Origin of the sequence: Eudoraea sp., from assembly GCF_049669105.1 — a bacterium.
GTDB lineage: Bacteria > Bacteroidota > Bacteroidia > Flavobacteriales > Flavobacteriaceae > Eudoraea.
The window spans coordinates 1-57,671 of record NZ_JBATKE010000205.1 but is presented as its reverse complement, the minus strand read 5'-3'; the positions used below and the strand labels follow the sequence as shown (position 1 = coordinate 57,671).

Sequence of the window (57,671 nt, the reverse complement as noted above, 5' to 3'; positions counted from 1 at the left end):
TTGCCATATTTTATATAGCCAAAAAGTACTTCCTGCCCAAGCGTTTATTTTCTTCCAAAAAAGTAACCAAAGGTTCATGTGCACAGGGCAATTGCGGATGTCATTAAGATTATACCATATTTGCAATAAAGGAATAAAACAGCAACCCCCAGCCTATTATCAACAGCAGTCCACCCAAAGGAGTAACAGGTCCTAAAATTTTCAAGGATTTCCCCTTTGAGGCACCTATAGATAGTGCATATATACTAAAGGAAAAAAGAAAGGTGCCTATGATAATGCAGTAGGCCATATTTTTCTCCAAAGCTGTGGTGAAACCCAGATTAAATCCCAGAACAAGCAACAAAATAGCATGGTACATTTGATACTTTACACCCGTTTCAAAACTTTTGAGTTGCGCTTCCGAGAGTGATTTCTTTAAGGCATGGGCTCCAAACGCACCAAACACAACAGCTAGTAAACCAAATGAAGCACCTAGTAATTGAACGATTAAAATAGTTTCCATATAATTTTTAAATATACAGATAGTCCGGGAATACTTCAAAGGATTATTTATTCAATAAATGAAAGAAATATGAAATAAATTTTATTAAAGAGAAACCTGGATTTTTTTATCACCCTCTACTTTGAACGCGCATTCACTATATTTTGGAGGCCCAAATGTTTTCATCTTTCCAATTGAAAAACAAATAGGTTCTTTTGGTATTCCGATCCAGTTAGTATCCAATTCGTCATCACCATCTTCATCATGAAAAATTGCCAGTGCATATTCCCCATCCGGTAAATCATCAATTATTACCAATGTATTCCCTAATTCCGCTTTACTGCTGCCTCCTGAAAACATTTTATCTGAATCCAAAAAACTATCCGAACTATCGTATACTGCAACAAGTACACTGCCGTTATTGCTTTTAACCCCGGTTACGTCTACCGAAAGTTTATTCTGAGAAAACATGATAAAAGGCAAAAGCAGCAGATTTAGGAAAAATAACTTCATTAGAATAAATTATTTGTTTTGTACTAGGAAACTCTGTTTTACTGAATTAATTGTATCTCTTGGGTATCTATTTTTTCTTCGAGGTAAAGATATAGCTCTTTTGTTTTAACTGAATCAGATAAATTGATAAAAAGCAGAAGGGAATCGTTGTAGGTTAATCTGATTTTTGGATGGTATAAGTTGTCTACATAAACATAAACGAGTTTTTCTTCATTCAGGGAATCTTTAAAAATCCCTTTTTCCTTTTCCCAGGCCGAAAAACCATTTTTACGATCCAAAGAGGGGATTTTGCTTACCATTGATACTTCATTCATCCTATTAAACGGTAGCTCCATATAATATACTCCGGATAAAATCTCAATTCTATCGGGTTTTTTCCATATCCAATTTTTATAATGTGCTAAAAAACTTAAGATACAGACAATTACAGTTAGGACTATAAGTAAATTCCAAAACCAATGCCTTTTTTTTCCTTTCATAAGCTAGTCATTTTGACTTTCTTGCCTGTATTTCTCAAACCATGCCAGGGTATGCGCAATTTTTGTAATTAAATTACTTGGTCTGCTCGCAATACCATGACCCGCGCCGGGGATCTCCACCAACACGGTTTCAATTTTCCTTAATTTTAAGGCGTGATAAAGCTGTTTGGCTTCACTTGGGGGTGTTCTTAAATCTTCCATTCCAACCATTACCATTGTTGGGGTTTCTATATTACCAACGAGAGACAAGGGAGAAAATTTCCAATAGCCTTCAAAATTTTCCCAGGGTTGACCCGGATACCGAGAATTGGCATACCCAAAATAGTTATCTGCAACCAGGGTTTTGCTTATCCAGTTCATCACCGGTTTTGCTACCACTGCAGCTTTGAACCTGTTGTTTTTACCAATTATCCATGCAGTCATAATACCCCCCGCACTTCCCCCTGTAACATACAGTTGATCTTCATGAGCAATTCCTTTATTTATACAATAATCAACTCCATCCATAACATCATGGTAGTCGTCACCCGGGTAATTATTGTATAACAGATTTCCAAATTCCTCCCCATAGCTTGTGCTTCCCCTGGCGTTAGGATAAAAAACTATATAACCTGCCGCTGCATATAGTTGCATCTCCGCCGAAAACCTGTCCCCATAGTTAAGAACCGGTCCTCCGTGATTTTCAACCAGAAATGGATATTTTTTGTTCTCGTCATAATTTGGCGGGTAGACCACCCAGCCTTGAAGTTCTCTCTGATCCACAGAGGATTTGTACCAAACTTCTTCAACATTACCCAACATCCTATAGTCAAAAAGAGCTTTATTAAGAGCAGTAATCTTATTTGTTCTTTTAGACTTTGAACTCATTGTCGCTAGCTCAGCCGGGTAATCAGGTCTGCTTTGTGTATAGGCGATCGCGCCTTCTTTAGATACGCTAAAAGATCCGCCGGCATAGGGCCGCCCTATGGAAGTGCCTCCGAGATCATCTGCCAGTTTGGTAATTTTCCCATCTAATGAAATATAGCCAACTTTGGTGTTTCCTTTATCATCATATGAAATATAGAGTCCTGTATTCTTTGCATCCCAAATCATACCCGAAATACTCCTGTCAAGATCTTTAGATAAAAGCCTGCCCTCTGTACCATCAGTTTTCATAATATGTAATTGTTCAACCTGATACGTTTGTACTTTATCCTGAAATCCTAAATAGGCGATATATTTCCCATTTGGTGATACAGCCGGGTTACTATCGGGCCCCTTCCTTTCAGTTAAGGCCTTTATACGGCCTGTTGCAACCTCCACTTCATATATCTCACTGTTTCGAAAATCATATTCCCAGTTCTCCGTTCTATTTCCCGAGAAAAATATTTTATTCCCATCTGCAGACCATGAAAGCTTTCCTCTATGGTGGTAATCATCCGCCGTCACCTGCCTAATTGCTCCTCCTTGAGCCGGAATTACAAAGATGTGATTAAAGCCAGGCTTTATATAACCCCGCCCATCTGCCTCATGATATAACCGATCTGTAATTCTTGGCTTTTCAGCCCATTTTGCTCCTTCAGGTTTCTTAGGGATTTTTGCAATTACCGGAGGTTCTTTTTCAACATTCATAGAAAATGCCAATTGGTCGCCTTTAGGTGACCATGTTAATGCACTTGGACTAAATGGTAGTTGGCTGATTTTTGCCAACTTCCCGCTATCTAACCAATACATAAAAATCTCAGAACCTTCATCGGTTGTGCTAATAAATGCAATCCTATCTCCATTTGGAGACCATCGGGGGCTTTGTTCACTCACTTCGTGTGACGTGAGCTTTTGATTTCCCGAACCATCAGAATTAATTATCCAAAGGTTACCATCGGCCTTATCTTTCATAATGTCAAAACCCATCCTCCTATAAGCTATCCGGGTACCATCTGGAGCTATTTGCGGATCAGAAACATATTCAAGTTTAAAAACATCCAGGTAACTAAAGTTTTGTTTTTGAGCATACGTCTGAAATCCAATAAATAATAAAATTGTAACATAACATATTTTCCTAAGAATCATAGAATAAGATTTTGAAATACTTTTTAAACTTAATCATTAACATGAACTAAAACAATTTACAGGCAAGCCTTTATTTTGAGGATTAATTTGAAAGAAAAACAAGTCTGAATGTGTTAAAATTATTGATCAAAATTAGTATCTTTATAGTTACGACCAAATTTTAAGAGACAATCAAAACTTATGTTTTCAAATTAAGCTCTTTACATAATACAAGCACCAAATGTTTTTACCGGAAGATCTTCTTAACGCCAAAAAGAGAAAAGACCTAATTGCCATAGCCAATCAAAAGGAACTGGATATTTCCAGGGTACTTAATAGACTTCGGTATGAAGAAGAACTAAGACTTTTACAGATAGAATTAGTAAACTTACAGCGGTGGGTAATTAAAAAAAAACTTAGAGTAGCAATAATTTTTGAAGGCAGGGACGCTGCGGGTAAAGGAGGTGCTATAAAACGTTTTACCGAACACCTTAATCCCAGGTCAATGAGAGTTGTTGCACTTTCTAAACCTACCGACGTAGAAGGGGGTCAATGGTATTTTAGGAGATATATTAAAGAACTTCCAAATCCCGGTGAGATTGTTTTTTTTGATAGGAGTTGGTATAACAGAGCGGTAGTTGAACCCGTAATGGGCTTTTGCAATAAGCAAGATTATAAGCAATTTATGGTCCAGGTTCCGGGGTTTGAACATATGCTCTATGAAGATGGTGTTCAGCTTATAAAATTTTGGTTTTCTATTTCCAAAAAAGAACAAAAAAAGCGAATAGAAAGTCGGTTATTAAATCCTTTAAAAAAATGGAAATTTAGTCCGGTAGATAAAAAAGGACAGGCTTTGTGGGATAAATACAGTTCTTATAAAGAACAAATGTTTTCCAAAACGCACACTACTTTCAGTCCATGGATAATTGTTAAGGCTAACAGCAAAAAGACTGCCCGTCTTGAGAGTATTCGTTATGTACTTTCCAGGTTTGATTATACGCGAAAAACAAAACACAAAACTAGCATATTACCAGATCCTAACATCGTTCTCCGGTATTACAGGCATATTGAACAAATTGACATATAGAAAATGACACCAAAGGACACAAAACATATTCAACTTAGCGAAGATGAAATTTTATTGCTTAACTCTCCTATTGGGTTGAAAAGTCTATTATCCGATAAGAAGACTAATGTTGAAAAGGCCTTGCGATTAACGAAGCACGAACTAAAAATTAAAGAGCTTCAAACAGAACTTATTAAGCTTCAAAATTGGGTAATAGCAAAAAATAAGAAAATAGTGGTAATTTTTGAAGGCCGCGATGCAGCCGGCAAAGGCGGGGCCATAAGAAGAATCACCGCATATATTAATCCGAGGCAATACCGGATAGTGGCCTTGCCCCAACCAACCGTCGAAGAGCGGGGGCAATGGTATTTTCAGCGCTATGTAAACAAACTTCCAAAACCAGGTGAAATGGTCTTTTTTGACCGAAGTTGGTATAATCGGGCTGTTGTTGAACCCGTTAACGGTTTTTGCACAAAACAACAGTATCAGAATTTCATGAAACAAGTGAATAGTTTTGAAAGAATGATTATGGATTCTGATACATATTTAATAAAATTCTATTTTTCCATTACGAAGGAGGAACAAGCTTTTCGGTTTAAGGAAATTAAATCCAATCCGTTAAAAAAATGGAAAATGACTGCCGTTGACCGCAAAGCCCAGGAGCTGTGGGATGAATACACCGAGTTCAAGTTAAAAATGTTTGAACACACAGATTTAAAACAATCTCCCTGGATAATTATAAACGCCGATAGAAAAACCGACGCGAGAATTAAAGCCCTGAGTTATATCATAGACACTATCCCCTATGAAATCGTTGAGGAGGAGGAGGATTAATTAGAATATTCCAGATTATCGTATATTTACTCAAGGATTATGATGGTAAAACTAGTTTCCATAACAGCTTCTTTTCTTATTCTTATACAAAGTTTCAACATTTGTATCAGTGATCTTGTTGATCTTAGTGAATTAATAGAGCATGCCAAATTTCATTCTGAGAAATATGGAGATAACTTGTTTGTCTTTATTTCCAAACATTATGGAGAGCTTGAAGCAGACCATTCTAAAAAACATCAGGAAGAAAAACAAGAACACGAAGAATTGCCATTTCAGCATCAGCCCCATATGACCTTGCTTTCCGCTTTTATGATAAAGGATTTACAAGCTTATCATATTAAACCCATCGACGATTTGGTAACTTCAGCTACAGATTTCTTTTATCAGGCTTCATATTCTAATTGCGAGAAAGAAGCCCCTTTCCAACCCCCCCGCGTGGTATAATTCATCTTGGTTTATTTTTTTCGCAGGCATGATTTTCCTTACTAATTATGCATGATTATCAATCATTATTCCATGGATTATGTTATCACGTATTATAGAATTCAGTATTAAGAAGAAGTTTATTATCCTCTTATTCACCCTAATTTTAATTGGATTTGGGCTGTATTCCCTAACCCAGATATCTATTGGTGCCGTTCCGGATGTTACTAATAATCAGGTTCAGGTAATTACCACTTCGAGAAGTCTATCTACCCAAGACATGGAGCAGTTTATTACCTATCCTGTTGAGCTTGAAATGGCGAATTTACCCGGTGTTCTGGAAATCAGGTCTATTTCTAAATTTGGACTTTCGGTAGTTACAATTGTCTTTGAAGATAAAATGGGAACATATCTGCCCCGTCAGTTAATTGCCGAAAAGATTAAATCAGCTTCGGAGAAAATCCCTGAAGGTTTCGGTAGCCCGGAAATGGGGCCTATTACTACTGGACTAGGAGAAATCTATCAGTATATCCTTGATGTAAAACCAGATTATAAGGGGAAATATTCGACGGCAGACTTAAGAACTATTCAGGATTGGGTGGTAAAAAGACAACTCTCGGGTATTCCAGGTGTTGTTGAGGTTAATACCTGGGGAGGCTTTTTAAAACAATATGAAGTTGCAATTAGTACGGAAAAACTAAACGCGATGAAAATCACCGCAAAAGAGGTCATAAATGCCCTGGAATTGAATAATAGTGTTACAGGTGGTGGTTATATCGAAAAAGTAAATCAGGCCTATTTTATACGTGGCGAAGGCTTAGCCGCTTCATTGGAAGACATTGAAAACATTGTAGTAAAAAATGAGAATTCAATCCCAATCTACATAAAAGATGTGGCTAAAGTTGGATTCGGAAGTGCCACTCGTTTTGGCGCTATAACAGCCAATGGTGAGGGTGAAAAGGTTTTGGGGCAGGTAATGATGCTTAAAGACGCAAACTCCAAAAAGGTTATTGATGCTGTTAAAGAACGAGTTTCAACCATCTCAAAAACATTACCTGAAGGAGTGCAAATCAACGCCTTCCTGGATAGAAGTGAGCTTATAAATAAAACAACCTTCACGGTGAGTGAAAATTTGATTTTTGGCTGTCTTATCGTAATTTTTGTTGTGGTCCTGCTATTGGGCAATTTACGATCAGGTTTAGTGGTAGCCTCCGTAATTCCGCTTAGTCTACTATTTGCTATTTTTATGATGTACCTTTTTGATGTTGACGCAAATTTGATGAGCTTAGGTGCCATCGACTTTGGAATAATTATAGATGGCGCTGTAATAATAGTTGAATTCATTGCATTTCAAATCACCGGAAAACGCGATGAGATGAGTAAATTATCTCGTTCTGAAAAAATAAAATTAACAGATAAAATAACCTACCAAGGGGCCTCCAAGATGATGAATTCTGCGATTTTTGGACAGTTAATCATCCTGATTGTTTTTATTCCCATTCTTTCACTAAGCGGAGTTGAAGGTAAAATGTTCCGGCCTATGGCATTAACATTTAGTTTCGCTCTTATTGGTGCAATGATCTTGTGTTTCTCTTATGTTCCGGTAATGGCTTCCTTGTTTATAAAACCCTCTGATACTTCTAAAAAGAACATTTCCGTTCAATTAATGCGCTGGCTCAATAAATCTTTTGATCCGGTAATCCGGTGGGGATTTAGGCGCAAAAAAATAGTGTTAAGTCTTGCGGCCTTAATCCTATTTTTAACTATACCACTTTTTATATCTCTAGGCGGTGAATTTGTACCCACATTGGATGAGGGTGATTTTGTTATACAGCCGGTTCTAAAAACAGGTACATCGCTTAGTAAAACGGTAGAAACCACAACGAAGATTGAGCAAATTCTACTTAATGAATTTCCGGAAGTAAAACAGGTAGTAACTAGAATTGGTGCAGCGGAAGTCCCTACGGACCCTATGTCTATGGAAGAAAGTGATGTCATTATAATTTTAAATTCAAAAAAAGAATGGGTATCGGCTAACTCTAAGGATGAACTGGCCAATAAATTCAAAGAGGCTCTTTCAATACTACCCGGCATAGAAGTAGAATTTACTCAGCCCATTGAAATGAGGTTTAATGAATTAATAACAGGTGTTAAGGCAGATATTGCCATAAAAATCTTTGGTGAAGATTTGGAAATTCTCAGCAAAATAGGCAATCAAATAAAATCGTTAATTGAAAATGTGAACGGGGCTGCTGATATAACTGTCGAAAAAATTATTGGCCTTCCTCAAATGAATGTCAGATACAAACGTGAAAAAATTGCACGTTATGGGCTGAATATCAAGGAACTGAATGATATGATTGCTATGGGATTTGCCGGGAAAAAAGTGGGTAGTATTTACGAAGGCGAAAAGCGGTTTGATTTAGTGGTCCGACTAGCTAATGATAACAGGCAGGATATTGACAATCTTAAGAATTTATTTGTTGATCTCCCTTCCAATGGTAAGATTCCCCTTAGTGAGCTTGCCGATATCTCCTATCAAAAAGGAGCTGCCAAAATATCCCGGGATGACACCAAAAGGAGAATCGTGGTAGGCATTAATGTCCGTAACCGCGATTTACAATCGGTGGTAGATGATGTCCAAAACTTAATAAATGACCACATAACGCTACCTGCCGGATATTCCATAAGTTATGGTGGTCAATTTGAAAATCTGCAAAGCGCGAAATCAAGATTAATGGTAGCGGTACCTATTGCTCTGGCATTAATTTTTGTGTTGCTTTATCTGGCTTTTAAATCCATTAAAGAAACCTTAATAATTTTTACGGCAATTCCCCTGGCATCTGTTGGAGGAGTATTGCTATTATGGATAAGAGACCTTCCCTTTAGTATTTCTGCAGGAGTGGGTTTTATTGCCCTTTTCGGTATTGCTGTTCTAAATGGTATTGTATTAATAGAACATTTTAAAGAATTAAAACTAGAAAAATTTGAAAGCATGGAAGCGCTAATTATTCAAGGCACAAAAGACCGGTTGAGAGCTGTATTACTAACTGCATCTGCAGCTGCTTTGGGGTTTTTACCAATGGCAATATCCACAAATGTTGGAGCTGAAGTACAGCGTCCTTTAGCAACCGTTGTGATAGGCGGCCTGGTAAGTGCCACCTTTTTAACACTAATTGTGCTCCCGGTATTATATAGCATATTTAATAAACCAGGAAAACTTGAACTAAAAAGACTTCTAAAAAAGAATAATTCTAATGCTCTTCTTATCGCAGCAATTCTTTTTACACCTGTTTTAAGTGCACAGGAAAGTGGTTTAACCCTAAGCGGATTAATGGAAATTGCATTGGAAAACAACGCAGGCCTCAAAGCAGAGTCATTAAAGGTTGACAAGTCTGACGCCATGATATCCAGTGCTTTCAGCTTTGACAAGACCCGGGTTTATTACGAATATGACCAAAATAACCTCGCCATCAATGGTGAACCCATAAACGTTTTTGGAGTACAGCAGGATTTTCTTTTCCCAACAGTTTATTTCTCGAAAAAGAAAGTAAATAAGGCCGGTTATAATTTAGAAGCCAGTGCGTATGAAATCCAAAAGAAAAGATTGAAAAAGGAGGTCACAGCCAGATTTTATGACTATCAATATGCAATAGAGAAGGAATTTATTTATAAACAAATAGATAGTCTGTTTAGAAATTTTGCGACCATCGCTGAACGACGTTTTGAACTTGGAGAAACCAATTACCTGGAAAAAATAACCACTCAATCCAGACAAAAACAGATTCAAATCAAATTAGATGAAGCCGAACAAGATGTTGTCCTGGCCTATGTAAATTTAATTAAAATGGTTCAGGTTGAGGACAGCATTAAAATTGGAATGGCCGCACAAAAGAAAGTTACATTGAGTCCTGTAGGGTTCGAAAATAGTATAGAATTAGAATATTATTCTAATAGAGTAAATCTTTTTGATACCGAACGTAAATATGAAAAACAGCTTTTATTACCCGATCTGAGTTTGAGCTATTTTCTGGGATCGAACAGCAATCTGAATCAAAATTTATATGGCTATTATCTGGGTCTTAAAATTCCATTGTTGTTTTTTGGTCAATCTTCTAAAATTAAGGCATCCTCCATTGCCCGTGATATTGCAGTTGAACAATCAAAGGAGTATGAAGTTCAATTAAATAATGAATATATGGCCCTTAATGCCGAATTAATTAAGCAGGAAAAGGCCTTAAAATATTATGAAGAGGAGGGCACAGTTATATCTGATGAAATTTTAAAAACGGCTACCCTGAGTTTTAAAAACGGTGAAATCAACTATTTCCAGTATATCCTTAGTCTTGAAAATGCCTATGAGATTAAACTGGATTACTTAAATAGCCTTAATGATTACAATCAAACCGTTATTGCCATTAACTATCTAACTTATTAAAAACTTAGTCATGAAACGTATTTTATATTATTTCATTCAATTCATATTTGTAATCAGTATTTTGAACTGTAAAAATGTAGAACCTGAACATAGAACAGACGTTCAGGAGGATCTAAATCCTGAAGATACTGTTATTGAACTTTCTAATGAACAATTCGAAGAAAACGCCATGACAATAGGTAGTCTGGAAGAAAAATCTTTTCCTGAATTAGTTCAGGCCAATGGATTAATTGATGTGCCTCCTGCAAACAGAGCAGTAGTGAGTGCAACCATGGGTGGTTATGTTAAAAATACGCATTTATTAATCGGAGATCGAGTAACCAAAGGGCAAGCATTGGTTACTATTGAAAATCCGGATTTTGTGGCCTTACAACAAGAATATTTAGAGATAAAGGAACAATTGACCTATTTGAAATCTGAATATGAGCGCCAACAAATATTGATTAAAGAAAACATTTCATCACAAAAAAGTTTTTTAAAAGCTGAAAGCGACTATAAAAAAGCAGAAGCCACTTACAAGGGGCTTCGAAAACAATTAGATCTGCTCAAAATTTCCCCTTCAGATGTTGAAAAGGGTATTATAAGTACTACCTCCACATTAAATGCCCCCATTAGTGGTAGCATTACCCAGGTTAATGTATCTCTGGGGATGTATGTTTCGCCTGCAACTCCTATCATTGAAATTGTAGATAATGACCATATCCATTTAGAATTGTCTGTTTTTGAAAAGGATATAATGAGGCTTCATAAAGGGCAGGAAATTACCTTTGAAATACCGGAAGCATCATCCGAAGTATATACCGCAGAGGTCTATTTAATAAGCACATCCATAGAAGAAAACAGAACGGTAAAAGTACATGGTCATCTTAAAGATCTTGAAAAACATAATTTTCTGACAGGCATGTTCGTCCACGCAACTATCATTATTTCAGATAATGTGACCATGAGTATTCCTTCGGAGGCAATTGTATCCAGTGAGGGCACATCATACCTCCTATTACTCGAATCCAAAAAAGAGGAGGTGTATAATTTCAAACCGGTAAAAGTGGAAGTAAGTGCAGTATATAATGGTTACACCTCCATAAAGAATGCGAATGACTTTCCTGCCGATTCAAAGTTTTTAACGAAGGGTGCATTTACCTTAATGGGCGAATGATAAAATGCATAAAATATTTATAGCAGAGTAAATTAACTTAACCCCACATCTAAGGCCATCATAATAATAAAACCTCCAATAAAGCCCATTGTGGCTATATCAGTGTATTTATCCTGTTGCGTCTCAGGGATTACCTCTTCCACAACAACAAAAATCATCGCTCCAGCCGCAAAAGATAAGGCATAAGGCAGAATAGGCTGGAAAGTAAGTACTGCCCATGCACCCAAAACTGCGGCTATGGGCTCTACCATAGCAGAAGCTTGTCCGTAGGTAAAACTTTTAAGTCGGCTCAACCCTTGTCTTCTTAATGGCATGGCCACTGCAAAACCTTCGGGAAAATTTTGCAGGCCTATCCCAAGTGCCAAAGCTACTGCTCCACCTATATTTGCTCCTTCAAAACCGGCAGCAACTCCTCCAAAGAGCACCCCCACTGCTAGACCTTCTGGTATATTATGCAGGGTTATTGCCAGGGTGAGCAGGGTTGTTCTATGCCATGGTGTTTTTATCCCTTCGCTTTCTTTAAAATTAATATGTATGTGCGGCAAAACCTTGTCCAATCCATAAATGAAAACAGCACCAAGCAAAAATCCCACCGCCGCCGGTATGACTTTAACAAAACCTTCTCCCGGGCTCAATTCAATTCCCGGAGCCAGCAGACTCCAAAAACTTGCAGCAACCATTACGCCACCGGTAAAGCCCAGCATACCATCAAGTACAGCCCTGTTCATAGTCTTAAAAAAAAAGACCAGACCGGCACCTAATGCCGTAAGACCCCACGTAAAAAGGGTCGCGTAAAAAGCAGCCAAAATAGGATTTATTGATTCAAAATAACTAATGACATTATCTATCATAACTTGATCTTTTTAACGTATAAGTTAGAAGCTATTTGCTGGGAAAGCTGTAATTCCTTCTGGTCAATAAGAATGCGCAATGAATTATCAAACTCTTCTTTTTCAACAATCTTCATTTTATTTCCAAGAGCTATATTGTTTTTATCAAGGAACCTTAAAAATACGGCCGATGAATCTTTTACCCCCACACATATTGCTGAAGAACCTATGGGAATTTGACTTAATAGTTGATTATCTCGCTCCATGAACTCACCATTTTTACCGGGAATTGGATCTCCGTGCGGATCAAACTTTGGAAAATTTAGCAGTTCATCAAGCTTATCAATTAGTTTTTCACTTTCAATATGTTCTAGTTGTTCAGCTATTTCATGTACTTCATCCCAGGTAAAACCTAATTTTTCTACTAAAAAAACCTCCCATAATCGATGTTTTCTTATAATCGATAAGGCCGTCTTAACACCAAGGGGGGTCAGTGATACCCCCTGATACTTTTTGTAATGAACGAGGCCTTTTCCTGATAATTTTTTCATCATGTCCGTCACAGAAGACGGTTTAGTTTCCATCTTTTCTGCCACAGCATTGGTTGAAATAACCCCCTCATTACCAATACCAAGATGAAATATAGCTTTTATATAATTTTCCTCAGAATGGGTCATAAAAAACATTTTAACAAAAATACATTTTTATTTGTAAAAACATATTTTTAGTTTTATCTAAATTATATATTTGGTATATGAAATATATTGCCGTTCATATTTCTTTAAAGATAGTCCCATTCGTGATTGCAAGTATCATGGGGATGTCTACTATATATTCTCAGCAGAATACTATAAAAGGTATTATTATGGAGGGGAAAATACCGGTGCCTTTTGCCAATATACACCTTCAGGGAACAAATCTTGGTACATCTTCAGATAGGAACGGCGAGTTTACCATTGACAACATTCCCGATGGCAATTATAAAATCAAAGCTTCTTCTATGGGGTACACTAGTTTTTACAAGCAAGTTGCTTTGGCTAATAATAAGACGCTGATACTTACTATCGTACTTAATAGTTCATCCGAGCAATTGGATGAAATGGTGGTTACAGGCACTTTAAAACCGGTAAAAAGATTGGAAAGTCCAGTCCCTGTAGAGGTATATAAACCCACATTTTTTTTAAAAAATCCTACTTCAAGTATTTTTGAATCCCTTCAAAACATCAATGGTGTAAGACCCCAGATTAATTGTAATGTCTGTAATACAGGAGATATTCACATTAACGGCCTCGAAGGACCATATACACTTGTCTTAATAGATGGTATGCCCATTGTAAGCGGATTGGGTACTGTATATGGACTGTCTGGAATACCCAATTCCCTCATAGAACAAATTGAAATTGTTAAAGGCCCCGCTTCTACTTTATATGGGAGCGAAGCTGTAGGTGGACTTATTAATATAATTACAAAAAATGCGCTGAGCGCCCCCACTTTTGCAGCCGACAGTTTTATGAGTGGCTGGGGTGAATACAACCTTGATATTGGCTCCAAAATTGAAATTGGAAATAATTCTGACTTATTGTTAGGTTTAAACTATTTCAAATACGACAACCCAATTGATAACAATGGAGATAATTTCACAGATTTAACACTTCAGGATCGCATCTCTTTCTTCCAAAAATGGAGTTTAAATCGGGAGTACAACCGTATTTTTTCGTTGGCTGGCCGCTTTTTTTATGAAGACAGATGGGGTGGTGAAATGCAATGGACGCCAGAATTCAGGGGTGGGGAAGAAATATATGGTGAAAGCATCTACACAAGAAGATGGGAAATACTGGGTAAATATCAATTGCCAGTTAAAGAAAATATTCTGCTTTCGGTTTCTTACAATGACCACAGTCAAAATTCTGTATATGGCGCGATACCTTATCTGGCAGATCAGCGCATTGGTTTTGGGCAATTAACCTGGGATAAGGTATTTGCAAAGCATGATCTCCTTGTTGGAAGCGCAATTAAATACAATTATTATGATGATAATACCCCTGCAACTTCAGGATTAGCCGGGAATAATGAAGACATAGTTTGGATTCCCAGCCTTTTTGTTCAGGATGAGGTAAAATTTTCAAAAAAACATTCCTTACTTGCAGGTATCCGCTATGATTATGACAAAAGACACGGTTCCATAGTTACACCAAGATTAGCCTATAGGTGGAAACTTACAGACAACGACATTATCCGATTAAATACAGGTACCGGTTTTCGGGTGGTCAACCTTTTTACTGAGGAACATGCCGCTTTAACCGGCGCCCGGGATGTAATCATTACTGAAGATCTGAAACCTGAGCGTTCCATTAATGTAAATCTTAATTACCTTAAAAAAATATATAGTAACGATGGGACATTTATTGCTTTGGATGCCTCAGCCTTTTACACCTATTTCAATAATGTTATACTACCCGATTATGATACAGATCCCAATTTAATAATCTACGAAAATTTAGATGGTAAATCTGTTTCCAAAGGCATTAGTGCGAACCTGGACATGGTATTCCCTGCCGGACTGAAAATACTTTTAGGAGCTACTTTAATGGATGTAAGTAACACACAAAACGGTATCACCCAACGGCAAATCTTAACCGAAAGTTTTAGTGGAACCTGGAGCGTATCTTATGATTTCAGAGCTCTAAATCTTACCTTTGATTACACAGGTAATCTATATGGGCCCATGCGCCTGCCTCTTTTGAGCGAGCTCGATCCCAGACAGGAATATTCTCCCACCTGGAGTATTCAAAATATCCAATTTACTTATTCCGGCATAAAAGATTTTGAATTTTACGGGGGTATAAAAAACTTGTTGGATTGGACTCCCAACAGGGGCAATCCGTTTATTATAGCAAGGGCCAATGACCCCTTCGATAAGAATGTTCAATTTGACAATTCAGGAAATGCCATACCAACAGCAGACAACCCATATGGTCTTACTTTTGATCCCACTTATGTGTATGGGCCAAATCAGGGAATGAGAGGATTTATAGGAATGCGCTACCGTTTGAATTAAAGTACCTGATTTACTTGAATTGTAATTTGTACTTTTGATCTTTTTCTTATTTGTGCAGACAGACTACGACTATATTATTATTGGTGCAGGTGCAGCAGGCTTAATGCTAGCTGATGCCTTTGGAAGCGATCCTTATTTTAAGGATAAAACTGTTCTATTAATTGACAGGGATGCTAAAAAGACTAATGACCGGACCTGGTGTTTTTGGGAAAAGGGTACGGGTGACTTTGATAAAATTATCAGTAAAAGCTGGAGCCAAATTCAATTTGAAGGGGAAAGTTATAAGGCTAATCACGAGATAGCACCCTATACCTACAAAATGTTACGCGGGCTCGATTTTTATAGCGCCTATTTGAATCGCATTGAGGCTTATAAAAATATAACATTTTCTCAGGCTCTGTTTACTGGAATGATCGATCATACAGGCCATGTGGAGGTGATTACGGAGAATGGAAATTACCTTGCCCCACAAGTATTTAACAGTGTTTTTGATTATAAGTCACTTTACCAACAAACCAAATACCCGGTTTTACAACAACATTTTATAGGATGGTTTATTAAATCTGAAAAGCCTGTTTTCAATCCTGAAAAGGCCACTTTTATGGATTTTTCGATCCCACAAAAAGGCAATACCCGCTTTATGTATGTCTTACCTTTTTCAGAAACGGAGGGTTTGGTTGAATATACTTTATTTTCTGCTGATACATTGCCTGAAGAAACGTATGAAAATGCTATTAAAAACTATATTAAAGAAAAACTTAAGTGCTCTAAATACGAGATAATAGAGAAAGAAAAAGGAAATATTCCTATGACGTGCTATAATTTTTCTGCAAAGAACAGCGATAACATTTTACACATAGGAATAGCGGGAGGCTGGGCCAAACCCAGCACAGGATATACCTTTATGAGTACTTGCAGAAAAACCAAAGAATTGGTTGTTTTCCTAAAAAGAAACAAACCACTTTCTTCTTTTAGTCCTAAAGATCGATATTGGTATTATGATTTGCTTTTATTAGATATCCTATACAAAGATAACAGTAAGGGCAGACGTATTTTTGAGTCCCTCTTTAAGGGCAGTAGCCCACAATTGATTTTCAAATTTTTAGATGAGGAGACCAACATAAAAGAAGATTTAGAGATTATTTCAAGTTGTCCCAAAAGCTATTTTACAAAAGCACTGTTTAACAGGTTATTTTAAACCTCTCTGTTCATGAGTTTATTACCAAACTGCTTCAGTACTTCCTTTTTCTTTTCCGGTGCTTCTAAAGATTCAAGAATTTGAAATGCCTGCAGGGTATACTTTTTAATTTCTTTCCTAGTCACTTCTGCCGCGCCACTCCTTGTAAATATTTGTTTTACAGTCAGTATTTTTTCCTGTGGGTTCTGGGGTTTAATTGAAAAAAGATTTTTCAATTCATTTTTCTCTTCCGCGGTGCCTAATTCCATAGCCCGTATATACAGAAATGTTTTTTTATTCTCTATGATGTCTCCACCTACCTGCTTCCCAAAATTCTCGGGATCACCGAAGGCATCCAGATAGTCATCTTGTAATTGAAAGGCTATGCCAAGATTTATACCATAATCATAAATTTCATCCTGCAATTTCTCTGAGGACCTGGCAATTATAGCGCCCATTTTCATAGCTGCAGCAATCAATACAGCTGTCTTATAGGTTATCATTTTAAGATAATCCGGAACAGTAACCTGGTCACTTAATTCAAAGTCCATATCATATTGCTGGCCTTCACAGACCTCAATAGCCGTTTTGCTAAATACTTTTAGCAGTGACTTAAATAAATCAGCCGGATAATTTTCCAAATACTGGTAAGAGTTAATAAGCATCACATCTCCGGACAAAATACCTGTATTAATATCCCATTTTTTATGCACAGTCTTTTCTCCTCTTCTTAGCGGTGCTGCATCCATGATATCATCATGTACCAAAGAAAAATTATGAAATATTTCTATAGAAAGAGCCGCATCCAGAGCATCCTCATATTTTCCGCCCAACACATCAGCACTAATGAGTGTTAATATTGGCCTTAGCCTCTTCCCTCCTAAATCCATAATATACACTATAGGGTCGTATAAATTATGAGGCTCTTTTGTGCTGAGTTTATTTGCCAGATAGGAATTAAAACATCCCCGAAAGAACTCAATGTTTAGCATTATTGATTTTTTTCAAAAATACATTAAAAGCAATCACTGAAGAACATTAATGTAAATTTCCTGTAAACAAAAATGACTTTAATCAGGTAGTTTGTTAAAAAAATGTAAAACTTAGGAAACTTTTTATGTTTTTCTAGTTTCCTGATTATATTTGACCTTGAGTATGAAAGAAAAAATATTAATTAAAGCTACGGACCTCTTTCTAAATCTTGGATTTAAAAGTGTTACTATGGATGACCTTGCTCAGGCAATGGGCATTTCCAAAAAAACCATTTATTCAAATTTTGAAAACAAAACCAAATTGGTAGAGGCCTGCACAATGCATGTATTTGATTCCGTTTCCTGCGGAATTGATAAAATATGTTTACTTAAAAAGAACCCTATTGAAGAGCTCTATGAGATCAAAAGACTAGTGATGGAGCATTTAAATGACGAGAAAACCTCTCCACAATTTCAACTTCAAAAATACTATCCCAGAATTTATAATACCCTTCGAAGTAAACAATTTGATATGATGCATGATTGTATCGTAAACAATGTATTGAAAGGTATTGATCAAGGAATTTACAGGGATAATCTGAACGTTGAATTTGTCGCAAGAATTTACTTTTCTGGAGTCACTAGTATTAAGGATAGCCGACTATTCCCTGTGGCTAAATTTCCGGTGATTGATCTTATGGACGACTATTTGGAATACCATCTCCGGGGCGTTGTCACACCCAAAGGAAGGAAAATACTCAATAACATAATCAACTCAAATCAGGATTAAATGAAAGTTCGATTTTTAACCATTTTAGCATTGATGTTTTTTGGTTGGTCTTTTTCCCAGGAACAACCCAATAGCTTTTCACTGGAAGAGGCCATCACATATGCACTTGAATATAATTACAGTGTTATTAATGCTGATAGAGAAATATTAGATGCGCAAAAGCAAAAATGGGAGGTTATCGCCACCGGCTTACCTCAAATTGATGGTGATCTTAGCTATCAAAATCAATTAAAACAACCGGTAACTCTTATCCCTGGTGAAATTATTGGAGGAGAACCAGGGTCTTTTCTACCTGTAATATTTGGTCAACAAAATCAGGTTAATGCAACTGCCACACTTCGTCAGCAAATATTCGATGGCTCTTATATTGTAGGCGTACAAGCCACAGAAGCTTTTCTTAGATATAGTCAAAACAATAAGGAGAAAACAGATCTGGAAATACGGAAAGCAGTCATAGAGGCCTATGGTAATGTTTTGCTTGCCAAGGAAACTGTTGCTATCCTGGAGAACAATAAGGCAACCTTGGAGAAAAATCTCTTCGAAACTGAAAAACTCTTTGAGAATGGCCTTGGTGATGAAGAGAGTGTTGAACAACTCCAAATTACATTGTCTTCTATTATTAGTGCATTAAAAAATTCAATCCGATTTGAAGATATCACGCTACAAATGTTGAACTTAATTATGGGGCTTCCTATTGAAAACCAAACCATCTTAGAGGAAAACCTGGATGATCTGGTATTAAAACAAATTGATTTTAATCTCCTGGATTCGGAATTCTATATGGAAAATAATGTAGATTATAAGTTGGTCGCCAACCTAAATGAACAACGGTATTATGAACTAAAGCTAGCCAAAAGTAAAGCCTTGCCAACACTTAATGCGTTTGTAAATTATGGAACATCTGCCTTTAGCAATACGTTCTCGTTTTTTGGTAATGAACAGCAATGGTACGGATCATCTGTACTAGGTTTCGATTTGAAAATTCCCATTTTCAGTTCGCTCAATAGAAGTGCATCCACCCAAAGAGCTAAAATTGCCTATGACCAGGCAAAAACTCAATTGACAGAAACCGAAGAACAGATCAGGCTTCAACTTGAACGGGCTAAAAGCGATTACATTTTCTCCATTGAGGACTATGAAACTACCAAAAGCAACCTCAATCTTGCAGAGCGCATTGAAAAGAAAAATCAAACAAAATATTTTGAAGGTCTTGCTACCAGTTTTGAATTAAGACAAGCGCAAATCCAACTTTATACCGCACAGCAGGATTATCTGGAATCTATGGTAGAAGTTATCAATAGAAAAACAGAATTGGAAACTGTTCTCAACAATTAAACCCTCAACTTACAAAACCGAATAAGATGAAAAATACCATTTTAATATTACTAACTTCATTCCTGATCATATCCTGTGGAAACGGAACTGTTAAGTCAGTTGAAACCTTAATTGATGAAGGAAATTTAGAAGCAATTAAATTAAAAAAACAGGAACTTGCCGAAAAACAAAAAATATTGAATTCAGAACTCAGGCTTCTGGATTCTGTTATCAATACAAAGGATAGCAATTCAAAATTAGCATTGGTTACCACCTTAAATACAAATGAGCAGCAGTTTAGTCACTATCTTGATCTTCAGGGAAACGTAATGACTAAGCAGAATGTGTTGATTTATCCTGAAATGGCTGGAACTTTGGTTAAAGTATATGTGAAAGAAGGTCAAAAGGTGAATAAAGGTCAACTTTTGGCTACAATTGATGATGGTGGAATGAGTAGTCAACTTGAACAATTAAAAACCCAGGCAGCACTTGCAAAAACTACTTTTGAACGTCAAAAAAGACTTTGGGAGCAAAAAATTGGATCTGAAATTCAATATCTGCAGGCGGAAACAAATTATCAGGCAGTAGAGAATTCCGTTAAACAAGCTCAAAGCCAGTTGGCGAAATCAAATATAAGAGCCCCTTTCTCAGGAATAATTGACAATGTTATTCAAGAACAGGGAACGGTTGTTTCTCCGGTTAACGGACAAGCAGTATTTCGCATTGTAAACCTTTCTGACATGTACATAGAAGTAGACGTGCCTGAAAGTTATTTAAATGGGGTAACAGTAGGTAAAGAAGTAAAAGTCTATTTCCCCGTACTGGGCGATAGCATTTCTTCCGTTGTAAGGCAAACAGGAAATTTCATTAATCCAACTAACAGATCTTTTCGGGTAGAAATAGCAGTGCCCAACAAAAAGAATAATATAAAACCAAATCTTACAGCTCGTGTACAGATTAACAATTACAGTAGTAACAAGGCAATTTTAATACCGCAGAGTTTGATCTCTGAAAATGCGGAAGGTGAGCAATATGTCTATATCGCCACAGAGGTTGATTCAAATGACATGGCGGTAGCAAGAAAACAGATAATTAGTACAGGGCTAACGCAGGGAGACTACGTAGAAGTTTTAGAAGGAATTAACCCCGGAGAACAGGTAATTATGGAAGGTGCTCGCAATGTCAGAGAGAATCAGAAAGTAAAAATAATTCAATAGTCTTATGAGTAAACAAAAGAGAAACGCTAATAAGGAATTCAGATTATCTTCGTGGGCTATTGATAATCCGTCTGTCATTTACGTAATGATCGGCATCTTTTTTTTCATTGGATTATCGTCCTATTTTTCAATGCCCAGAGAAGACTTCCCGGAGGTAAAAGAAACCAAGATATATATTAGTACGGTTTATCCCGGAAATACAGCAGAAGACATTGAGCGGTTGCTTACGGATCCTCTCGAAGACCGGTTAAAAAATGTGAGTAATCTGGTTGAGATCACATCTACTTCACAGGAAGATTATTCAATGATCGTGGTTGAATTTGACGAAGATATTTCTGTTGAATATGCCAAACAAAAAGTGAAGGACGAAGTTGATAGTGAAAAGGCTGGAGAAGACTGGCCTATTTTCAATGGGGCGAAAGTTGAGCCTGATGTTTTTGACCTTAATTTATCTGAATCTTTTCCTATCATGAATGTGAATCTGACAGGAGATTATCCTGTTGATAAATTAAAAGAATTTGGGGAGTATCTCGAAGATGAAATAGAAGACTTGCCGGAGATTAAAGGTGTGGATATAAGGGGAGCACAGGAAAAAGAAGTAGAAGTAGCGGTCGACATTTATAAAATGATGGCGGCCAAGGTAAGTTTTGATGATGTTATACAAGCCATAGGCAATGGGAATATGACTATGTCAGCTGGAAACTTAAAGACCAGCGGACAGCGTCGTACTATTCGAATTTTAGGTGAAATACAACACCCAAATGAGCTTGAGACCTTTGTAGTAAAATCAGAAAATAATGATGCGGTTTATCTCAAGGATATTGCAGCGGTTTCGTTTAAGGAAGAAGAGAGAACAACTTATGCCCGGGAAAGAGGCAGTAGTGTTGTAATGCTCGATATTAAAAAACGAGCCGGAAAAAACGCGATCACTGCGGCGGAGCATATAAGAGAAATTATAAAGGATTCTAAGGAGAATTATTTCCCCGCAGACCTGCAAGTAAGTATCGCTAATGATTCCTCAAGTCGCACATTAAATCAGGTCGACGACCTGGTTAACAACATTATTTTTGGGATCATATTGGTGGTAACCGTTTTAATGTTCTTTTTAGGTTTTCGTAACGCACTATTTGTTGGATTTGCAATCCCTATGTCCATGTTCATGTCTTTTATGATATTATCTGCCATGGGATATACTTTAAATACCATGATATTGTTCGGACTCATAATGGGACTGGGAATGCTCGTAGACAACGGTATTGTTGTTGTTGAAAATGTTTACCGCTTAATTGAAGAAGAAGGCCTGTCTCGTATTGAGGCGGCCAAAAAAGGTATTGGAGAAATTGCTTTTCCCATAATTATTTCTACTGCCACCACAGTTGCTGCCTTTGTGCCGCTGGGACTCTGGCCGGGTATTATGGGTGAGTTTATGATTTTCTTCCCGATAACACTATCTGTGGTCCTTGGCTCTTCATTATTCGTGGCCATTTTTATGAACTCTATGCTGGTGTCTAGCTTTATGGAGGTTGGCAACAAAGTTCTTTCACTAAAACAACTTATTCGACTGAGTATCGTGCTAGGAGGAATTGGACTGTTTATAATCATCGTTGGGGGCGCAGTCCGTGGTTTAGGTTCTTTAATGATTGTAGTAGTGATTTTGTTCTGGGGATACAAGTACGGACTTAAAAAGGCCGCTGTGCAATTTCAAAAAAATTACTTGTCCCGTTTTGAAAATTGGTACGAAAATCGATTAAGGAGCGCTCTTAAGGGAAGAAATGTATATGTGTACTTTGGTTTTACGGTGTTGTTACTGATAGCCGCCTTTATTGCTTTTGGCATATCACTTGGAAGCGGCCGAACAAAGGTGGAGTTTTTTCCTGACAATACCCCTAATGAGATTTATGTCTATATAGAGTACCCACAGGGCACGGCTATAGAAAAAACTAATGAAATAACGAAAAATATTGAAAAAAGGGTTTACGCCATTACAGATGATCCCAAATATATGGATGGCGAAAATAGTTTGCTGGTCGCATCGAGTGTTTCCCAGGTAGGTAAGGGCGCTGAAAATCCGTTTACAGAAGGGGGCTCAGCAGCAGAAATGCCACACAGGGGTAAAATTACCATTTCTATGAGAGAATATAAGCTCAGAAATGGAAGAGATACAGAAGCACTCCGTAAAGAAATTCAGGACGGTTTAAAAGGCATATACCCTGGGATTGCTATTTCTGTGGAAAAAGACCAGATTGCTCCTCCTTCGGGTTATCCGATAAATATTGAAATCGAAGGGAAGGATTACGACGTTTTAATAAATACCGCAGAGCAAATGCGTAATTTCTTAAATACTAAAAATATAGAAGGTATTGAAGAATTAAAGATTGATGTTAATACCGGAAAACCCAGTATGCAGGTCACTGTAGATCGTGAAAAGGCTGGTGAGCTTGGCGTATCGGTAGGACAGGTTGGCATGCAGTTAAGGCGTTCACTCTTTGGAGACAAGGCCGGTATTTATAAAGAAGGTGGAGAAGATTATGATATTAATGTTCGTTTTAATAAAGACCTTAGATATAATACCAGTGCTCTGTTCAATCAGAATGTAATTTTCAGGGACCAGGCAACTGGCCGTATAAAAGAAATTCCTGTTTCTGCCGTGGCATCTCAGAGAAATACTTCCAGTTTTAGTGCGATAAAACACAAAGACACTGAACGTGTTGTAACACTTTATTCTGGACTTAGACCCGGATTTACAGATGCCGGGGCAATTGTGGCGGAGATAAAAAAGGAAATGGAAGAATATAGTGGGGTTCCAGCCAATGTAAAAATAGATTATACGGGACAGATTGAAGAACAGAATAAACAGATGCAATTTTTAGTTGGCGCATTCTTTTCTGGGCTAGGTTTAATAATGTTAATCCTTGTGTTTCAATTTGGAGGTATTTCAAAACCCGCTATTATAATGACAGCGATTTTCCTCAGTTTTATTGGTGTTTTTGGCGGATTAATGATCACTGGCTGGCCTTTTGTAATTATGATGACCATGATGGGCATTATATCTTTGGCCGGTATTGTTGTTAATAATGGAGTGGTCCTCCTGGATTATACTCAAATACTTATAGATCGAAAAAAAGTGTCTTTAGGGATGGAGGATAAAGAGCTCTTATCCAGAGAACAGGTCACAGAATTAATTGTAAAAGGTGGAAAAGCCAGAATGAGACCGGTCTTGCTAACAGCAATTACCACAGTGCTGGGACTAATTCCTTTAGCTATTGGTCTTAATATTGATTTCTTTTCACTGTTTACGGAGTTTGACCCTAAAATTTATATCGGTGGAGACAACGTCATATTTTGGGGCCCCCTGGCCTGGACGGTTATTTTTGGATTAATTGTGGCTACCTTCCTTACCCTAATAATAGTTCCTGTTCTCTTTAATATCGTTTACAGAATAAAGATTAAACTCAAAGGAGGAGCCAAAAAATCACCTTTAAAAAAGAAAGATCTTGAAATAGCTGCTTAAGCGGCAAGAGATCCTAACAAAAAACCCCTGACCTTGAGGTCAGGGGTTTTTTTATGTCTAATCACTTTTTATTGATTTTCATTTTGAGGTATTGGGAATTGTTCTGCTGTACCATCCCCAGGCCTATCTAATGGTAAATCTCCTAATCGGTCAAATCTTCTTACATCAATCCATCGATGGCCACCTTCAGCAAATAATGAGTAGCGCCGCTGCTGTAATATCTCATTAACCAAATCTGCCGGAGCTGTTCCCCCCGAATAATTAGGCAACCCAGCAGCGTTCCTAATTATATTGATGGCGTTAACGGCCTCCGTAGGATCGTTTATGTGATTCGCTTCCGCATATAGCAGAATCAGCTCTTCATTTCTAATAATGCCTACCGGATCTACATTGCTTTGGTAGATAAAAACATCATTCTCCCCGGTTAAACCATCGGCAGTTAATGGAGCATCTCTTAACGGTGCTTTATTAAGCCTGGTATCACCCGCCTCCGCATCTGTAATAAACGTAGGATGGGCAATTCTGGCATTCGCAATAGTTGAATTTTGCGCAAAGAACAATTGGTTGGATAAATCTGCACCAGTTAAGGAAAAGGTGAAGTATGCTCCACTATTTAAATCCCCACCTAAATCAAGAAATGATTCAGAAAGCAATGCCAGGGCTTCAGTATAATTTCCCTGATAAACCGCTATTCTGGCAGCCAACGCTTTGTTAAACTCATCGAAGGTTGACGGAGTATTAAAATCCTCAAATCCCGATGGAATGGGAAACGGGAAACTTGCCCCTGCATTCAAAAGATCTGAAGAAGCATCCGATAATATACTCGATAATGAAGACAAAGCCTCGCTATAGCTTACAAATGAGCCCAAATTATCCGGATCCGATACTTCTATTCTTATCCCGTTCTGATATTGAGCATTAAGAACCATCAAAAGCTCGTGTGCTTTTAGGGTATTGACTAAACCTCGCGCTGCAGCCTTTTCCGCCTCAGTGAAATCTGCCGTTGAATTTACCAAACCTTCCAACACAAGATTTATATCTTTAACGGTAGCATACCTAGCAGAATAGGGAGCAGTAGTGTAGAATGTATTATCGTCGAGCAGCCCGGTTAACAAATCCCCAGTCCACCTGGGATCAGATGATTGTATTCTCCAGTATTCTCTGCCTAATACAGAAGTTGCATCTACTTGGGTTTCGATACGGTCCCTCATATCCGAAAGAATTCCGGCTATTGCATCTCCGAGTTCTCCTCTGGAAACATCTTCTGATATCGAAGTAGTATCAGCTCCATTCAAATTCCTACCTTCCTGAACTTCACAAGAACCGAGGGCTAAGAAAATTAGAGTTACTATTAATAAGTTATTTAGTGTTTTCATTTGTCTTATATTATTATTAATTAAAAGTCTGCTGAAAAGTGAAACATAAAGCGCTTGGATGACGGGAATGGTGTTACTTCAACACCGGAAGACAAACCATTGGAGCCAAAATTAGAAACCTCAGGATCATAGCTATTATAATCAAAAATGTTTATGAGATTGTTCCCTGATAATCCAACCCTTATATTGGATACATATCCTTTAAATGCCTTTTCTAAAAAATTTTGGGGGAGGGAATAATATAACCCTATTTCCCTTAATCTTAAATAACCTGCATCCTCAACAAAAGCTGCCGCATTTCCGGCAAAAAATGAATCTATTCTATAGTCCCCATTAGATAAGGTACCTGAAGGGTCTAATGTGAAATCATCATAATCCCCAGACGTCTGGCCAAAATCGAACAACAGATTCGATAAGTTAATATTGTCTCCTCCTTTTTTCCAATGCCAAAGAAAGGATAAAGTAAAGTCTTTATACCTAAAATTGTTGTTGAAAGTCATCTGGAAATCTGGTTCTGCATCCCCTAGAACTATTATATTTCCGTCTCCGTCATTACCTACAATTTGAGTTACACTTTTCCCTTCCTCTATTCTAAAGGTGCCAAGTCCGGTCCCAAATCCACCGGTATCAAAAGGATCAACGTCTAGTTTGGTGATTTTTGATTTGTTTTTGAAAAATAAGATCCCAGTATCCCAGGTAAAATTTGGATTTGCAAATACACTGGCATTTATTCCGAGTTCAATACCTTTGTTTTCCAGATTCCCTGCATTTGCAAACCTAAAATTAAAACCAGAAGAAGGTTCATTGTTTGCCTGTAAAATTAGGTCATCTACTTTTTTGATGTAGTATGAAAATTCAAGTGAAATCCTGTTTTCCAATAACCCGGCATCGATTCCAAATTCCAATTCTTTTTGAGTTTCAGGTTGAATATCTGGGTCTCCCAAGGTATTCGGAACTACAATTCCAACTATTCCATCTATAAGTGAATTATTATACGCCGTGAACAATGCCCCATTGGGTGCAAAGTTACCCGCTTGACCATAAGCTACTCTAAGTTTGAACTGACTTAAAACGTCTAAATTCCAAAAATCAAAATTGTGTAGGTTAGCGGCTCCGGAGGCCTTTGGATAATAAAACAGTTTGTTGGCGTCGCCATTATTGCTGGACTTATCTCCTCTTAAACCTAAAGTTCCTATTAACTTATCTTGGTAATTCACTTCTTCTTGTACAAAGAACCCAAAATCTTCCTGCTCCAACCTAAATTGACTAACAGAACTATTAGCTCCCTGGTCCAAATTTGTCTCCGAGGCAATTAAGTTAGATGTTGTATTCCTTATCGTATTTTGTGAAAAGGTCTGCTTGGTTATACCCGCCTGGGTTGTAAAATTTAAATTGTTTGCCGTGTAGATATTATGAACCAAAAATGCAGAGTAATTTGCGTCCTTATTTTGGGTGGTACCTTGTGCCGTTAATCCGTTCAACCCCCCGTTGGAAGGTTTCATAAATTGCAATTCTTTTGGAAAAATTGCCGTGGTAACTAACGAAAAATAATCAACTCCACCACTTAGTATCAGTTTTAAATTGGATCTTTCTTTTTGGTAAAGCATTACATCCATTGTTCCCCCTATTATAAACCTTTCTATTTTCTCATTATTTGTAACTAAATCTCTGGTTTGTAAAGGGTTTGATGCACCATATGGATTGTCTGGATAATTTCCATTTTCATCCGGAAACAATTTAGCCCAGGGAGGGGTAGATGTAAGCGATACCCCTATGGTAGTACCTGAATTATCATTGTTAAAAAACCCCCTGTTTGAAGAAGAGTTAATATAATTCGTGGTCAAGGATAGGTTTGCCTTATCATTCCAGAATTTATGATTCAGATTCAACCTAATTGACTTTTTATCATATCCGGTATTCTTAACAATCCCATCTTCCTCATTATTTGTAAAACCTGCGAAGAATTGCGTTTTTTCGGTACCCCCCGAAGCACTTATGTTAGTATTGGAAATAAAACCACTTTCACCAAAAATCTCCTTTTCATAATCAACCAAACTACCATCATTTTGCGCCTGTGTAAAAAGAGCACCCTGACCAGCTCCAAAACCATTTTCAGCAATTTCCGCTGTATAGTTTCTTAAACCTCGCAAATTAATTACACTGTTAGAACCAATAGCTTGAGAAAACGAAATTTTAGTCTTTCCTGCTTTTCCTTTTTTAGTTGTAATAATAATTACCCCCGCGGCGGCCCTGGCCCCATATATTGCAGCGGCTGATGCACCCTTAAGAATTTCAATATTTTCAATGTCGTCCGGATTAAGATCAGCAATTCTGTTGGATGGATTATCTTGGGTTTGATTGCTGGAAACGCTAGCACCACCAGCTGCTGCCCGAGAGACATCATTTAATCCAGGTGCAAAAATGCTGCTGTTATTCACATAGACCCCATCTACAATATACAATGGTTGGGCATTACCATTAACAGATGTCACCCCTCTTAACCTCACAGATATACCTCCTCCTGGAGCTCCTGAACTTTTAGTTATCAAGGCTCCCGCAAATTTACCCTGCAAAGCCCCATCTAAAGTTTGGGGTGGTGTAACGCCAGCCAGTTCCTCTGCTGAAACCGTTGCGACTGCATTTGCTGCATTAGATCTTTTTACTGACGAAGCAAGCCCTGTAATAATAACTTCATCAAGCCCGGTTGCCGATGGAGCCAGTGATACATTTAATGTTGTTGGGCCGCTTACTTCCAGTTCCTTAGTTTCATATCCTAAAGAAGAAAAAACCAAAGTAGACGGAAAACTGCTGACCTCGATCTCATAGTTACCATCAAAATCCGAAGTAGTTCCTGTAGTGGTTCCTTTAACAACCACATTTACTGCGGCCAGAGGTACACCATCTTCGGAATCTGATATATTCCCATTCACCTTTCCTTGTGAAAATGCAAAGATGGGCAAAGTCAAAAACAACCATAGGAATATATTTCTAAGTAGAAATTGTTTCATGTTTTTTAGTTTTGAATTAGTTATTTCCTTTCAATGTAATAAATAAATGCTGACTTAAATATTTTTAATTGCTTTTTCCTATAAATAAATTCCTGTTAATATCTGTTTTGCATTTAAAATTGTATACTATTTATAGTGATACAAGCTTATCTTCTTACATTTGCGGCTGTAATACAAGAAACTTAAAATGTATAGGAGTCATACCTGTGGTGAATTAAGATCATCACACATAAATAACGAAGTCACCTTGTCTGGTTGGGTGCAAAAAACAAGAGACAAAGGTTTTGTTGTCTGGGTAGATCTTAGAGATCGCTATGGCATTACCCAACTGGTATTTGATGAAGAACGAAGTGATCTTGAAATATTGGAAAAAGCAAGAGATTTAGGTCGCGAATTTGTAGTACAGGTAAAGGGAACTGTGATTGAAAGAACTTCTAAAAATCCGAATCTCCCCACAGGCGATATCGAAATATTAGTTAGCCAACTTCATGTATTAAACAAATCGTTGTTACCTCCATTTACCATTGAAGACAAAACCGATGGTGGAGAAGACCTGAGAATGAAATTTCGCTATCTGGATATTCGAAGAAATCCGGTTAAAGAAAATCTCATTTTTCGCAGCAAAGTTACCTTAGAGGTAAGGAATTACCTTACTAAACAAGGCTTTATAGAAGTGGAAACCCCATATTTAATAAAATCCACCCCGGAAGGTGCACGCGATTTTGTTGTGCCTAGCAGGATGAATGAAGGGCAGTTTTACGCCTTGCCACAATCACCTCAAACTTTTAAGCAACTGCTCATGGTGGGTGGGTTGGATAAATATTTTCAAATTGTAAAATGTTTTAGAGATGAGGATTTACGAGCAGACAGACAACCGGAATTCACGCAGATAGATTGCGAAATGGCTTTTGTGGAACAGGATGATATATTAAATGCTTTTGAAGGTCTTACCAGGCATCTGCTTGCTGAAATTATCGGGGTAGAAACTGGAGAATTTCCCAGACTTACCTATGACGAAGCCATGCGGAGATACGGTAATGACAAACCCGATATCCGATTCGGAATGGAATTTGGAGAATTAAATGAAGTAGCTAAGAACAGAGATTTTAATGTGTTCAATTCCTCTGAATTGGTTGTTGGTATTGCGGTACCCGGCGCAGCGGCGTATACCAGGAAAGAAATTGATCAATTAATAGATTGGATGCGCAGGCCACAGGTAGGCGCAAAAGGCATGGTATATGTAAAATATAATGAAGACGGAAGTTTTAAATCGTCTGTTGACAAATTTTACAAACAGGAAGACTTTACCAAATGGGCTAAGCATACCGGTGCAAAACCGGGAGATCTTATTTGTATTCTCTCAGGCAATATTGCAGAAACAAGAACTCAATTAAGTACTTTACGCATGGAAATGGCAGAACGCCTGGGACTTAGAAATCCAAAAGAATTTGCGCCATTATGGGTTGTAGATTTTCCATTGCTGGAGTTAGATGAAGAAACGGGCAATTACCATGCTATGCATCATCCATTTACTTCTCCCAAACCAGGACAACTAGAATTACTGGATACTGATCCGGCTTCGGTTAGAGCCAATGCTTATGATTTGGTCTTAAATGGAAATGAAATTGGTGGTGGATCAATAAGAATTCACGACAAAGATACACAAGCCACTATGTTCAGACATCTTGGTTTTACGCCAGAAGAGGCTAAAGCACAATTTGGTTTTTTAATGGATGCCTTTCAATATGGTGCACCACCTCATGGAGGAATTGCATTTGGCCTTGACAGGCTTGTGGCCATTCTTGGCGGACAGGAAACTATACGAGATTTTATTGCATTTCCAAAAAATAATAGTGGAAGGGATGTCATGATTGATGCACCTGCCTTTATTGATGATGCACAATTAAAGGAACTTCACTTAAAATTGGATATTCAATCTTAACATCAATCCCGTCTAAAAGCGGCATTTTTTAATACCTTTAAACGTATAATCACGTAATGCCCAACCGAATAACAACCTTATTTACCAGGTTTCTTAAATGGAGGTACAAAAACATCTCCAATAAGACCTTTACCCAGTTAATGAGCGTGGTTGTTGGATTTTTAGCCGGTCTTGCGGCAGTTTCGCTTAAAAACATCACTTACTTCATAGAATCTCTTTTGGAAAAAGGAATCGTTTTTTCAAATTATCAGCTGTATTTTGTTACTCCAATTATAGGGCTTACACTGGTTTATCTGTATGTAAAATTTGTACACAAGGAAAAATTGGAGCACGCCATTTCCTCTATCCTTTTTGCACTTTCTAAAAAGAAGGGAATAATCAGCGTAAAGAAAATATTTTTGCCTTTGGTAACTGCCCCGTTAACTGTTGGATTCGGGGGTTCTGTTGGGCTTTTGGGCCCTGCTGTAGCTTCAGGAGCAGCAATTAGTTCAAATGTTGCCCAGTTATTACATATTAATGCCAAAACAAGGTCCCTTCTAATAGCCTGTGCATCTGCGGGGGCTATTGCCTCAATATTTCAGTCCCCTATTGCCGCAATAATTTTTGCCGTCGAGGTTTTTAGTCTGGATTTGACAATGATTTCAATGCTGCCATTATTGTTAGCTTCTATTTCCGGTGTTCTTACGTCCTATTTTTTTCTTGGAGATGAATCTTTATTTAGCTTTTCAATAACTGAAAAATTTGAAATAAAAGACACATTTTTCTATATAGTTTTAGGGGTAGGAACGGCCATCGCCTCAATTTATTTTACAAAAATGTATTTTGGAATACTAGCTTTCTTTGAAAGATTTAAAAGTCCTAAATATAAACTTCTGGTCGGTGGATTGGCCATTGGAATTATGCTCTATTTTATTCCACCACTCTATGGAGAAGGTTTTGGATTTATTAATAAGCTCTTGCACGGTGAACATATTGATGCGCTGGGTAAAACCCCTTTTGACAACTACACCAATAATATATGGGTCGTAATAGCACTACTGTTCGGGATTACCATTTTCAAAGCTGTTGCAATGACTACAACTTTTGCAGCCGGAGGTGCAGGAGGTATATTTATTCCTACTATGGTCATGGGAAGCGCTTTGGGTAATGTGGTTGCAAAAGTGATCAATAATTTAGGGTTGGGGGTTTCCGTGAATGAGAGTAATTTTACCCTAATTGGAATGGCAGGACTTATAGCCGGGGTGCTGCAGGCACCTTTAACCGCCATCTTTTTAATTGCTGAAATAACAGGAGGCTACGAACTTTTTGTCCCCTTAATGATTACTTCAGCAATATCCTTTCTTCTCACAAAAAATGCAATTGATTATACTATTTATACGCGAGAATTGGCAGAACAAGGCGCGCTTATCACACATAACAAAGATCAAACTGTGCTCACTTTAATGGAGCTCGATGATATTATTGAACAGAATTTTAAGGCCGTCAGGCAGGATATGACACTCGGTGAACTGGTCTACCAATCCGTTGCAAAATCTGCCCGAAATATATTTCCGGTAATAGACGAAAATGATGCCCTTGTAGGTATTGTACTATTAGATGACATACGTGAATTTATGTTTGATACCTCCATATATGATAAAATAAGGGTCGAATCCTTTATGCACAATGCCCCTGAACTTATATTTTATGAAAGAGACTCTATGCAGGAAGTAATGCAAAAATTTCAGGATAGCAGTGCATGGAACCTGCCGGTAATAAAAGACGGTAAATATTTTGGATTTATTTCAAAATCAAAGTTGCTAACCGCTTATAGAAGGAAGTTGATTAACTTTACCAAAGAAGATGCAAATTAGACTCAAACATATCATTCTTTTAATTGTACTGGGATCGCTGGGGGCTATATTTTATGGTTTCTCACTTGGAGAAGAACATTCTCAAATTGCCAATAAATATATTGGATTTGGCACTGTTGGGCTGTTTTTAATAGCTATGCCGTTATTTCTTATTAAGGAGAGCAAAACCAGAAAAGTAAAGGATTATATGCTCACTGAGGAAAATATTCGCAAAATGCAAGGTAAACTTCCCAAAAAGTCTGAAAATCAATAAATTTGGTCAAATTTTGCCTTTTCTTTAAAGAGGTCTGCGCAAAAAATCATACTTTAGTATCGTAATTTTTTTATTTTAATACTTATTTTAATGACAGGAACTGTAAAATTTTTCAATGAATCCAAGGGATACGGGTTCATTACCAACGACGACACCGGGAAGGACATCTTTGTTCATGCCACAGCATTGAACGGAGTGGAATTAAACGAAGGCGACAAAGTAGAATACGAAGAAGAAGAAGGAAGAAAGGGCATGGTTGCGGCACAAGTGCAAGTAATCGGATAAAAATATTTTATTTTGAATTGAACGATCCCCGATCCAAAATCGGGGATTTTTTTTGCTCCTAATTCAAATTTCGTTTCTGAATAAAAAACTGTTTTAGTAATTCTGCACACTCCTCTTCTAAAACACCCCCTGTTATGGTAGCTTTTGGATGTAATTGTCCCCCTAAAGCAGAAAAACCCCTTTGAGGATCATAAGCTCCAAAAACAATTTTAGGAATTTGACTCCAAAAAAGTGCCCCTGCACACATTTGACAAGGTTCCAGAGTTACATATAAAGTGCAGTTATGTAGATATTTTCCTCCTAAAAAGTTAGCGGCAGCTGTTATTGCTTGCATTTCCGCATGAGCCGTTACATCATTAAGTCGCTCGGTTAAATTGTGCGCCCGGGCAATTATTCTATCCTGCACAACAATTATTGCTCCAATTGGAACTTCACCTTTCTCAAAAGCAGTTGCGGCCTCCTGCAATGCTCTTTTCATAAAATAAGCATCGTCAAATTTAAAATCAATAGACATAATACTGCAATATTAGGAATAGATGTGGTTATAACAAAAAATGAATTAATGTACATTTGCTACTTCTTATGAAACTACTGAATACTATTAATTATCCTTCTGATCTTCGCAAAATAAAAGCGAATGAATTACCTCTTCTTGCCAAAGAATTAAGGAAATTTATAATTGATATAGTAGCCGTCAAAGAAGGACATTTAGGTGCAAGCTTAGGTGTGGTAGAACTAACGTTGGCAATACATTATGTATTTAATACGCCTTTTGACAGATTAATCTGGGATGTTGGTCACCAGGCTTACGGCCATAAAATTATTACAGGACGTAAAGAAGTCTTTCACACTAACAGGCAACTGGGTGGAATAAGTGGTTTTCCAAAAAGAGAGGAAAGTGAGTATGATTCCTTTGGAACTGGTCACAGTTCCACTTCAATTTCTGCGATCCTGGGAATGGCTCTTGCCTCAAAATTAAAAGGAGATAATAAAAGACAACATATTGCAGTAATTGGTGACGCCTCTATTGCTAGCGGAATGGCTTTTGAAGGATTGAACCATGCCGGTGTTACAAATACGAATGTTCTTATAATCCTCAATGATAATGCCATTGGTATAGATCCCAGTGTAGGTGCTCTTAAAAAATACCTAACTAATGTCAAAAAGGGTACGGCAAAAGATGAGAATATTTTCGAGTGCCTGAATTTTGATTATACAGGGCCCATTGATGGTCATGACATACAAGTTCTGATAAAAGAATTGGAACGGTTGAAAGCCGTAAAAGGCCCCAAATTACTCCATATTATTACAACAAAGGGTAAAGGTTTAAAAAAAGCAGAGGAAAATCAGGTTACCTATCATGCACCGGGTAAATTTAATATACAAACCGGTGATTTAATAGGCGCGAAGGCCGAAAATAAGCCTCCTAAATACCAGGATGTATTTGGCCAAACGCTGGTAGAACTCGCATTAAAAAATGATAAGATTATTGGCATTACTCCTGCCATGCCTACCGGAAGTTCCTTAAAGTTTATGATGGAACAAATTCCGGAAAGGGCTTTTGATGTTGGTATCGCAGAGCAACATGCGGTTACTATGGCTGCAGGAATGGCCGCTGAAAGATTACTGCCATTTTGCGCTATTTATTCTACCTTTTTACAAAGGGCTTACGATCAGGTAATTCATGATGTTGCTTTACAGAATCTTCCGGTGGCCTTCTTTCTGGACAGATCGGGAATAGTCGGGCAAGATGGTGCCACACATCATGGAGTTTATGATATAGCCTATTTGCGGTGTATCCCAAATCTCATTATCTTTTCACCCCTGAACGAGGCGGAGCTCCGCAATATTATGTATACCATTCAAGATAGCCTTTCACAGCCAATTGCCATTCGCTACCCCAGAGGGCGTGCTACTACCACTAATTGGAAACAACCTTTCCAAAAAATGGAAATTGGTGTCGCTCAAGAATTGACCCGAGGAAATAAAATTGCCGTACTATCTTTAGGCCATATCGGGAACACTATTTCCAAGCTTATTAAAGACCTGAATATGCCAGGAAAAATAGGCCACTATAATATGCGTTTTGCCAAGCCTCTGGATGAGAAAATGTTACGCTTTATTTTTGATACCTATGAGCAGATAATCACCGTAGAAGATGGTTGCAAAATTGGGGGCTTTGGAAGTGCCATTTTGGAATTTTCAAACGCTTTAAATAACCCTATCCCTATTTCAATATGCGGAATAGATGATGTTTTCATTGAACATGGAACAGTAGAAGAATTGCATAAAATGGCACATCTTGATGACCAATCCATTAAAAAACTTATCTTAGAATTATTGGAGTTATAGCATGACAAGAAGATTAATTTTATTCGGATTGTTGTTATTATCCTCTTCCTATGCGTACCTGCAGAATACTATTCCTTCGGGCAGTGCTGTTGATACTACAAAAATTGATACCATTGTTATCCGGGCCACACAATACAAAATAAAAGCAGTACCCAGAGGAGTACGCTTTATCAATCCTGTTATTTCATTCAATGACACTAAAGTTCTGAGTGAACCATATAAACCCTTCGTAATCCCTTCCTTTTGGTCAAAGGAAAATAAATTGGGATTAAATATAAGTGAGGTAGCCTTTGTTAATTGGAACGCCGGGGGTGAAAATTCTATTTCTGCCATAGGAAACTTGAAATTTGCAAGAAATTATAAATTCAGAAACTTTACCTGGGATAATGAAGCAATCCTCAGATACGGAATAAACGTTCAGGAAGATAGAGAACCCAGAAAAACAGAGGATGTAATAAGGCTTACTTCTAGTCTTGGCTATCGCCAGGATACATTGAGCAAATGGTACTATTCAATTAACACTAAATTTAATACACAATTTACTGATGGTTTTAAATATCCGGATAGAGACAACCCCATCTCCACATTTATGGCTCCTGGATATCTATTCTTTGGTGGGGGTCCTTCCTTTGTTCCTGAAGGAAAAAACTTCAACCTCTATTTATCTCCAACAACGGTAAAAGCAACTTTTGTCCTTGATCAAACGCTAGCAAACCAGGGAGCCTTTGGGGTAAGGAGAGCTGTATTTGATGAGGAGGGTAATCTGGTTACTAAAGGGTCAACTAAATTTATTGAATTCGGGATATTAGTAACAAATACCTGGGAGAAAGAAATAGCAACGAATATAAATATGAATCATCGTCTAAGTCTTTTTACAGATTATATAAGGCGTTTTGGTAATATAGATGTAGACTGGGAATTGAATTTTACATTTAAGGTGAACGACTTATTTGAGGCCAATTTAGGCACCCAGGTTATTTACGATGATGATATTCGTTTTGACCAGGTAATCTCTGACACTGGTAATGTAATTGATCCTGGGGTTCCCAAAATCCAATTCAGACAGGTTTTGGCAATTGGCTTAGCATATAGTTTTTAAAGTTGTTTTCCGCTTATTTTGTTATGTATATGAACAGCTGCGCTGTCTGATAGACTAGCTACAAAACAACAGGAATTTAACAAAACAGAATACGTTGAACCTTCTGTATTTCTATAGGCATGCGGCAAGGTTTCTATTAAAAGCTTATCATAGTTCGTGGGCTTACCTTCTTTTTGTCCAACCAGGGCCTTTGTATAAACTTCCAAAATATCAGAGATAATCTTATATCCGGCAATTTCCTTTTCTATAACTCCCGCAGAGCGATATATTCTGTTAACACTTAATTGAATAATGTCCTCAATTTGGGCCTTATAGCGGCTACGATCCAGAAGTGAGACCTCAAATTCACCTTTTATGATCGCCTCTTCATTTTCAAGAAAAACTGATACAGCATCAGTAATAAGTGTATTAATTGCTAAAGCCCTTAGATAGCTGAGCCTGTCTGCCATAATGGTTAATGAATTGTACTTTTTCGTATTTATGGTGTCTTTAACAAGTTTAATCAAGTACTCCAAAGCGTATTCTTCTGAGATCAATCCCAGGTTTATTCCATCTTCAAAATCAATAATAGTATAACAGATATCATCAGCTGCTTCAACCAAATAAGTCAGAGGATGCCTTGAATAGGAAATATCAGTCCCTGTACTTGTGCATATAAGGCCCAATTCCTCAGCTACTTCTTTAAAGAATTCCTTTTCTGACTGGAAAAATCCAAATTTTTTAGCGGCTATATGAGCTGTTGGTTTCTTCGGAAGAGATTCCTTCGGATATTTCATAAAGGCTCCCAACGTGCCATAGCTTAGCCGGAGTCCGCCTGATACTCCCTCGCGTGATTCTGTAAGTAACTTAAACCCATTTGCATTGCCTTCAAAATCAATAATGTCCTGATACTCTTTTTGAGATAAAACCGATTGGTATTTTTTACCCTCTCTGTGTTTAAAGAATTCCCCAATCGCCTTTTCTCCGCTATGACCAAATGGTGGATTCCCAATATCATGGGCTAGAGCGGCCGCAGCTACTATGGCCCCGAAATCTCCAAATTTATACCCATGGGTTTCCTTTAAAAATGGGTGCTTTTTTAGTAGCTTTTCACCAGCAATCCTTCCCAGGCTGCGCCCAACCACTGAAACTTCCAGGCTATGGGTTAAACGGGTATGAACGAAATCGGTTTTAGAAAGCGGAATTACCTGAGTTTTGTCTTGCAGACTCCTGAAAGCTGCCGAAAAGATGACCCTGTCATAATCAACTTCAAATCCTAAGCGGGTCTCGTTTTGCTCATTTCGAAGTCTTTTATGTGTGTCTCCGAATCGTCTTAAAGAAAGGAGTTGTTCCCAGTTCATATGTCTAAGGTTAAGCTGGCAAGATACATTTTTTTAAAGGTCAATAAATACCTAAATAATCCATTTTTCAGTGAATTAATTAACAGGAACAATGCGTCTTAACGTTTCCTTAATCTGCTAACCTTAAGGTAACCTTAACAAAATAAATGTTTAACCTGCAGGTAACAGGACTTTTACAACTCATAGCGTTCTTTGCATCTGAAAACGTAAATCAAATTGATGAAACAAGTTTTTATTGCACTACTTATTTTTACCCACTTTATGGTTCATTCCCAGGAAGCTGGAAGTATAATAGGTAAGCTTACAGATAAAGAGGTAAATAATGAGCCTCTCGCGTTTGCCAATGTTCTAATAAAAAATACAACTAAAGGGACCACTTCTGACTTCGATGGCCTGTATGAAATTACTGGGGTAACTCCCGGGGAGTATACCTTGGTATTCAGTTTTTTGGGTTATGAAACGCTGGAAATTCCTAATGTAGTGGTCGAGAGCGGTAAAGTTACTGAAATTAATACGGCACTTGGTGCAGGCAGTGTTTCATTGGATGAGGTAGTAATTACCGTATCGACAAGTAAGGATTCAGAAATAGCATTGTTGCTTGAACAAAAAAAGGCGCTTGTCATTCAGGAGGCCATAAGTGCAGAAGCGCTGAAACTTAAGGGAATTGATAATGCAGCGGCAGCTGTATCTCAAATTTCAGGGATATCCAAGCAGCAAGGATCCAGTAATGTTTATGTAAGAGGTCTTGGCGACAGATACCAAAACACTACTATGAACGGACTTTCATTACCTTCTAATGACGTTAATAAAAAGAATATTGATCTTGATATCTTTGGGTCAAGTATTATAGAGAATGTATCGGTTAGCAAGGCTTATGGCTCCACATTTTATGGAGATTTTGCAGCAGGAAATGTTAATATCGATTCTAAAGATTACACCGGCAATGGTTATTTAGAAGTTTCACTGGGTAGTGGTTTAAATTCAAATGCAGCCGGTGAAAATTTTGTACGGAGTGAAGGGCCCAGCAATTACGGATTCTATAATCGTTATAGCAATGATCCATTCGCCATTGTCCTGGCCCATGGGGTAGATCCACAAGCCGCATGGGATCCAATAAACATTTCCGGAGCAATTGAAGGAGGTTATTCCTTTTCTTTTGGAAAAGAGTCCCGATTGAGCCTTTTTGGAGCTACTTCTTTTAAAAATGGTTATGAATTATTGGAAGGTCCTGCACGAGATTATACCAATGTTCTTAAAACCGACTTCCCTAATGTTCGGGAATATTCCTATAATACCACAACTACCGCATTGGCGAACATTGGTTATAGAATAAATACTAATCATGTTGTTAAATTAAGTTCATTATTTATCAATAATTCTGTTGATGCAGTTGGTTACTACGGAATAAATGGCCTTGGCAGAAACAGGGATGCAATATTAAATACCGATGAGGGGTTTTACGTTATGAATGCCCAGTTTAATCAGGACATGATTTTTGTAAATCAACTTACCGGTATTCACAATTTTGATGATAAAATTACGCTGGGTTGGGGTATAGGATATAACAATGTATTTTCAGATGAACCCGATAGAAAACGAATCACCCTTGAAAATTATCAATTCGCTTTAGATGGCGACAACAATACAAACCCTGTTTTTTACACAAATATCCCTTTTGACAATCAGAGGTTCTTTCAAAGCATAAAAGATGATGAACTAAATAGTTACATTAATCTGGGGTATAAACTATCTGAGAAAGTAAAATTAAATTTTGGATATAACGGCAGAACCAAGGAACGTAGGTTTAGCAGTATAAGATATGGCTATGAAATAGTGGACCGGGACAATACACCTGTAACCGATGTCAATAATTTTAACTCCATTTTTAATGTTTCAAACATTAATATCCCTGAAGGATCAGGATTATATGATTTAATTGTTCTTAACCCAATTAACGATAAAATAGGTAATAAAAACAGGCCGGGATTACCAGAAAATACGTATACCGGAAATCTTGATATTCATGGAGTATATGCCTCTGCAGAATTAAGCCTGGGAGAAAAATGGTCTTTGGTTCCAGGTTTCAGAGTTGAATCTTTTTCACAAAATGTGGAATATGATGTTATTAACATCAGGCCGGATGATCCTGGTTATAGGAATGTTTATGAAAATATCTATTTACCTAGTTTGAATGTCCGCTATGCCTTAAATGATGATTCCAATTTGCGATTTGCCTTCAGTAAAACCGCATCTTTTCCTGAATTTAAAGAAGTTGCTCCATTTGTTTACGAATCTGTAACTCAAAGAATAGGCGGTAATCCGGATCTATTAGGTGGATTGAATGGTCAGGGGCCAACCTATTCCGATGTATACAATTTTGACTTAAAATACGAGTGGTTTTTAGAACGGGGTGAAATTATCTCGTTAGCAGCTTTCTCAAAAACTATTAAAAATCCCGTAAACAGGGTTGTTGCGGCAGACGCAACCGGCACACAACGCTATTTCAGGACCGGAGAGCAGGCAGACATTTACGGAGTAGAAGTTGAATTTCGCAAAAATCTGTTATCTAACACCGATGATATCCCTGTATTGTCTTTTGGCCTCAATGCCGCTTATACAAGTACTAAGCAAGATTTAAAAGACATTCCGGCAGGATCCGAAAACACCTTCGGAACCTCTTTTGACAGAGATTCTGATGAGTTAGAAGGAGCGTCTCCATTTATTATAAATACCGATCTTAATTTTAGTCCGGTTTTTGGTAATTATAAACCTAAAGCCACCGTCGTGTTTTCTTATTTTTCCGATAGGATCTTTTCCTTAGGGGCCGGAAGTTTGGGCAATATTGTAGAAAGATCAGTCCCTACATTAAATTTTGTTTGGAAAAACGAAATTGGCGAACACTTTGAAGCAAATCTTTCCGCAATGAATCTCCTGGATCCTGAAATTTCTTTAATCAGAGAAAATACGGGGGTAGGTGATGTTATAATAAGAGAGTATACCCTTGGGGTTAACATTGGGCTAACCCTCAAATATAAATTTTAATTCTATTTAATCTTAAAACAATGAAAAACAAATTTTTAGTATTAGGTATAACCGCCGCATTAATATTTGCTTGCGAGAAGGACAATACCCCGGATATTGTTATAAATGATAACAGTGTTATTAATAACATATCAGGTGGCGAAGGCACTGATCCCGGAGATAATACGGTTAATTTGAGTGGTGTCTATACAGAAAATCTTGTGCTGGATTCCGAAATTGACTATGTTATAACCGGACCGGTTCTAATGGCAGATGGAACTACTTTGACTATCCCTGCCGGTATTACTATTAAAGCACAGCCTGTTGGGGTAAATGCCTATATAGCTATACAACAAGGAGCTCAAATAAATGCGTTAGGCACAGCCAGTAACCCAATAATAATGACATCTAACGCCAGCAGTCCTTCTTCTGGGGATTGGGGTGGACTTGTCATTTGTGGGAAGGCACCTATCAATTCTACTGCAGATGGTTCAGAAGATACTGCAACTTCAGAGGTAGGAGGTTTATCTTATGGGGGCAATACTCCAACAGATAATTCTGGTAACATTCAATATCTAAGAATTGAATATGCTGGTGGAGCTATTGACGGAAATGCGGAACTAAATGGCTTGTCTTTATATGCGGTTGGAAATGGCACTACCATAGACTATGTTGAGATTTATGAAGGATCTGACGACGGCATAGAGTTTTTCGGTGGAACCGTAAATGCAAGTCATATAGTTATTGTCAATGCAGAAGATGATTCTATGGATTGGACCGAAGGTTATACCGGAACACTAACCGATGTTTATATACAACACGGTGTGTCACATGATAAAGCCTTTGAGTGTGATGGATATAATACAGACTTTAGCAACGAAGGTGGGTATTATTCAGCTCCAAATGTAACTAATGTAACTGTTGTTGGTGCTAATGATGCCAGTGAGGCAATACGGCTTAGGGCTGGTACTCAGGGAATATTCACCAATGTAGTTCTCAATGATTTTGACGAAGGTTTTGATTGTGACGGAGATACTGGAGATAATCCTACCGGTCAGGGTGTACTGGACGGAAATCTTGGTGTTATCGATGTTACTTTTAATAACGTAACCACCAAACTAAAGAATGATACCGGGTATACTTTCACTGAAGCAGATTTTATTTCAGGCGATGGTAACGGTACAGGTACAGATGTTTCTGCCTGGGGTACAGGTTGGACAGTGGGTGTCAACTAATCCAAAAAAACTTTTTTGATATAAAGCCCGGAAATTCCGGGCTTTTATTTTGGTAATATTCGGCAATTTTTCGCTATCCCTGTGGCCCTTGTTCAAAAGGATATACATTTTTTGGAAAAGGGAATACTTTAGGGTAATGATTATTGAGCAATATCCCGCTTTTTCATAACCTTTTTGTTACCAAACTTTAATATACGGGTAACCTTAGCTTTACATTGACGTCTTTCCTTTGCAGTACAAACAAGACCATAGATGAAAAATTTAGCCTTGGTATTTTCTCTTCTCTTTACAGCACTGCTGTTTTCACAGCAACAGGGCTCTGTTGTGGGTACTATTCTCGACAAAGAGATGAATAATGAACCCATGTTATTTGCCCATGTACAAATCAAAAATACACCTATAAGTATTCAGACTAATTTTCATGGAAATTTTGAAATTACCAGTATTGATCCCGGGAATTACACCTTATTAGTCAGTTATTTGGGATATAAAACCATAGAAATACCTATCATTATTGAGGAAAACAAGACCACCCAGGTGATCAAAGAAATCGAAGCCAAAAAAATAAGTCTAGAAGATATTGCCAGTATGCAAAGAGCATCAGAAGAACCTGCATACATTACTGCCAATTCTGAACAACTTAAGGGTAAGTAAAAATTACTTTTTGGTATTAAAATAAAAGATCCCGCTTTTAGCGGGATCTTTTATTACAACTAGTAGTGTTATTAATTTAATTATTACCAGCTAGTCTTGTGGAATTCTTTACTCCGTTAATACTGGCAATTTGATTATTACTGTATTCAACCTCCTTCATTGTATTATTGGACCAAAAAAGCCATTTACCGGACTTATCTCCATTTTCATAACTGCCCTGAGAAATCTTATTTCCTAAAGTGTCATAACTAATCCATTCACCATGCAATTGCCCCTTTAAATTAAAAGTCCCTTCCTGGCTGATTATACCATTATCATGATAGTCGGTAACTTCTATTAAGTTGGTCTCTTTATTTAGTTTCTGTACTTTGTTTTCCTGCCCATAGACCAATACTGTGGTAAATGCCAGCACTAATAAAATAATTATTTTCTTCATGATTTCTCCCTTTTTGTAATTTATTACTGTACAAAGTTAAATATTTTTAACCTTAAATCAACTATTACTTAACATTAAATTTACATAGATAACGAAACATATTGATTTATAGTATTTTACGAGCTTACTTTCCATGCAACATATTAATAAATATTTTGTATTTACTTACATTTGCGAGCTGATTAAGGAAGGTAGATAAGGTCTAACTAATAGCCTGGAATAATCAAATTAAAAATCGCAAAGAGCATATATCCATAAATTCTAATCGGAAAATGAGAGACATGAATACTAAAAACCATCTTTTTTAGGTCTATTTGTGTATCTTATTGGCAACAAATTAAAACTTCAAAAGATTATATTTACTTTGCAATAGACTTGGGAATGGATGTTATATTATATGTAATAAAGGTGCAGCTCCATTTTTAATATAAATAATAACCTTAAGATAACACCCCAAAAATACATACTTAGGATATTTGCCAATTAACTCTTCTAGCCCATAATGAATGATATTTACTTGATAATGATAATAGCATTGGTCGTCCTGGCCATTGCAGATCTTATAGTAGGGGTTAGTAATGATGCTGTAAATTTTCTCAATTCAGCTATTGGATCCAAAGCCATCTCTTTTAAAACTATTATGATAGTAGCTAGTGTTGGTATTGCATTTGGTGCAATGTCTTCAAGTGGAATGATGGAAGTAGCGCGAAAGGGTATCTTCAACCCGGGAGAATTCGTCTTTGCTGAAATTATAATAATATTTATGGCAGTTATGATTACCGATATCCTATTATTGGATTTCTTTAATACACTGGGCATGCCTACATCAACTACAGTTTCCATCGTATTTGAATTATTAGGAGCTGCTGTGGCTATATCCCTTCTCAAAATATGGGCAGTTGATGGAAATTTCTCAGATTTGGGCATATATATAAATACGGAAAAGGCCACGGAGATTATATTTGGTATTATTTTATCTGTTATAGTTGCTTTTACGATTGGCGCCCTAATACAGTTTGTTACCCGACTACTGATTACTTTTAAATTTGAAGACAAACCTAAATGGAGAGGAGCCATTTTTGGCGGGATTGCTTTAACGGCCATCGTATATTTTATACTCATAAAAGGACTTCAGAGCGCTAACCTTTTTGGAGGTGTGATCACAGGTTATGTTTCCCAGCAACCTGAATTATTCATACTGGCAAATTTAATTTTTTGGTCAATTCTATCACGTATTATTACGGGTGTCTTTAAATGGAATATTTACACGGTAATTATTGTTGTGGGTACATTTGCACTGGCCATGGCTTTTGCGGGAAATGATTTGGTAAATTTCATTGGAGTCCCCATTGCTGCACTTCAATCTTACCAGGATTGGCAGGGAACTGGAATTCCAGCGTCAGAATATACTATGGACAGTTTATCCAGTGCAGTTCAAACTCCTGTAATACTCTTGCTTCTATCGGGAATCATTATGGTAATTACACTATGGTTTTCTACAAAAGCAAGGAATGTCGTAAAAACAAGTGTTGACCTCTCAAGACAGTATGAAGGTGAAGAAAAGTTTCAACCAAACTTCCTGTCAAGGCAGGTGGTTAAATATTCTATTAAGGCTTTTGATAATTTAAATGGCATTTTTCCCGAAAGTTGGCGAAAAAAAGTAGATCAGCAATTCGCACAATCCTATGATTATTCAGTAAAAAACAAAAGTCAGGACTTACCAGCTTTTGACTTAGTTCGTGCAGCTGTGAATCTTATGGTAGCAAGTGTTTTGATTTCTATTGCTACTTCAATGAAATTGCCCCTATCCACTACTTATGTGACCTTTATGGTAGCTATGGGAACTTCACTGGCTGATCGTGCATGGGGAAGCGAAAGTGCTGTGTATAGGGTTGCAGGTGTATTTAATGTAATTGCTGGCTGGTTTCTAACGGCAATTAGTGCATTTACGGCAGCGGCCTTGGTGGCAATAATAATTCATTTTGGAGGGATTGTTTCTGTTGGATTTTTATTATTATTTGCTGCAATTATACTCATTAGAAATTATGTGAATCATAGGAGAAAAAACAGAATGGCAAAGTTAGAATATGGTCTTAGAAGAGCTGAAAGCAGTTCCATTCAGGGGGTAATCCAGGAAAGCGCAGATAATATAACCAATGTTTTAAAACGGAGTAACAAAATATATACAAATGCCATAGATGGTTTAGCAAGACATGATTTGGAATTGCTAAAGAAGAGTAAAAAACAAGTTCTCAAGCTTTCAGCTGAAATAGATGATCTAAGGGATAATATATTCTATTTTATCAAGAATCTGGATGAGCATAATATTGGAGCCAGTAATTTTTATTTAAGTATTTTGGACTATCTTCAGGATATGGCTCAATCCCTTGAATATATCGGAAAGATTAGCCATAAACATGTTAATAATAATCATAAAAAACTTACCTACAGCCAGATTAAGGAATTGAAAGAATTGGATATAGAAATCGAATCACTTTTTGATAATACCAAAAATGCTTTTGAAGATCGTGCATTCTATAAAATTGGAGAAGTGTTGACCCATAAAGAACATATATTTAATATGTTGACTCAAAAAATTTCTAGACAAATTAAAAGAACGAGGACAGAAGAATCCAGCCCCAAAAATACCACCCTGTATTTTAATCTTTTAACTGAGACCAAAGACCTGGTTACCGCGACCATAAATTTATTGGAAATATATTACCAAGAATACGACAGCAACGTTCAGCCGGCAGCTATCGAATGATCTGAAAATTACCTTTAAAAGCCAAAATAGCCGGTTTATTCTTAAAAGTTGACCTTGTTCATATTAATTTCATATACTTTATGTGAACTTAATTATTGTACAAGCGGACTGTTATAATTGTGTGCCTGATTTCCTAATAATCACATTTATAATACAAAGAACATGATGCACGATGCATATCTAAACCAAAATAAAAAGTATGTTGACCCAATTAAGCAGCATTATCGATCGAGCTGGTTTCTTCTTGTATGTCATTAAATAATGGATCTGCGGAAACATATAAAATTTGTGCAACCTCTATTAGTTTCTCTATCAACACTTGCACATTGTCATGATCATTAACCAGGGATGATGCCATATCTGTTGTAATAAGATCTTCTCTAATTAATTTATCTATTTCAACACTTTCATTTTCTAAACTATTTTCAACCTTATTACTTAAAATGATTAATTCCTGCTGAAATTCCTCTTTTTTCATTTCATCTTTATACAAAAAAATAACCCTTAATCCCGATATTACTATCTTTCTATAATTATCATATCTCTTTTTTATATAACTGTTTTCAGATTCCAAATATTTTGAAACATTCCGGTTTAATTCACCAACGTCACGAATGATTTCTACCATCTTCCTGTTGGCCAGTTTAATCTGCATAATTCGTCTATTCTGGGTTTCAGTTAGCTTTAATGTACTTTGAGCAAGGGTAGCGTATTTAATAATTTCGCCGTAAATAGTCTTCACCTTAGACAGATATAAGGCCCTAACATCCGTCTCAAAATCTTCCACAGATTTTTTTACTACTTTTTTTGCTTTTATATCAGACAAAATATCCTCACGATGAATATTCAACGCATGAGTAACAATTTCAAAAACGGCGTTCCTGTATAGGTAATCGGTTTCTTTATACAAAGTCGCTATAGCTGTCTCCGGATACTTCAACATTTTTCGCTCCAAAAACTTTGGCACCTCAATTGCCCTTTCCGGAGTAATTATTTCAGGGACCATTTTTTCTACAAGTCGGGATATAGGCTTAATAAACCAAACCAAAATAAATGTATTCAGAATATTAAAAAAAGTATGGAACAAGGAAATAGCAACCGGTATAGCTGCGGCGCTTACAAAGGGAGATGAAGACCCCAATTCCTGCACCATCCAACTTATCATCCTTAAAAATGGGTAAAACAAAGCCAGCATCCAGATTACACCTAAAATATTAAAAATAAGATGGGCCCTTGCTGTCCTTTTTGCCTGGTAATTGGCCACAATGGCCGCAATATTGGCCGTAATAGTGGTGCCAATATTCTCTCCCAATACCATAGCGGCAGCCAACTCAAATGGAATCCAGCCCTGTGCTGTCATTATTAAGGTAAGCGCCATAGTAGCGCTGGAAGACTGAATGATCAGGGTGAGAATTGTACCAATTAATAAAAAAAGAAGCACAGACCAAAACCCGGCATTAGTATACTGCTTAAGAAATTCAAGAATTTGCGGATTCTCATCAATATTGGGCATGGCGTCCTTTAAAAATTGTAATCCTATAAACAGAATTGCAAATCCTATAATAAATCCTCCCCAATTTTTAGTATTATCCTTCTTTGAAAACGTAAACAAAAAGCCAAAGCCAACCAAAGGTAAAGCTATGGCGCTCATACTTACCTTAAAACCAAGGAGCGTAATCAGCCATGCGGTAATGGTAGTACCTATATTAGCACCCATGATCACGCTTATGGCTTCCGGCAAGGTTAGTAAAGATGCATTTGAAAAGCTTACCACCATAAGTGTCGTGGCGGAGGATGATTGTATTACTGAAGTAATAAGAAACCCGGTAGCTATACCTAAAAACCGGTTAGAAGTCATGGTTGCAAGAATAGACCGCATTTTATTCCCTGCCAGCCGTAACAAGGCATCACTCATTACTTTCATCCCAAAGAGGAATAACCCCAGGGAGCCAATCAATTGTAAAATATCTGTAAAGCCGTATTCCATGTATCTACAGGTTGTCTGTTTTTTTAAATTTAAGCAAACAGATAGTTAATTCTAAGTAAATTTAGGATATTGTAATTCTTTGTAATAAGAAAATAATTAAATCATGACAAAAGCTTTCTTCCTGTTATTTTCCGCTTTGATTATTAATAGCCTATTTGGGCAGGACCTTGCGCCTAATCAATTGCTTAACAAAGCGATAGCCTATCACGATCCACAAGGGAATTGGGCTGATTTTAAAGGGCAACTATTCATTACCATGAAGACCCCTAATAGTAGTGATAGGTTAAGTGAGATAACCATGGATCTGCCTAAACACTATTTTAAGTTAGTGACCAAAAAAGACAACACAACTATAGAGCAAATTATAAATAAGGGGGTTTGTAAACTTCTGCTCAATGGTTCTGAAACAGTTTCGGAGGATGAAATTGCGAAACATAGATTAACATGCGACCGGACTCAAACTATGAGGAACTATTACACCTATTTATACGGGCTGCCAATGAAGTTAAAAGATCCGGGAACCCTGTTAGATCGAAAAGTATACAGGAAAACATTTAAGGGCAAAATTTATGATGTGCTTAGGGTTACCTATGATGAGGCTGTAGGAAAAGATACCTGGTATTTCTATTTTGATCCTGCAACTTATGCCCTCGAAGTCTATCAGTTTTACCACGATGAAGAAAAAAATGATGGTGAATACATAATTCTTAATGGTCTGGAAGAAATTAACGGGATTAAAATGCCAAAAATAAGGGCGTGGTACTACAATAAAGATGACAAATATTTAGGTACGGATACACTTACCAAAACATCTGCATTAACAGACTAAGATGCATGCCTGATCCATTCATCGAAAAATAAATACCATTTTGGTAGTGACTGCGTTATTTGGGAAGCAATAAGTCATTACTATGAAATTACCATCTTCTTTACCGGCCTGCTATTTCCTATTTGTGATAAGCTTTCTAATCCTGATTGCTTCATGCAGCAACGAAACATCTGAGCAAGATGATATCCAACAGATAGAACCCGGGCAAGAAATACCAATTGACAATGTTGCCCGGTTAGAAGCAAAGAATCTTTATTTGAATTATTACCTAGCTTCTCAGACTACCGGTTCAGAGATTGCATGGACAGGTGATGAGCCTTCCTGTGACCCCGGAATCGTTCCGGAACCCACGAAGGCCAAAATACTGCAGCGTCTGGATTACTACAGAAAAGTAGTAGGTTTAAATAATATAATTTCGGAGAACATGTCGAAAAGCGATAAAGCCCAGTTGGCGGCTTTAATTATGAATGCCAATGATCAGCTAGACCACGACCCACCTTCATCATGGAAGTGTTACACCAATGAAGGTAAAGATGGTGCAGGGAATTCTCTTTTGACTATGACCAAAAATGCGGAGGCTATTGATTCCTATATTCGAGACCAGGGAGCAGATAATGGCCCTGTTGGCCATAGGAGATGGTTGTTATGGCCTCGATTACAAGAAATAGGCATTGGAAACACAAACAGATCCAATGCTATATGGGTATTGGGAAATTCAGGTAACCCACCGTCTGACGCTCCTGAATTTGTCTCCTGGCCACCTGAGGGATATATTCCGAATAGGCTAGTTTTTCCAAGATGGTCATTCTCTATAGCAGAAGCTGATTTTTCTGCCACCACAATTTCCATGCTGGATAAAGATGACAACAATATAAACCTTCAAATCGAGTCATTAAGCAATTCTTACGGGGACCACACTATTGTTTGGATACCTGAAAATATTAATAGCAATATTACAACGGATACGTTCTATACTATTTTCCTTAAAGATGTGGAGATTAACGGGATTTTAATGGATTATTCGTATCAGGTTACTTTATTTGATCCTAATAATTGAACTGACCAAGATCATTTCATAAGAATATTGTCTTTTTTACTTTTAACCAGAGTTACGCTACAAAGCGTAAATTTTATCAACATCTAAAATCTGGAATTATGAAAAAATTTATTCTTAGTTTATTGGTTATTGGCCTAACTAGCCAGGTATATTCACAAATTACCAAAGTGGAAGAACTATCTGAAGTTGTAGTTACAGCTGTGAACTACAAATATTTAAATCAAACAGATAATAAAGTGGCTGCAGTACCTGTTCAAATGCTACAGCGTAAAGTTGCCGCTTATGATGTAACCACTAAAGATTATTATCAGGATGATTATGATTATTATACTGTGGAATTCTATATTCCCGACGGTAAAATAGTAGCAGCTTATGATGCTGATGGTAAAATTTTAAGAACTATTGAAAAATTCAATGACATTAAATTACCAGACGCTGTTTCTAAAGCATTGTTAGAGCGTTTCCCAAACTGGGATATAGTAAGCGATGTTTATCGGGTTACTTATACAGATAAAATGGGCGCTAAAAAACAATATAAGCTCAAATTACAGAATGGGGAAAGAACAATGAGGGTTAAGATGAACGAAGATGGTGAGTTTCTTTAGGAAGCAGCTCAACTAAATCCGATTGCAGTTACTATTAATAGGTAGCTTCAAGACTAAAATAAAAAGGTTCTGTCCCGACTAGAGGCAGAACCTTTTATTATACCTGTTATTATACCTGGTTCCTTTAGTTAATCCAATACCAGATTAAATTCTAACCGATCCAAATGATTTTAAGAAAGTATGAGGAAGCATAACTTTCTTCCAATACAACCAAAAATAAAATGATTATATATTAACATCTAAAATCGAATATCATGAAAAAATTAATTATCAGTCTATTGGCTATCGGTATAACGGGCATTGCATATGCTCAAGAAGTCAAATTAGAAGAACTATCAGAAGTTGTAGTTGAAGCCGTAAATTACAAGTATTTAAGCACAACAGATAACAAAGAAGCCGCAGTGCCTGTTAAAATGCTGGAGCGCAAAGCCGCTGCTTATGATGTAACTACCAAGGATTATTATCAGGACAATTATGATTATTACTCAGTCTCTTTTGCAATTCCCGATGGGAAATTAGTGGCAGTTTATGATCCTGATGGTAAAATTCTAAGAACCATTGAAAAATTCAAAGACATTCAATTGCCAGATGCTGTAAGTAAAGCACTTCAGGACAGATTCCCTAATTGGGAAATTGTCGAGGATGTTTACCGAATTAGATATGAGGATAGAAAAGGTGCCTTAAAAAACTATAAGATTAAATTACAAAATGGGGAAAAAACAATGAAGGTGATGATGAGTGAAGAAGGAGAATTTCTATAATTTTTGCTTCATTAACAGTTAAAGTTTACCCCTGATGTTGCTAATTTGGAAGGGCCTGGTGTATTAAGTACCGGGCCTTTTTAAGTCATTGTTCTATCTATAAAAATTCATCTCATCCAAATAAGTCCATACCGCATCTGGCAGCATCGCCCTTATATTTTTACCCAACTTGTGTTGTTTGCGAATAAATGTGGACGAGATTTCCATAACAGGAGCATTTACCCAATGTACTCTTGGATGTCCCCTAAATTGGCGATCCGAAGAACCATCCGAAATACGCGGATAAACGTAAATATCATAATTTTCCAATATCACCTCATAATTCTTCCACTTATGGAATCCTTTCAGATTATCCTCGCCCATTATAAGGCAAAACTGGTTGTCTTTTCCATATTTGTCTTCTAAATGAACCAAGGTATTTATGGTATAATTTGGTTGCGGTAAATCAAATTCAATTAGGCTTGCCTTTAGTTTGGGATAATCCTTTACAGCTTCAAATACCATTTGATAGCGATGGTTATTATCCAGTAGTGTCTTTTTTGCCTTAAACGGACTCTGCGGAGTAATCACAAACCACACTTCATCCAAATCAGAAAACTCTACCAAATAATTGGCAATTACCAAATGCCCGATATGAATAGGGTTAAATGTCCCAAAATACAGACCAATTTTTTTCATAAAGAATTGCTATATCCTATACCCATTATAATATTTCAATAGAATTTGTCTCAGGCATGAAGAGGCTCGTCCGCTTTAAGAACTATTTTCTCTCTACCCCAATAAAATTTGCAACCAACTCATGTGCCTCATCTAGTGCGGTATCCAAATCGTAGTTTTTAATCACTTTATCAAATTGCGGAGCAGTAGCCAATTCCACAGAAGCTTTTGCAATACGCATATTAATCTTATCATCACTCTCAGTACTTCGCTTTTTTAGTCTGATCTTTAATTCGTCTACACTTGGTGGTTTTACAAATACTGACAGCGTTTTATTGGGATATTTTTTTTTGATACGCAAGCCCCCTGCAACATCAATGTCAAATATTACATTTTTGCCTTCTGACCACAAGCGCTCAACTTCACTTTTTAACGTCCCATAAAAATTATCTCTGTAGACTTCCTCCCATTCCAAAAAATCATCATTTTTTATATGTCCCTTAAATTCATTAGTGGACATAAAATAATAATTTACCCCATGTTTTTCTTTCCCTCTTCTTGGCCTTGAAGTAGCGGAAACGGAAAATGCCAGATTTAGCTCCTCCTGCTTCAATAAATGTTCCACTATCGTTGTTTTACCGCTTCCCGAGGGAGCTGCAAAAATAATAAGTTTACCTCCCTTCATTAAAGTACATTGAGCATTTGTTCCTTAACCTTTTCCAACTCATCCTTCATTTGTACAACTAACTGTTGCATGGGCGCAAAATTGGCCTTAGATCCTATAGTATTGATTTCTCGTCCAATTTCCTGGCTGATAAAACCCAGTTTTTTTCCATTGGAATCGGCAGATTTCATGGTCTCAATAAAATAATCTAAATGGTTATCCAATCGCACTTTCTCTTCCGTAATATCATATTTTTCCAGGTAATAAATCAGTTCCTGTTCAAATCGGTTAGCGTCTACTTCGGTCTTTAAATCTTCTACGGCTTTTTCTAATCGCTCGCGAATTGTGGCCAGCCTATCCGGGTCCATTTGAACCACGTCTTTTAACAGGTTCTTAATGGAAGAGATTCTCTCTATAAAATCTTTTTCAAGTACTACACCTTCTTCGGTTCGAAAATCATTTATCTCTTTTAAAGCATTATCCAAGGTATCCTGTATGATCTTATATTCGGACTCATCAATATCCTCCCGATCGGTTTTAAGAGCATCCGGTAATCTTAGTGCCATTTCCATTAACCTTATGTCTTCCCCATCTGCGATTGACTTAAGCTGTTCCATATATTGTCTGAGCACTGCCTCATTTACTACTGATGAAGTTTCGTTTCCGGTCATTTCCACATATAAACCAAAATCTATTTTCCCTCTGATCAATGAGCTTGCAATAGTCTTTCTCAGCTGCAATTCTTTTTCCCGATAGGCCGAAGGCATACGGGCATTGATATCCAAGCTTTTACTGTTTAGGGATTTTAATTCGATGGTGATCTTTTTAGATGGAAGCTGCACCATATGCTTCCCGAACCCTGTCATGGATTGGATCATAAATTGTCTTTAATTTTCGTAAAGGTACTAAAATCTCAAAGTGAATTTTTGGCTCCCGGGGAATTTTACTATAATTCCCTAATCCATATATTTCTATAGCTAACACGGCTATTATCGCCATGATCCTGAAGCATCAAAGGTCCTTTGCCATGAGGTGGGTTTTTCGGCCATCCTATATAAGGAGTTGTTCCTTTAATTTCCACATGATCTTGTACGAGCACTCCATTGTGGATTATTGTTATATTACCGGATTTTATTTTACCCCCTTCTGAATTAAACTCAGGTGCGTGATAAATAATATCATAGGTATTCCATTCTCCGGTAGGCACCGAAGCTTTCGCTAACGGAACGTGTTGTTTGTAAATAGAAGCCACCTGGCCATTTACATAAGTGTCATTATCATTATTATCTAAAACCTGAACTTCATACAGGCCTGATAAAAATATTCCGCTATTCCCCCTATTCTGGCCATCCCTTTGCACCTCCGCAGGAGAACTCCATTCAATATGTAACTGTACGTCCCCAAATTTCTGTTTGGTCTGTATATTACCTGCTAAATCTTTTACCGTCATACTACCGTCATCATTCAGATGCCAAACCACGGAAGAGCTATCATTTACCATCTCCCATTTTTCAAAATCGCTACCATCAAAAAGAACAATAGCATCGCTTGGGGCACCGTTATTTCCTGTTGGGTTTACTATGGGTGGAACGGGTTCATAGAATTCCGTCTGTTCAGGTTCTGTAGGTTCTTCCCCCATGTATTCCTTATAAACTATTACCTCATCAGAAGTATCTTCATGAAGCATGGGCGTATCCTGAGATCCCTGTTTACAACCTATTATTAAAAGTATAACTGACAACAAATAGTATCGATTCATGGTTACAGTTCTTTTATCTTAATATTTCTATATCCTATACTTATCACTTCGCCATGATCCTGCAATGCGATCTTCCCCGTTTGGTATTTTCCAAAATCCTGCCAGTCCGCAAATTTGGAATTGGCCACCATGGTATCCCATCCTTCTCCGGTGACCGGGAACTCCACGATTTTTGTTCCATTGAGTACTACAATCCCTTCATTGGTCTTATGATTAATTGTAATCTCATAAGTATTCCACTCTCCAATTGGTTTAACAACATCCTCAGACGGTGCAATCATATCGTAAAGAGCGCCTGCCTGGTGTGTTGTTCCGTTTTTGGCATCAGGGTGATTTATATTATCTAAAACTTGAATTTCAGGTCCTGTATAGTATGGTTCCAAGTGTTTAGGATCTTCAAAAACGCCCCACATGATACCACTGTTTGCTCCTTCTGTAACCATCCATTCTATCGATAATACAAAATCTGTATATTCTTTATCCGTCACCAGATTAAACCTGTTGCCATCTGTTCTGGCTTCTTCTGTTCGTAACCTCATAGCCCCATCTTCCAATTTCCATGCATCTGGCACTTCCTTTCCTGGATAAACATGCCAGCCATCAAAGGAAGTCCCGTCAAAAAGGACGGTCCATTCGTTTTCTTCACTAGTGTTCATGGTGGATTCAATATTGGATGAGACGGTATTTTCCGTATCCTGATTCTTTGATTTTTCCTTACAACCGATTAAAAGGCCGGCAAATAACATAATACTCATTATATTTTTCATAGTTGTATTGTTTAGATTCCCAAGATTTTTTTGAGTATTTCTTTATCAATGGCACCCCCTGCAAAATCATCGAATGTTTTTTCGGTAGCTTCAATGATATGATCCTGAATAAAGATAGCTCCTTCACGGGCTCCTTGTTCCGGGCTTTTAATACAGCATTCCCATTCCATCACAGCCCACACATCACAACCGTATTGGGTTAGTTTTGAAAAAATCGTTTTGAAATCGATCTGTCCGTCTCCAAGGGAACGGTACCGACCTGCACGGTCGCCCCAGTCATTATAACCACCAAAAGCTCCTTTTTTGCCAGTGGGGTTAAATTCAGAATCCTTAACATGAAAAGATTTAATAAATTCATGATAATGGTCTATATAAGTAATATAATCTAATTGTTGTAAAACAAAATGGCTGGGGTCATAAAGTATGTTTACCCGCTTATGATTTCCTGTTGCCTTCAGGAACCGCTCAAATGTATCCCCGTCATGAAGGTCTTCTCCAGGATGAATTTCATAACATACATCAACCCCTTCCTCGTCATAATGATTCAATATTGGCAGCCATCTTTTTGCCAGTTCTTCAAAGCCCATTTCTACCAAGCCGGGTGGCCTCTGGGGCCATGGATGCCATGTGTGCCATAATAACGCTCCGGAAAATGTGGCATGTGCACTTATTCCCAATCTTCTGCTTGCCGTAGCGGCTTTTTTAACAACATCAATTGCCCATTCCGTGCGTGCTTTCGGATTATTTTTTACGGCATCAGGAGCAAAATTATCAAACATAAGGTCATAAGCCGGGTTAACAGCCACCAGCTGTCCTTGCAGGTGAGTAGATAGTTCAGTGATCTCCAATCCGTAAGAGTTGATGGTCCCCTTTAATTCATCGCAATAGGTCTGACTTTCAGCTGCCTTGTCCAAATCAATTAAAAAGTTTTCCCAAGTGGGTATTTGAATCCCTTTATACCCTAAGTCAGATGCCCATTTGCACATGCCATCAAGCGAATTAAACGGGGCTTTACTATCTACGAATTGGGCTAAAAAAACGGCGGGTCCTTTAATTGTTTTCATGATACAGTTCTGCTTAGTTAATCAAATTTGTATTTTGTTACGTTTTAAGAATTAAATCCTATATTTAATGGGTAAAAATTCAACTTTTATTTCTTCACTTGGGAAGTGTTAAATATAGCAATTACATCAGAATTAAAATAACAATATAGCATGAATCAGAAGGAGAAATATGACGCCATAGTTGTAGGCACCGGAATAAGTGGTGGATGGGCTGCCAAGGAATTATGTGAAAATGGGCTGAAAACCCTGGTTCTCGAACGAGGACGTATGGTAAAGCATATTGAAGATTATCCTACAATGAATATGGATACATGGGATCTTCCTAACAACAATGAACTATCCAGAGAAGACCAGAAAAAATACCACAAGCAACGAAGAGTAAATTGGGCACCTAAAGAAGATGTAAAACATTTTTTTGTGAACGATTTGGAGCACCCTTATGTGGAGACAAAACGTTTTGACTGGATTCGAGGTTACCATGTAGGAGGACGATCATTAACATGGGGCCGTCAGAGTTATCGATGGAGTGATCTTGACTTCGAAGCCAACCTAAAAGAAAACATTGGGGTAGACTGGCCAGTACGATATAAGGATATCGCTCCTTGGTATGATAAAGTGGAAGAGTATATAGGGGTTAGTGGAGAAAAACTGGGTTTAAGACATCTGCCTGATGGTAAATTTCATCCCCCGATGGACCTTATGTGCCCGGAAGAGGACTTAAAAAATGTATTATCTGATAAGTTTGATGATGGTCGATTACTCACTATAGGGCGTGTAGCAAATATTACAGATAAAGAAGGCAATATAGAAGGAAGAACGCCCTGTCAGTATAGAAACAGATGTTGGCGCGGATGTCCTTTCGGAGGATATTTCAGTAGTAATTCTTCTACGCTTCCCGCAGCAGAGCGAACTGGAAAAATGACATTGCGGCCAAATTCTATCGTTCATGAAATTATTTACGACGATAATACCAAAAAAGCCACAGGAGTCCGGGTTATTGACAGAGAGACTCATGAAAAGCATGAATTTGAAGCAAAGGTGATATTTTTATGTGCTTCTTCAATGGCCTCTGTGGGAATCCTGCTACAATCGAAATCTGAGCGTTTTCCCAATGGTATTGGCAATAATCATGACCAATTGGGCAGAAACATAATGGACCATCACTATCAATTAGGCGCTTCTGCCAAGGTAGAAGGGTATCTGGATAAATTTTACAAGGGCAGGCGCCCTAATGGTTTTTACATACCCCGATTTGTGAATTTGGATTCAAAGACTTCAAAAAAAGAATACCTGAGGGGTTTTGGCTACCAGGGAGGGGCAAGCAGAGAAGACTGGACCTTATCAGTTGCAGAACTGAATTATGGAAAAGATTTAAAAGAAGCCATTTTAAAACCCGGAAGCTGGGAAATAGGCGCTACCGGATTTGGTGAGATGCTGCCTTACCATGACAACAGAGTTACCCTCAGTGACACTGAAAAAGACCAATGGGGATTACCACAGTTAGACTTTGATGTTGAGTTTAAAGAAAATGAATATAAAATGCGGGAAGATATTATAAAACAAATTACAGAAATGTTTACTGCCGCCGGATTTAAAGACATAGAACCCTATGAA

The 57,671-nt window shown here is 37.4% G+C and carries 45 protein-coding genes; 26 read left to right on the top strand and 19 right to left on the bottom strand.

Annotated features, from left to right (window positions below; genetic code table 11):
* Positions 1-109: 109 nt before the first annotated feature.
* The 4 genes from WBM60_RS15665 to WBM60_RS15650 all read right to left on the bottom strand — a co-directional run bounded on the left by WBM60_RS15665 (position 110) and on the right by WBM60_RS15650 (position 3,522).
* Positions 110-502 carry a DUF423 domain-containing protein gene (locus WBM60_RS15665; protein WP_424261687.1) on the bottom strand — a complete coding sequence of 131 codons (393 nt, stop codon included), beginning with the start codon at positions 500-502 and terminating at the stop codon, positions 110-112.
* A gap of 84 nt (positions 503-586) precedes the next feature.
* Positions 587-994 carry a DUF2141 domain-containing protein gene (locus WBM60_RS15660; RefSeq protein WP_424261685.1) on the bottom strand — a complete coding sequence of 136 codons (408 nt, stop codon included), beginning with the start codon at positions 992-994 and terminating at the stop codon, positions 587-589.
* 38 nt (positions 995-1,032) lie between these two features.
* Positions 1,033-1,473, bottom strand: coding sequence for a hypothetical protein (locus tag WBM60_RS15655; RefSeq protein ID WP_424261683.1), 441 nt, complete (start codon positions 1,471-1,473; stop codon positions 1,033-1,035).
* A gap of 3 nt (positions 1,474-1,476) precedes the next feature.
* Positions 1,477-3,522 (bottom strand): S9 family peptidase, encoded by a 2,046-nt coding sequence (locus WBM60_RS15650; RefSeq protein ID WP_424277326.1) that lies wholly within the window; start codon positions 3,520-3,522, stop codon positions 1,477-1,479.
* Positions 3,523-3,742: 220 nt separating this feature from the next.
* Between WBM60_RS15650 and ppk2 (WBM60_RS15645) the strand changes: the two genes are divergently transcribed.
* The 5 genes from ppk2 (WBM60_RS15645) to WBM60_RS15625 all read left to right on the top strand — a co-directional run bounded on the left by ppk2 (WBM60_RS15645) (position 3,743) and on the right by WBM60_RS15625 (position 11,418).
* A complete protein-coding gene (gene ppk2 / locus WBM60_RS15645) occupies positions 3,743-4,588 on the top strand; it encodes a polyphosphate kinase 2 (protein ID WP_424259537.1) in 846 nt (281 codons plus the stop codon).
* A 3-nt stretch (positions 4,589-4,591) separates the two neighbouring features.
* Positions 4,592-5,401: a polyphosphate kinase 2 gene (gene ppk2, locus WBM60_RS15640; protein ID WP_424277327.1), complete on the top strand. Its 810-nt coding sequence runs from the start codon at positions 4,592-4,594 to the stop codon at positions 5,399-5,401.
* A 39-nt stretch (positions 5,402-5,440) separates the two neighbouring features.
* The gene (locus WBM60_RS15635; protein WP_424259538.1) at positions 5,441-5,845 is read left to right on the top strand and encodes a hypothetical protein; all 405 of its coding nucleotides are present in this window, start codon (positions 5,441-5,443) and stop codon (positions 5,843-5,845) included.
* Positions 5,846-5,924: 79 nt separating this feature from the next.
* Positions 5,925-10,262 (top strand): CusA/CzcA family heavy metal efflux RND transporter, encoded by a 4,338-nt coding sequence (locus WBM60_RS15630; RefSeq protein WP_424283307.1) that lies wholly within the window; start codon positions 5,925-5,927, stop codon positions 10,260-10,262.
* A gap of 10 nt (positions 10,263-10,272) precedes the next feature.
* On the top strand, positions 10,273-11,418 hold the full coding sequence (locus WBM60_RS15625) for an efflux RND transporter periplasmic adaptor subunit (protein WP_424277329.1): 1,146 nt from the start codon (positions 10,273-10,275) through the stop codon (positions 11,416-11,418).
* Between the two features lie 32 nt (positions 11,419-11,450).
* Here WBM60_RS15625 and WBM60_RS15620 read toward each other — a convergent pair whose 3' ends face one another.
* Positions 11,451-12,269, bottom strand: a complete 819-nt coding sequence (locus tag WBM60_RS15620; protein ID WP_424277330.1) for a ZIP family metal transporter — start codon at positions 12,267-12,269, stop codon at positions 11,451-11,453.
* Positions 12,266-12,925, bottom strand: coding sequence for a metal-dependent transcriptional regulator (locus WBM60_RS15615; RefSeq protein ID WP_424259542.1), 660 nt, complete (start codon positions 12,923-12,925; stop codon positions 12,266-12,268). The genes WBM60_RS15620 and WBM60_RS15615 overlap by 4 nt, the downstream gene beginning before the upstream one ends.
* Before the next feature lie 77 nt (positions 12,926-13,002).
* Here WBM60_RS15615 and WBM60_RS15610 point away from each other — a divergent pair, with 77 nt between their 5' ends.
* Positions 13,003-15,306, top strand: coding sequence for a TonB-dependent receptor (locus WBM60_RS15610; RefSeq protein WP_424283306.1), 2,304 nt, complete (start codon positions 13,003-13,005; stop codon positions 15,304-15,306).
* Positions 15,307-15,340: 34 nt separating this feature from the next.
* Positions 15,341-16,504, top strand: a complete 1,164-nt coding sequence (locus WBM60_RS15605; protein WP_424283305.1) for a lycopene cyclase family protein — start codon at positions 15,341-15,343, stop codon at positions 16,502-16,504.
* On the opposite strand, the gene WBM60_RS15600 is transcribed toward WBM60_RS15605, so the two are convergent.
* Entirely contained in the window at positions 16,501-17,475 is a 975-nt protein-coding gene (locus WBM60_RS15600) for a polyprenyl synthetase family protein (RefSeq protein WP_424278699.1), read from the bottom strand. The two genes, WBM60_RS15605 and WBM60_RS15600, sit on opposite strands and share 4 nt — an antisense overlap.
* Positions 17,476-17,638: 163 nt before the next feature.
* Between WBM60_RS15600 and WBM60_RS15595 the strand changes: the two genes are divergently transcribed.
* The 4 genes from WBM60_RS15595 to WBM60_RS15580 are packed head-to-tail and all read left to right on the top strand — an operon-like array spanning position 17,639 to position 24,286.
* A complete protein-coding gene (locus WBM60_RS15595; RefSeq protein WP_424276863.1) occupies positions 17,639-18,244 on the top strand; it encodes a TetR/AcrR family transcriptional regulator in 606 nt (201 codons plus the stop codon).
* Positions 18,245-19,579: a TolC family protein gene (locus tag WBM60_RS15590; protein ID WP_424283304.1), complete on the top strand. Its 1,335-nt coding sequence runs from the start codon at positions 18,245-18,247 to the stop codon at positions 19,577-19,579.
* 26 nt (positions 19,580-19,605) lie between these two features.
* Positions 19,606-20,775, top strand: a complete 1,170-nt coding sequence (locus tag WBM60_RS15585) for an efflux RND transporter periplasmic adaptor subunit (RefSeq protein WP_424258689.1) — start codon at positions 19,606-19,608, stop codon at positions 20,773-20,775.
* A 4-nt stretch (positions 20,776-20,779) separates the two neighbouring features.
* A complete protein-coding gene (locus WBM60_RS15580; RefSeq protein ID WP_424283303.1) occupies positions 20,780-24,286 on the top strand; it encodes an efflux RND transporter permease subunit in 3,507 nt (1,168 codons plus the stop codon).
* Between the two features lie 68 nt (positions 24,287-24,354).
* Here the strand turns inward: WBM60_RS15580 and WBM60_RS15575 are convergent, their stop codons facing one another.
* Both WBM60_RS15575 and WBM60_RS15570 read right to left on the bottom strand, forming a co-directional pair.
* Entirely contained in the window at positions 24,355-25,662 is a 1,308-nt protein-coding gene (locus WBM60_RS15575) for a RagB/SusD family nutrient uptake outer membrane protein (protein WP_424283302.1), read from the bottom strand.
* Between the two features lie 20 nt (positions 25,663-25,682).
* Positions 25,683-28,670, bottom strand: coding sequence for a SusC/RagA family TonB-linked outer membrane protein (locus tag WBM60_RS15570; RefSeq protein WP_424258683.1), 2,988 nt, complete (start codon positions 28,668-28,670; stop codon positions 25,683-25,685).
* Positions 28,671-28,857: 187 nt separating this feature from the next.
* Between WBM60_RS15570 and aspS the strand changes: the two genes are divergently transcribed.
* The 4 genes from aspS (at position 28,858) to WBM60_RS15550 (ending at position 33,003) form a co-directional block, all read left to right on the top strand.
* Positions 28,858-30,612, top strand: coding sequence for an aspartate--tRNA ligase (gene aspS / locus WBM60_RS15565; protein ID WP_424276546.1), 1,755 nt, complete (start codon positions 28,858-28,860; stop codon positions 30,610-30,612).
* Positions 30,613-30,668: 56 nt separating this feature from the next.
* Positions 30,669-32,465 (top strand): chloride channel protein, encoded by a 1,797-nt coding sequence (locus tag WBM60_RS15560; RefSeq protein WP_424259511.1) that lies wholly within the window; start codon positions 30,669-30,671, stop codon positions 32,463-32,465.
* The gene (locus WBM60_RS15555) at positions 32,455-32,718 is read left to right on the top strand and encodes a hypothetical protein (RefSeq protein ID WP_299159975.1); all 264 of its coding nucleotides are present in this window, start codon (positions 32,455-32,457) and stop codon (positions 32,716-32,718) included. The genes WBM60_RS15560 and WBM60_RS15555 overlap by 11 nt, the downstream gene beginning before the upstream one ends.
* A 90-nt stretch (positions 32,719-32,808) precedes the next feature.
* Positions 32,809-33,003 (top strand): cold-shock protein, encoded by a 195-nt coding sequence (locus WBM60_RS15550; RefSeq protein ID WP_299159973.1) that lies wholly within the window; start codon positions 32,809-32,811, stop codon positions 33,001-33,003.
* A gap of 58 nt (positions 33,004-33,061) precedes the next feature.
* Here WBM60_RS15550 and WBM60_RS15545 read toward each other — a convergent pair whose 3' ends face one another.
* On the bottom strand, positions 33,062-33,517 hold the full coding sequence (locus WBM60_RS15545; protein WP_424276547.1) for a nucleoside deaminase: 456 nt from the start codon (positions 33,515-33,517) through the stop codon (positions 33,062-33,064).
* A 68-nt stretch (positions 33,518-33,585) separates the two neighbouring features.
* Between WBM60_RS15545 and WBM60_RS15540 the strand changes: the two genes are divergently transcribed.
* Together WBM60_RS15540 and WBM60_RS15535 are read left to right on the top strand one after the other, a co-directional pair.
* Positions 33,586-35,355 (top strand): 1-deoxy-D-xylulose-5-phosphate synthase, encoded by a 1,770-nt coding sequence (locus WBM60_RS15540; RefSeq protein ID WP_424276548.1) that lies wholly within the window; start codon positions 33,586-33,588, stop codon positions 35,353-35,355.
* Between the two features lies 1 nt (position 35,356).
* Entirely contained in the window at positions 35,357-36,454 is a 1,098-nt protein-coding gene (locus WBM60_RS15535) for a DUF3078 domain-containing protein (RefSeq protein ID WP_424261914.1), read from the top strand.
* On the opposite strand, the gene dgt is transcribed toward WBM60_RS15535, so the two are convergent.
* Positions 36,451-37,794: a dGTP triphosphohydrolase gene (gene dgt / locus WBM60_RS15530; protein WP_424276549.1), complete on the bottom strand. Its 1,344-nt coding sequence runs from the start codon at positions 37,792-37,794 to the stop codon at positions 36,451-36,453. The genes WBM60_RS15535 and dgt overlap by 4 nt on opposite strands.
* A 219-nt stretch (positions 37,795-38,013) precedes the next feature.
* Between dgt and WBM60_RS15525 the strand changes: the two genes are divergently transcribed.
* The 3 genes from WBM60_RS15525 (at position 38,014) to WBM60_RS15515 (ending at position 42,704) form a co-directional block, all read left to right on the top strand.
* Positions 38,014-40,836 carry a TonB-dependent receptor domain-containing protein gene (locus WBM60_RS15525; RefSeq protein ID WP_424261918.1) on the top strand — a complete coding sequence of 941 codons (2,823 nt, stop codon included), beginning with the start codon at positions 38,014-38,016 and terminating at the stop codon, positions 40,834-40,836.
* Positions 40,837-40,856: 20 nt separating this feature from the next.
* Positions 40,857-42,050 (top strand): multidrug transporter, encoded by a 1,194-nt coding sequence (locus WBM60_RS15520; RefSeq protein WP_424261920.1) that lies wholly within the window; start codon positions 40,857-40,859, stop codon positions 42,048-42,050.
* Between the two features lie 252 nt (positions 42,051-42,302).
* Positions 42,303-42,704: a carboxypeptidase-like regulatory domain-containing protein gene (locus tag WBM60_RS15515; RefSeq protein ID WP_424261922.1), complete on the top strand. Its 402-nt coding sequence runs from the start codon at positions 42,303-42,305 to the stop codon at positions 42,702-42,704.
* A gap of 76 nt (positions 42,705-42,780) precedes the next feature.
* On the opposite strand, the gene WBM60_RS15510 is transcribed toward WBM60_RS15515, so the two are convergent.
* A complete protein-coding gene (locus tag WBM60_RS15510) occupies positions 42,781-43,140 on the bottom strand; it encodes a toxin-antitoxin system YwqK family antitoxin (protein ID WP_424277598.1) in 360 nt (119 codons plus the stop codon).
* A gap of 502 nt (positions 43,141-43,642) precedes the next feature.
* Here WBM60_RS15510 and WBM60_RS15505 point away from each other — a divergent pair.
* A complete protein-coding gene (locus tag WBM60_RS15505) occupies positions 43,643-45,907 on the top strand; it encodes an anion permease (RefSeq protein WP_424261926.1) in 2,265 nt (754 codons plus the stop codon).
* A gap of 211 nt (positions 45,908-46,118) precedes the next feature.
* Here WBM60_RS15505 and WBM60_RS15500 read toward each other — a convergent pair whose 3' ends face one another.
* A complete protein-coding gene (locus tag WBM60_RS15500; protein WP_424261928.1) occupies positions 46,119-47,894 on the bottom strand; it encodes a Na/Pi cotransporter family protein in 1,776 nt (591 codons plus the stop codon).
* A gap of 103 nt (positions 47,895-47,997) precedes the next feature.
* Between WBM60_RS15500 and WBM60_RS15495 the strand changes: the two genes are divergently transcribed.
* The 4 genes from WBM60_RS15495 (at position 47,998) to WBM60_RS15480 (ending at position 51,146) form a co-directional block, all read left to right on the top strand.
* Complete coding sequence (locus tag WBM60_RS15495) at positions 47,998-48,723, top strand: DUF6503 family protein (protein ID WP_424261930.1); 726 nt, start codon at positions 47,998-48,000, stop codon at positions 48,721-48,723.
* 82 nt (positions 48,724-48,805) lie between these two features.
* Positions 48,806-49,780, top strand: a complete 975-nt coding sequence (locus WBM60_RS15490; protein WP_424261932.1) for a CAP domain-containing protein — start codon at positions 48,806-48,808, stop codon at positions 49,778-49,780.
* A 98-nt stretch (positions 49,781-49,878) separates the two neighbouring features.
* Positions 49,879-50,385: a nicotinate-nucleotide adenylyltransferase gene (locus WBM60_RS15485; protein ID WP_424261934.1), complete on the top strand. Its 507-nt coding sequence runs from the start codon at positions 49,879-49,881 to the stop codon at positions 50,383-50,385.
* A 254-nt stretch (positions 50,386-50,639) separates the two neighbouring features.
* Positions 50,640-51,146: a nicotinate-nucleotide adenylyltransferase gene (locus WBM60_RS15480; RefSeq protein WP_424261936.1), complete on the top strand. Its 507-nt coding sequence runs from the start codon at positions 50,640-50,642 to the stop codon at positions 51,144-51,146.
* Positions 51,147-51,239: 93 nt separating this feature from the next.
* Here the strand turns inward: WBM60_RS15480 and nadD are convergent, their stop codons facing one another.
* The 6 genes from nadD to WBM60_RS15450 form a co-directional block, all read right to left on the bottom strand.
* Complete coding sequence (gene nadD / locus WBM60_RS15475; protein WP_424261938.1) at positions 51,240-51,824, bottom strand: nicotinate (nicotinamide) nucleotide adenylyltransferase; 585 nt, start codon at positions 51,822-51,824, stop codon at positions 51,240-51,242.
* Positions 51,825-51,906: 82 nt separating this feature from the next.
* The gene (gene gmk, locus WBM60_RS15470) at positions 51,907-52,488 is read right to left on the bottom strand and encodes a guanylate kinase (RefSeq protein ID WP_424261940.1); all 582 of its coding nucleotides are present in this window, start codon (positions 52,486-52,488) and stop codon (positions 51,907-51,909) included.
* Positions 52,488-53,345: a YicC/YloC family endoribonuclease gene (locus WBM60_RS15465; protein WP_424283301.1), complete on the bottom strand. Its 858-nt coding sequence runs from the start codon at positions 53,343-53,345 to the stop codon at positions 52,488-52,490. Before WBM60_RS15465 ends, gmk begins: the two co-directional genes overlap by 1 nt.
* A gap of 68 nt (positions 53,346-53,413) precedes the next feature.
* Positions 53,414-54,226, bottom strand: a complete 813-nt coding sequence (locus tag WBM60_RS15460; RefSeq protein ID WP_424261944.1) for a 3-keto-disaccharide hydrolase — start codon at positions 54,224-54,226, stop codon at positions 53,414-53,416.
* Between the two features lie 2 nt (positions 54,227-54,228).
* Entirely contained in the window at positions 54,229-54,993 is a 765-nt protein-coding gene (locus WBM60_RS15455) for a 3-keto-disaccharide hydrolase (RefSeq protein WP_424278803.1), read from the bottom strand.
* Positions 54,994-55,004: 11 nt separating this feature from the next.
* Positions 55,005-56,057 carry a sugar phosphate isomerase/epimerase family protein gene (locus WBM60_RS15450; protein WP_424261948.1) on the bottom strand — a complete coding sequence of 351 codons (1,053 nt, stop codon included), beginning with the start codon at positions 56,055-56,057 and terminating at the stop codon, positions 55,005-55,007.
* 150 nt (positions 56,058-56,207) lie between these two features.
* Here WBM60_RS15450 and WBM60_RS15445 point away from each other — a divergent pair.
* Positions 56,208-57,671: GMC family oxidoreductase N-terminal domain-containing protein (locus tag WBM60_RS15445; RefSeq protein ID WP_424283300.1), on the top strand; the 1,464-nt coding region annotated here is incomplete at its 3' end.

Excerpts from the sequence above, each read along its gene's own strand:
- nadD (WP_424261938.1), bottom strand. The coding sequence starts at position 51,824 with ATGAAAAAAATTGGTCTGTATTTTGGGACATTTAACCCTATTCATATC.
- WBM60_RS15520 (WP_424261920.1), top strand. The coding sequence starts at position 40,857 with ATGAAAAACAAATTTTTAGTATTAGGTATAACCGCCGCATTAATATTT.
- WBM60_RS15510 (WP_424277598.1), bottom strand. The coding sequence starts at position 43,140 with ATGAAGAAAATAATTATTTTATTAGTGCTGGCATTTACCACAGTATTG.
- WBM60_RS15515 (WP_424261922.1), top strand. The coding sequence starts at position 42,303 with ATGAAAAATTTAGCCTTGGTATTTTCTCTTCTCTTTACAGCACTGCTG.
- WBM60_RS15610 (WP_424283306.1), top strand. The coding sequence starts at position 13,003 with ATGAAATATATTGCCGTTCATATTTCTTTAAAGATAGTCCCATTCGTG.
- WBM60_RS15545 (WP_424276547.1), bottom strand. The coding sequence starts at position 33,517 with ATGTCTATTGATTTTAAATTTGACGATGCTTATTTTATGAAAAGAGCA.
- WBM60_RS15495 (WP_424261930.1), top strand. The coding sequence starts at position 47,998 with ATGACAAAAGCTTTCTTCCTGTTATTTTCCGCTTTGATTATTAATAGC.
- WBM60_RS15485 (WP_424261934.1), top strand. The coding sequence starts at position 49,879 with ATGAAAAAATTTATTCTTAGTTTATTGGTTATTGGCCTAACTAGCCAG.
- WBM60_RS15465 (WP_424283301.1), bottom strand. The coding sequence starts at position 53,345 with ATGATCCAATCCATGACAGGGTTCGGGAAGCATATGGTGCAGCTTCCA.
- WBM60_RS15505 (WP_424261926.1), top strand. The coding sequence starts at position 43,643 with ATGAATGATATTTACTTGATAATGATAATAGCATTGGTCGTCCTGGCC.
- gmk (WP_424261940.1), bottom strand. The coding sequence starts at position 52,488 with ATGAAGGGAGGTAAACTTATTATTTTTGCAGCTCCCTCGGGAAGCGGT.
- WBM60_RS15560 (WP_424259511.1), top strand. The coding sequence starts at position 30,669 with ATGCCCAACCGAATAACAACCTTATTTACCAGGTTTCTTAAATGGAGG.
- WBM60_RS15480 (WP_424261936.1), top strand. The coding sequence starts at position 50,640 with ATGAAAAAATTAATTATCAGTCTATTGGCTATCGGTATAACGGGCATT.
- WBM60_RS15600 (WP_424278699.1), bottom strand. The coding sequence starts at position 17,475 with ATGCTAAACATTGAGTTCTTTCGGGGATGTTTTAATTCCTATCTGGCA.
- WBM60_RS15575 (WP_424283302.1), bottom strand. The coding sequence starts at position 25,662 with ATGAAAACACTAAATAACTTATTAATAGTAACTCTAATTTTCTTAGCC.
- WBM60_RS15555 (WP_299159975.1), top strand. The coding sequence starts at position 32,455 with ATGCAAATTAGACTCAAACATATCATTCTTTTAATTGTACTGGGATCG.
- WBM60_RS15550 (WP_299159973.1), top strand. The coding sequence starts at position 32,809 with ATGACAGGAACTGTAAAATTTTTCAATGAATCCAAGGGATACGGGTTC.
- WBM60_RS15450 (WP_424261948.1), bottom strand. The coding sequence starts at position 56,057 with ATGAAAACAATTAAAGGACCCGCCGTTTTTTTAGCCCAATTCGTAGAT.
- WBM60_RS15620 (WP_424277330.1), bottom strand. The coding sequence starts at position 12,269 with ATGATAGATAATGTCATTAGTTATTTTGAATCAATAAATCCTATTTTG.
- WBM60_RS15500 (WP_424261928.1), bottom strand. The coding sequence starts at position 47,894 with ATGGAATACGGCTTTACAGATATTTTACAATTGATTGGCTCCCTGGGG.
- WBM60_RS15595 (WP_424276863.1), top strand. The coding sequence starts at position 17,639 with ATGAAAGAAAAAATATTAATTAAAGCTACGGACCTCTTTCTAAATCTT.
- WBM60_RS15590 (WP_424283304.1), top strand. The coding sequence starts at position 18,245 with ATGAAAGTTCGATTTTTAACCATTTTAGCATTGATGTTTTTTGGTTGG.
- dgt (WP_424276549.1), bottom strand. The coding sequence starts at position 37,794 with ATGAACTGGGAACAACTCCTTTCTTTAAGACGATTCGGAGACACACAT.
- WBM60_RS15570 (WP_424258683.1), bottom strand. The coding sequence starts at position 28,670 with ATGAAACAATTTCTACTTAGAAATATATTCCTATGGTTGTTTTTGACT.
- WBM60_RS15625 (WP_424277329.1), top strand. The coding sequence starts at position 10,273 with ATGAAACGTATTTTATATTATTTCATTCAATTCATATTTGTAATCAGT.
- ppk2 (WP_424259537.1), top strand. The coding sequence starts at position 3,743 with ATGTTTTTACCGGAAGATCTTCTTAACGCCAAAAAGAGAAAAGACCTA.
- WBM60_RS15615 (WP_424259542.1), bottom strand. The coding sequence starts at position 12,925 with ATGACCCATTCTGAGGAAAATTATATAAAAGCTATATTTCATCTTGGT.
- WBM60_RS15580 (WP_424283303.1), top strand. The coding sequence starts at position 20,780 with ATGAGTAAACAAAAGAGAAACGCTAATAAGGAATTCAGATTATCTTCG.
- WBM60_RS15660 (WP_424261685.1), bottom strand. The coding sequence starts at position 994 with ATGAAGTTATTTTTCCTAAATCTGCTGCTTTTGCCTTTTATCATGTTT.
- ppk2 (WP_424277327.1), top strand. The coding sequence starts at position 4,592 with ATGACACCAAAGGACACAAAACATATTCAACTTAGCGAAGATGAAATT.
- WBM60_RS15630 (WP_424283307.1), top strand. The coding sequence starts at position 5,925 with ATGTTATCACGTATTATAGAATTCAGTATTAAGAAGAAGTTTATTATC.
- WBM60_RS15655 (WP_424261683.1), bottom strand. The coding sequence starts at position 1,473 with ATGAAAGGAAAAAAAAGGCATTGGTTTTGGAATTTACTTATAGTCCTA.
- WBM60_RS15460 (WP_424261944.1), bottom strand. The coding sequence starts at position 54,226 with ATGAATCGATACTATTTGTTGTCAGTTATACTTTTAATAATAGGTTGT.
- WBM60_RS15490 (WP_424261932.1), top strand. The coding sequence starts at position 48,806 with ATGAAATTACCATCTTCTTTACCGGCCTGCTATTTCCTATTTGTGATA.
- WBM60_RS15650 (WP_424277326.1), bottom strand. The coding sequence starts at position 3,522 with ATGATTCTTAGGAAAATATGTTATGTTACAATTTTATTATTTATTGGA.
- WBM60_RS15635 (WP_424259538.1), top strand. The coding sequence starts at position 5,441 with ATGATGGTAAAACTAGTTTCCATAACAGCTTCTTTTCTTATTCTTATA.
- WBM60_RS15535 (WP_424261914.1), top strand. The coding sequence starts at position 35,357 with ATGACAAGAAGATTAATTTTATTCGGATTGTTGTTATTATCCTCTTCC.
- WBM60_RS15665 (WP_424261687.1), bottom strand. The coding sequence starts at position 502 with ATGGAAACTATTTTAATCGTTCAATTACTAGGTGCTTCATTTGGTTTA.
- WBM60_RS15585 (WP_424258689.1), top strand. The coding sequence starts at position 19,606 with ATGAAAAATACCATTTTAATATTACTAACTTCATTCCTGATCATATCC.
- WBM60_RS15525 (WP_424261918.1), top strand. The coding sequence starts at position 38,014 with ATGAAACAAGTTTTTATTGCACTACTTATTTTTACCCACTTTATGGTT.
- aspS (WP_424276546.1), top strand. The coding sequence starts at position 28,858 with ATGTATAGGAGTCATACCTGTGGTGAATTAAGATCATCACACATAAAT.
- WBM60_RS15540 (WP_424276548.1), top strand. The coding sequence starts at position 33,586 with ATGAAACTACTGAATACTATTAATTATCCTTCTGATCTTCGCAAAATA.
- WBM60_RS15455 (WP_424278803.1), bottom strand. The coding sequence starts at position 54,993 with ATGAAAAATATAATGAGTATTATGTTATTTGCCGGCCTTTTAATCGGT.